The organism is Denitratisoma sp. DHT3 (genome assembly GCF_007833355.1).
Lineage (GTDB): Bacteria > Pseudomonadota > Gammaproteobacteria > Burkholderiales > Rhodocyclaceae > Denitratisoma.
Genome location: NZ_CP020914.1, coordinates 456,793 through 514,463, shown reverse-complemented (window position 1 = coordinate 514,463; position 57,671 = coordinate 456,793). Strand labels below are relative to the sequence as shown.

Genomic DNA, 57,671 nt, shown 5'->3' with positions numbered 1-57,671 from the left:
GCTCGACGCCGACGGCCAGGGTCGGGGACAGCTTGCCGGGCAGCGGTCCCTTGACGAAGTCGCCGACCAGGGCGCCGAGCCGGTCCTCGATCCCATCCCCCGCCAGCCAGACGTGCGCCAGGAAGTTCAATGTCCATCCTCCCGTTCCCGCCGCGCGGCGGAAAGACCCGGCAGGTGGCCATCAGGGCTGAGTCGCCGTTCCACGGCCGGGAACGGCGCCATCGAGCCGTGCATCGTCATGATCGGTCCTCTTCGCGAATGGATCGGGATTGTCTTGGCTGGGCGGCGGTGCTGTCAAACTCTGGGTAGAATCCGGCGCACTTTTGTACGGAAGTCCACCATGCCCCTGTATGCCCTCGGCGACAAGCGCCCCACCCTGGGCCGCGATGTCTGGATCGCCCCCAACGCCACGGTGATCGGCGACGTGCGTCTCGCCGACGGCGCCAATCTGTGGTGGAACGCGGTACTGCGGGGCGACAACGATCGCATCGCGATCGGCGTCGGCACCAATGTCCAGGACGGCACCGTGATCCATACCGACGCCGGGGTGCCGGTCAGCCTGGGCGACCATGTCACGGTGGGCCATATGGCGATGCTCCACGGCTGTACCGTGGGCGACCACGTGCTGGTGGGCATCAAGAGCGTGATCCTGAACCGGGCCCGGATCGGCGCCTACAGCATCGTCGGCGCCAACACGCTGATTCCCGAAGGCAAGGTCTATCCGGAACGGGTGCTGATCCTCGGCTCGCCGGGCAAGGTGGTGCGGGAGCTCGACGACGACGACATCCGCATGCTGGAGGGGCTGGCCCAGCGCTACGTGGCCCACGCCCGGCATTTCACCGACGAACTGCAACTGCTCGGTCAGCCTCCTGCCGCCTGAGGCGGCAGCTTGTCCAGCATCCCGGTCAGCGCCTCGGCGGACATGGGGCGACTGATCAGGTAGCCCTGGATGCTGTCGCACTGCTCGCGGCGCAGAAAATCGAGCTGTTTGACGTTTTCCACACCCTCGGCGACGCTCGAAAGCTTCATGTTGCGCGCCATGGCGATCACGGCGCCGGCGATGGCGGCATCGGCTTCGTCCTCCAGTTCGACGATGATGGCGCTGCTGATCTTCAGGGTGTCGACCGGGAAGTGCTTCAGATAGCCCAGCGACGAGGCCCCGGTGCCGAAGTCGTCCAGGGCGATGCGCACACCCAGCGCCTTCAACCGGTTCAGGGCCGTAACGGCCTCGCCGGCATTTTCCATGACGATGCTCTCGGTCAGTTCGATCTCCAGCAATTCCGGCGACAGCCCCGTTTCCTCCAGGATGAGGCGCACACGCTCCGGCAGATTGCTTTCCCTGAGCTGGCGCGCGGAAAGATTCACCGCCATGCGCAAGGGGCGGCGCCCCTCGTCGATCCAGCGCCTGGCCTGGAGGCAGGCGGTTCGCATCACCCACTCCCCGACCGGAATGATCATGCCGGTTTCCTCCAGCATCGGAATGAATTCGGAAGGCATGACCAGGCCGCGGTCGTGATGCATCCAGCGCAGCAATGCCTCGACCCCGATCAGCTCCCCGCTGCCCGGGTCCACCTGGGGCTGATAGTGGAGCACGAACTCGTCGCGTTCCAGCGCCCGCCGCAAATCGGTTTCCAGCGCCAACCGCTGCCGGCTCAGGGCGTTCATGTCCTCGGAGTAGAAATGGTAGGTGTTGCGGCCGGTGCGCTTCGCGTGGTACATGGCGATATCGGCCTGTTCCATGACATTGCTGTCGACCTGTTCCTCGTGGCCGTACATGGCGATGCCGATGCTGGCGGTGACGAACACTTCCTGGGACTCCAGGAGGAAAGCCTGGTCCATGGCTTCCAGGATCTTGCGCGCCACCATGGCGGCATCGTCGCGGGAATTGAGATCCCGCAGGATGATGGCGAACTCGTCGCCGCCCAGGCGGGCCACCGTATCCACCTCCCGCACGCAGCCGCGCAGGCGCTGGGCGGCGCTGCGCAACAGGGTATCGCCCTGGGCATGGCCCAGGGTATCGTTGATCAGCTTGAAGCGATCCAGATCGATGAACAGCACCGCCGCCAGGGACAGGGAGCGCCGCACCTGCGCCATGGCCTGTTCCATGCGGTCCTCGAACAGCATCCGGTTGGGCAGCGAGGTCAGCGTGTCATGATGGGCGATGTGGCGCAGACGCTCCTCGGTTCGTTTCAACGCCGTGATGTCGCTGAAGGCGGCGACGAAATGGGTAATCCCGCCCAAGGCGTTCTTCACCGCGTTGACGTTGAGCCAGATCGGGAAGTCCTCGCCGCTGGCGCGGTGGCAGATGGCCTCCCCCTGCCATTGCTCCTTGCTCGACTGGGTTGCCCAGACCTTGTGGAACAGTCCCTCGCTCTGATGCAGGCCGAACATCGAACGCCCGACGACGTTGGCCTCCGCATGGCCGGTGATGTCGGAAAACGCCCGATTGACGCTGATCACCGATTGGTCGACGTCGGTGACCAGAATGCCTTCCAGCGCCACCTCGAACACCTGCGCCACCAGGCGCAGCTTCTCCTCGCTGCGCTTGCGCTCGATGGCGTAACGCAGCGCGCGGGCCAGCAAGCGGGCATCCACCTGCCCCTTGATCAGATAGTCCTGAGCCCCCGACGCCACCAGTTCCGCCGCCAGCGCCTCGTCGTCATTGCCGGTCAAGGCCACCACGGGCAGGTCCGGCGCCCCCTGCTGAATGCGCAGATAGGACTCGCGGCCGTGCGCATCCGGCAGCGACAGGTCGATCAGGATGATGTCGAAAGTCCTGTCGGCCATTGCTTTCAGTCCATCCGCAAGGGTCGCGACATGGACGTATTCGTAATACCCGATGTGGCCGTCGGCATGGGCCTCGCCCAGTTGCAACCTCAGCAGGTGGGCGTCACCCGGATTGTCTTCAACTAAAAGAATGCGCACGATGGCCGATCATTGAATTTTATGCGGTGCTTCCTCGCCGACGCGCAGCAACTCAGTCAAGGCCGCCGCCGAGAGCGGCTTGGCGAACATGTAGCCTTGGGCGTCATCGCAGGCCTGCTGGCGCAGCAGATCGGCCTGGTCCCGCGTCTCCACCCCTTCGGCGACGCCCTTCATCTTGAACACATGGGCCACCGAGATCACCGCCTGAGCGATCGCGGCATCCTCCGGGCTTTCGGTCATGCCCCGGATGATGGTCCGGTCGAGCTTGATGGAATGGATCGGGAAACGCTTCAGATCCCGCAGCGAAAGAAAGCGCCCGAGATAGTTGTCCAGCGCCAGGCGCACCCCCAGGCGATTGAGCTGCTGGAGGGTTTCCTGGGCCAATTGCTCATCGTCCTGCAATGCTTCCTCGGTGAATTCGAGCTCCAGCCACTTGCCGGGCAGACCGAACGTTTCCAGCGCACGGCTGACGCGCGCGGCGAGATGGGGGTCGCGAAACTGGCGCACGGAAAGATTCACCGCGACCTTCAGCGGCCGCTCGGCCTCCCGCATCCATTTGGCGGCCTGCTGGCAGGCCGTCTGCAGCACCCACTCCCCCACCTCCAGAATCAGACCGGATTCCTCCATGGCGGGAATGAACTGGTCAGGTCCCATCACCGCCGCACCGCTGTCGTCATGCCAGCGCAAGAGCGCTTCGACACCGATCGTGCGGCCGCTGTGCAGATCGACCTGGGGCTGGTAATTGACGACGAAGCATCCTTCGTCGAACGCCTTGCGCAGCAATTCATGCAGTTCCCGCCGCTGCTGGTTGGCGGCATCCAGTTGCCGGGAATAGAAACTGAACCTGCTCCCGGCGCCATCCTGGCGCTTGGCCTGGTACATCGCCGCATCGGCATTGCGCACCAGCACCTCCATGTTTTCGCCATCCTCGGGATAGAGGGCGATGCCGACGCTGGCCGAGACGTTGAACGTGGTGGATCCGATGACGAGGGGCACGTCCAGCACGTCCAGCATCTTCTGGGCGACATGGGCGGTGCTCTGAATGTCGGCCAGTTCGCCGGTGCAGACGATGAATTCGTCTCCACCCAGCCGCGCCACGCAGTCGGTTGCGCGCAGGACGGACGACAACCGCTCGGCCACCTGCTTCAGCAGTTCGTCGCCGACATGATGGCCGAAGTTGTCGTTGATGCCCTTGAAGCCGTTCAAATCCAACAGCATCAGCGCCAGCGGCTTCTGGTAACGGCGCGCCTGGGCCAGAGCACGACCGAAACGGTCGTAGAACAGCTTGCGGTTGGGCAGCCCGGTCAATACGTCATGGTGCGCCAGGCGGTACAGATGCTCCTCCAGCCGCCGCCGTTCCAGCGCGTAGCGCAAGGAGCGGGTCAGGAGGGGACCGCTGATGTGGCTCTTGACCAGGAAATCCTGGGCGCCGATGCGCACGGCCCGCACCGCCAGCGACTCATCCTCGATCTGGCTCAGCACAACGATGGGAATGTCGGGGGCCAGCGCATGCATCTTGACCAGGGTATCGAGCCCCCCCACGTCGGGCAGTTCCAGATCGAGCAGGATGACATCCACCTCGCCGGGTTCCAGGAAGGGAATCGCGGCAGCGAGCTGATCGGCATGCAGCAGCTCGAACCCTTCCTGCATGCATTCATTCAGCATGTCCGACACCAGACGATAGTCGCCCCAGCTGTCCTCCACCAGAAGAATGTTCAGTTTCTTGTTGTTCAAGACACCATGTTCCTTCCGATATCAATTTTCATCCGGCAACTTGACGATGGTCAGCCAGAAGGTGCCGACGGATTGCACCACCTTGATGAACTGATCGAGATCGACCGGCTTGTTGACATAGCAATTGACGTGCAGGTCGTAGCTGGCCAGGACATCCTTTTCGGCTTCCGAAGAGGTGATGATCACCACCGGAATCCGGCGCAGCACCGGATCCGCCTTGATTTCGGCCAGCACCTCGTGGCCGCCTTTCTTGGGCAGGTTCAGGTCCAGCAGAATCACGTCCGGTCGCGGTACGTCCTGATACTTGCCCTCGCGGCGCAGAAAGGCCAGGGCCTCGACGCCGTCCCCGACCACCGACAGATTGTTGCGCAGCTTGCATTCCCGCAAGGCTTCCTGCGTCAGGCGCACGTCTCCGGGGTTGTCCTCGACCAGCAGGAACTCCGCCGGCCGACCGATATCGTCAATGTCCATGGATCCCACTCTCCTTGTCCGGGATGGTGAAAAAGAACGTGGTGCCCTCGTTGCTGCGGGACTCCACCCAAATACGACCGCCGTGGCGCTCGACGATTTTCTTGCACAAGGCCAGACCGATCCCGGTTCCCGGATATTCGGCCTTGCTGTGCAGGCGCTGAAAGATCACGAAAATCCGCTCGAAGTATTCCGGGGCGATGCCGATGCCATTGTCCCGCACCGAGAACTCCCAGGCGCCATCGACGCGGCGGGCACCCACATGGATCTGCGCAGACTCTGTCGCCGCGCGGAATTTGAGCGCGTTACCGATCAGGTTCTGGAACAACTGGATCAGCTGGGTGTCGTCCCCCATCACGACCGGCATGGCGTCCCACGTCACCGCGGCACCGCTTTCCTGCACCGCCACCGACAGATTGGCGAGCGCCGAGTCCAGCACCCGGCCGCAATCGGTGGAGGCGAACGACTTGCCGCGCGTACCGACGCGGGAAAGCTTGAGCAGATCGTTGATCAGCACCTGCATCCGGGTCGCGCCGTCCACCGCGTAACCGATGAACTCATCGGCATCCTGGTCCAGCTTGCCCTTGTAGCGCCGCGCCAGCAGCTGGGTGTAGCTGGCCACCATGCGCAGGGGCTCCTGCAGGTCGTGCGAGGCCACATAGGCGAACTGTTCCAGTTCCCGGTTGGAACGGGCCAGTTCCTCGGTGCGCGCCTTCAGGGCCTGCTCGGCTTCCCAGGCGTCGGTGATGTCCGAATACTCGCTCACGTAGTGAGTGACCGCTCCTGCCTCGTTCTTGACCGGGGCGAAGCTCATCCGCGCCAGGTAGTCGTGGCCACCGGCATGGCGATGCCACACGTCGCCGCGCCAGATGTCGTCCACGGCCTCGCGCGCCCAGCGCTTGTACAGGTGCTCCTCGTTGCGCTCGGAAAGCAGCAGCCTGATGTTCTGCCCCACCAGCTGCTCGGGCGCGTAGCCGGAGATTTCCTGCGTCAGGTAGCTGGCGTGGATGATGGTGCCGGACAGGTCGGTGATCAGCACGCCCTCCAGGTCGCTCTCGAAGGCCTTGGCCAGGAAGCGCAGATGCTTCTGGTCGGCATGGAAGTAGGCGCTGATGACCAGTTCGATGTCCAGCAGGCAGACCTTGAACAGGGAGAGCGCCGTGGCGCTGAAACGCTCCGCGTCGCCCTCGCACGCCCGCAAGGCGGCCGGCAACAGCTCTTCCAGCAGGGAGGCCAGGGATCCCACGTACCACTCGGGCTTGAGGCCGACGCGCTGATGGGCCAATCCTATCCGCAGACGCTCCCGAGCATAGTCAAGGTCGAACCCGCTGGAAACGATCGCCGACAGCTGATTGCCGTGATCGGTGCGCATCTGCTCCTGGATGTGCGTGGCCTTTGCCAATACATCATCGAATTCTTCGGAGCGGCCGAACGCCTTGTCGAATCGATCCGCAAAAACGTTTTTCAGCCGGTCGGCTTCGGACTGCAACGCACGCAGACGAGCCGCATCGCCCTCGTCCAACCCCAGATAGTCCTTGCGTCTTTGGAAATCGTCTGGATTCAGGCCCAACTCCTCGACAATGCTGTCGAGTACTTCCTGACTCATGCCCACGAACCATTCCCCGCAAACAAAATTCCGGGGATTGTATGCCCTTCATGAAGAATGGGCAAAATCAATTCAGGTCAGGGGCGGCGGGAAGGAATCTGCACGAAGACTTCGCCGTCGCGGATCAGACCGAGCTCATAGCGCGCCCGCTCCTCGATCGCGCCGTAACCCGACTTGAGATCGCGGACCTCGGCATCCAGTCCGGCATTGCGCTGCTCCAGCTTCTGGTTCAGCTCGCGCTGGGCGCTGAGCTGGCGATCCATCTCCCACACCCGATACCAGCCGCCCTTGCCGAACCACAGCGGATACTGCAGCAGCGCGACCAGAACGATCAGCACCAGGGTGGCGGGCCAGCGCAAGGCGACCTCGATGGATTATCCGCGCCGCGTCGTACAGCCCTCTCCGCCATGACGGAGAGGGGCCGGGAACCCGTGGCGGGAGGGAACGATCACTTGCGCAGGTTGTAGAAGGTGTCGCGACCCGGGTAGGTGACGCTATCGCCCAGATCCTCCTCGATGCGCAGCAGCTGGTTGTACTTGGCGATGCGATCGGAACGGGAGAGCGAACCGGTCTTGATCTGGCCGGCGTTGAGGCCCACGGCGATGTCGGCGATCGTCGAATCCTCGGTCTCGCCGGAGCGATGGGAGATCACGTTGGTGTAGCCGGCGCGCTTGGCCATCTCGATCGCGGCGAAGGTTTCGGACAGGGTGCCGATCTGGTTGATCTTGATCAGGATCGAGTTGGCGATGCCCTTGGCGATGCCTTCCCTGAGAATCTTGGGATTGGTGACGAACAGGTCGTCGCCGACGATCTGCACGCGGCGCCCGAGCTTGTCGGTGAGCAGCTTCCAGCCGTCCCAGTCGCCCTCGGCCATGCCGTCCTCGATGGAGACGATGGGGTACTTGTCGGCCAGCGTGGCGAGGTAGTCGGTGAAGCCCGCCGAGGAGAGCTCCAGCTTCTCCGAGGCCAGCACGTACTTGCCGTCCTTGTAGAACTCCGAACTGGCGCAGTCCAGCGCCAGCAGCACGTCCTGGCCGGGCGTGTAGCCGGCGGCCTCGGTCGCCTTGAGGATCAGCTCGATGGCCTCGTCGTTGCCGGAGACGTTGGGGGCGAAGCCGCCCTCGTCGCCCACCGTGGTGGGGTAGCCCTTCTTGTCCACCAGCTTCTTCAGGTGGTGGAACACCTCGGCGCCGCAGCGCAGAGCCTCGCGGAAGCTCCTGGCGCCCACCGGCATGATCATGAATTCCTGGATGTCCAGGTTGTTGTTGGCATGCGCACCGCCATTGATCACGTTCATCATCGGCACCGGCATCTGCATCGGCGCCGAACCGCCGAAATAGCGGTAGAGAGGCAGGCCCGCCTCTTCGGCGGCGGCCTTGGCCACGGCCATCGAGACCGCCAGCATGGCGTTGGCGCCAAGCCGCGACTTGTTGTCGGTGCCGTCCAGATCGATCAGGGTCTTGTCGATGAAGGCCTGCTCTTCGGCGTCGAGGCCGATGATGGCTTCGGAGATTTCGGTATTCACGTTCTCCACCGCCTGCAGCACGCCCTTGCCCAGATAGCGGCCGGCGTCGCCGTCGCGCAGCTCGATCGCCTCGCGCGAGCCGGTGGAGGCGCCGGAAGGCACGGCGGCGCGGCCCATGATGCCCGATTCGAGCAGAACGTCGGCTTCGACGGTGGGATTGCCGCGAGAATCCAGAATCTCGCGGGCGATGACATCAACGATTGCACTCATGAACTGACCTCTGAATTGGCGGATTGCAAAAAGGGATTATAGGAGGCCGCGCCGTTTGACCAGGGCGTCGATCTCTCTCAGGGTGTCGAGCAGTTCGGCCATGCGCCCCAGCGGCCAGGCATTGGGTCCGTCGGACAGGGCGCGCTCCGGGTCGGGGTGGGTTTCCATGAACAGGCCGGAGACGCCCGCGGCGACCGCGGCCCGGGCCAGGGTGGGAACGAACTCGCGCTGACCGCCGGAACTGGTGCCCTGGCCGCCGGGCAGCTGCACCGAATGGGTGGCGTCGAACACCACCGGGCAGCCGGTCTCGCGCATGATCGCCAGGCTGCGCATGTCGGACACCAGATTGTTGTAGCCGAAGGAGGCGCCCCGTTCGCAGACCATGAGGGTGTCGGTGTTCGCGCCGGCGCCCGCCTTTTCCAGGATGGCCTCCCTGGCCTTGGCCACCACCTGCTTCATGTCGCCCGGCGCGAGGAACTGCCCCTTCTTGATATTGACCGGTTTCCCGGAAGCGGCGCAGGCCTGGATGAAGTCCGTCTGACGGCACAGGAAGGCCGGCGTCTGCAGCACGTCCACCACCGCCGCCACGGGCGCCACCTCGTCCTCGGCATGGACGTCGGTCAGCACCGGCACGCCGATCTCGCGCCGCACCGCGGCGAGGATCTCCAGCCCGGCCTCCATGCCCAGGCCGCGAAAGGAGGCGGAGGAGCTGCGGTTGGCCTTGTCGTAGGAGGCCTTGAAGATGTAGGGCATGCCCAGCGCGGCGCAGGTCCCCTTCATCCGGCCGGCGATGTCCAGGGCCATCTGCCGCGACTCGATCACGCAGGGGCCGGCGATTAGGAACAGCGGATGTTCCAGCCCCACCTCGAAATCGCACAGACGCATGGTCAGCCCGCCGCCTTGCCGCTGCGCTGGGCCAGGGCCGCCGAAACAAAGGCGGTAAACAGCGGATGGCCGTTGCGGGGATTGCTGGTGAATTCCGGATGGAACTGGACGCCGACGAACCAGGGATGTACCTCGGCCGGCAGTTCCATCATCTCCGGCAGATCCTCGCTCGGCGTACGGGCCGAGATCACCATGCCGGCCGCCTCCAGCTTCGGCACGTAGATGTTGTTCACCTCGTAGCGGTGACGATGGCGCTCATTCACTTCGGCGCCATAGATCCCGCTGGCGCGCGTGCCCGGCTTGATCGGGCAGCACTGGGCGCCCAGGCGCATGGTGCCGCCCAGGTCGGAGTCGGCGCTACGCTTTTCCACCTGGCCTTCGCGATCCATCCACTCATTGATCAGCGCCACCACCGGGTGCGGCGTGTCCGGATCGAACTCGGTGCTGTTGGCGCCCTCCAGCCCGGCCACATGGCGGGCGAACTCGATGGTGGCCAACTGCATCCCCAGGCAGATGCCGAGGTAGGGAATCCTGTTCTCCCGCGCGTAGCGGATCGCGGCGATCTTGCCCTCGGTGCCGCGCCGGCCGAAGCCGCCGGGAACCAGGATGGCGTCCATCGACTTGAGCGTCTCGGCGCCGTTGCGCTCGATCTCCTCGGCGTCGATGTAATGGATGTTGACCCGGCTGCGGGTGTGCAGGCCGGCGTGCTTCAGCGCCTCGATCAGGGACTTGTAGGACTCGGTGAGATCGACGTACTTGCCGACGAAGGCGATATCCACCGTGTGCTCCGGATGCTCCAGCGCATCCACCAGCTTTTTCCAGATCGACAGATCGGCGGCCTTGGCCAGGATGCCCAGCTTGTGGCAGACGATCTCGTCGAGCATCTGGTCGTGCAGCATGGCCGGGATCTTGTAGATGCTGTCCGCATCCATCACGGAGATCACCGCCTCGGACTGCACGTTGGTGAACAGGGCGATCTTGCGCTTCTCGTCCTCGGGCACTGGCCGGTCGGCGCGGCACAGCAGCACGTCGGGCTGGATGCCGATCTCGCGCAGTTCCTTGACCGAGTGCTGGGTCGGCTTGGTCTTCAGTTCCCCGGCGGTGGGGATGTAGGGCAGCAGAGTCAGGTGCAGGTAGCAGGCGTTGTTCCGGCCTTCCTCGATCCCCATCTGGCGGATGGCCTCGAGGAACGGCAGCGACTCGATGTCGCCGACGGTGCCGCCCACCTCGATGATGGCCACGTCGGCCCCCTCGGCGCCTGCCTTGATGTTGGCCTTGATCTGGTCGGTGATGTGGGGAATGACCTGCACGGTCTTGCCCAGATACTCGCCGCGGCGCTCCTTCTTGATCACCGTCTCATAGACCTGGCCGGTGGTGAAGTTGTTGCGCTTGCTCATCTTGGCGCTGGTGAAGCGCTCGTAGTGCCCAAGATCCAGGTCGGTCTCGGCGCCGTCCTCGGTGACGAACACCTCCCCGTGCTGGAACGGGCTCATGGTGCCGGGATCGACGTTGATGTAGGGATCGAGCTTGAGATGAGTGACCTTGATGCCACGGGACTCGAGAATGGCCCCCAGCGAGGCGGCGGCGATGCCTTTACCCAGAGAGGACACGACACCGCCGGTGACGAAGACGAATTTGGCCATGGAAAGTGCGACAGCGGGAAAGCCGCATGATACCGGAAAAGGTCCGCCGACCTCAAACCCGAACGGCGCGGAGCGAGGGACGGCGGTGCCTTCAGGTATCATGGAAGCCTGAGCCGGGAAGCGGAAAAATCGGGGAAATATCAAGAACCTCCCCAGGATGCCGCCCAACCTGGAATCGGCAGTTTCTTACCTGGAGTTCCCCCATGTCATCTTCGATTTTCGCCGCGGTGGAAATGGCCCCCCGCGATCCCATCCTGGGCATCACCGAAGCCTTCAATGCCGACAGCCGCGCCGACAAGGTCAACCTGGGCGTCGGCGTCTATTACGACGACGACGGCAAGCTGCCGCTCCTGGCCGCCGTCAAGGCCGCCGAGAAGGCCCGCCTCGACGCCATGCCGGCGCGCGGCTACCAGCCCATCGAGGGCCTGGCCGCCTACAACCAGGCGGTGCAGAACCTGGTGTTCGGCAAGGACTCCCCGCTGCTGGCCAACGGCCAGGTGGTGACCGTCGAGGCCCTGGGCGGCACCGGCGCGCTCAAGATCGGCGCCGACTACCTGAAGCGGCTGGTACCCGCGGCCAAGGTCTACATCAGCGACCCGAGCTGGGAGAACCACCGCGCCCTGTTCGAGTCCGCTGGCTTCGAGGTGGGCACCTACGCCTACTACGATGCGGCCACCAAGGGCGTGAACTTCGATGCGGTGAAGGCTTCGCTCGACGCCATGGCGCCCAACTCCATCGTCTTGCTGCACGCCTGCTGCCACAACCCCACCGGCGCCGATCTGACCGACGCCCAGTGGCAGGAAGTGGTGGCGCTGATCAAGGCCAGGAACCTGATCGCCTTCATCGACATGGCCTACCAGGGCTTTGCCGATGGCATCGACGCCGACGCCGTGGCGCTGAAGCTGTTCGCCGCCTCCGGCCTGCAATACTTCGTCTCCAGTTCCTTCTCCAAGTCCTTCTCCCTGTACGGCGAGCGGGTCGGCGCCCTGTCGATCGTCACCGCCTCCAGGGAGGAAGCAGCGCGGGTGCTGTCCCAGGTCAAGCGCGTGGTCCGCACCAACTACTCCAACCCGCCGACCCACGGCGGCGCCATCGTCGCGGCGGTGCTCTCCAACCCCGAGCTGCGCCAGCAGTGGGAAGACGAGCTGGCCGGCATGCGCGAGCGCATCCGCGCGATGCGCATCGCCCTGGTGGACAAGCTCAAGGCCCAGGGCCACGACTTCGCCTTCGTCGCCCGCCAGCGCGGCATGTTCTCCTACACCGGCCTGTCCGCCCGGCAGGTGGAGCGATTGAAGGACGAGTTCGGCATCTACGCGGTATCCACCGGCCGCATCTGCCTGGCCGCGCTCAACACCCGCAACATCGACCACGTGGCCAATGCCATCGCCACCGTGCTGAAAAGCTGACGACGCCCGCATCCGCCCGGCCCTCGACCACACGGGGCCCGGCGGATCGTCCGTTGCCGGGGCACTGGCGCCCCATATTCATGGTTCCGTAACACGACTGAAAGAAAATCATGACTTCTAGTCGAACCCGCTCCGCGGACAAGCGCAAGACCATGAACGCCACCCAGGCCCATCTCAATTTCTTTCCATCGGAACACTTCATCAACCGGGAGCTGGCCCTGCTCGCCTTCAACCGGCGGGTGCTGGCCCAGGCGGCCGACCGGCAGGCGCCCTTGCTGGAGCGCCTGCGCTTCCTGTGCATCGTTTCGAGCAACCTGGACGAGTTCTTCGAGGTCCGGGTCGCCGGCGTCAAGGAGCAGATCAAGCTCAACAGCACCATCCCCGGTCCCGACGGCCTGCCGCCGCAGGAGGTGTTCCGCCGCATCGGCCTGCAGACCCATGCGCTGATCGCCGAGCAATACGCGCTGCTCAACGACGAGATCCTGCCCAAGCTGCGCAACGAGGGCATCGTCTTCTATCGCCGCCGCGAATGGGGCAATGGGATGCGCGCCTGGATCAAGGACTACTTCCTGCGCGAGGTCATGCCGGTGCTCACGCCCATCGGCCTCGACCCGGCCCACCCATTCCCCCGCGTGCTCAACAAGAGCCTGAACTTCGCCGTCGAGCTGGAGGGCAAGGACGACTACGGCCGCACCGGCGGCGCGGCCATCGTCCAGGCGCCGCGCGCCCTGCCGCGCGTGATCCGCCTGCCGCGCGCCCTGTGCGGCGTGGATCACGGCTTCATCTTCCTTTCGTCGATACTGCACGAGCATGTGGCGGAACTCTTCCCCGGCATGAACGTGCTGGGCAGCCACCAGTTCCGCGTCACCCGCAACTCCGACCTGTTCGTGGACGAGGAGGAGATCAAGAACCTGCGCACGGCGCTGCAGGGCGAACTGCCCCAGCGCCACTTCGGCGACGCGGTGCGCCTGGAGATCACCCAGGACTGCCCCGAAGTGCTGGCGGATTTCCTCCTGGCCCAGTTCGGCCTGGGCGACGGCGATCTCTATCGCATGCCCGGCATCGTCAACCTGGTGCGGCTGATGTCGGTGCCGGACCAGGTGGACCTGCCCCACCTCAAATATCCCGCCTTCACCCCCGGACTGCCCAAGGTGCTGACCAAGCGCTACGACATCTTCGCCAGCATCCGCAAGCAGGACATCCTGCTGCACCACCCCTTCCAGTCCTTCGCCCCGGTGGTGCAGATGCTGCAACAGGCCGCCGACGATCCCCAGGTGGTGGCGATCAAGATGACGCTGTACCGCACCGGCATCGACTCCGTGCTGATGGAGCACCTGCTGCGGGCGGCGCGGCAGGGCAAGGAAGTCAGCGTGGTGGTCGAATTGATGGCCCGCTTCGACGAGGAGGCCAACCTCGACATCGCCAACCGGCTGGAGGAGGTCGGCGCCCATGTGGTCTACGGTGTCTTCGGCTACAAGACCCACGCCAAAATGCTGCTGGTGCTGCGCCGTGAGGAACACGGCTTCCGCCGCTACGTCCATCTCGGCACCGGCAACTACCATCCCCGCACCACGCGGCTGTACACCGACTTCGGCCTGATGACCTGCCAGCCGGAGATCGGCGAGGACGTCAACGAAGTCTTCAAGCAGCTCACCGGCATGGGCAAGGCCCTGCCGCTCACCCACCTGTGGCAGTCGCCGTTCACCCTGCACGCCAACATCCTCCAGGCGATCCAGCGCGAAACCGCGCTCGCCCAGGCCGGCAAGGCGGCAAAAATCATCGCCAAGATGAACTCCCTGCAGGAACCGGCCGTCATCGAGGCCCTCTATGCGGCCTCGCGCGCCGGCGTCAAGGTGGACCTGATCGTGCGCGGCGCCTGCGCCCTGCGTCCGGGCGTCAAGGGCCTGTCGGAAAACATCCGCGTGCGCTCCCTGATCGGCCGCTTCCTCGAGCACCACCGGATTTTCTATTTCCTCGCCGACGGCGCCGACCTGCTCTACCTGTCCAGCGCCGACTGGATGGACCGGAACTTCTTCCGCCGCATCGAAACCGCCTTCCCGATCCTGGATCCGAAGCTCAAGCGCCGCGTGCTCAAGGAGGGCCTGCGCGCCTACCTGGTGGACAACTGCCAGTCCTGGGAAATGGACGCCAACGGCGACTACCGCCTCCAGGCCAGCAAGCGCAAGCGGGTCTCCGCCCAGGAGCTGCTGCTTGCCGAACTGGGCTCCATCGCTTAGCGGGAAAAACGAGCTTTTCCGCCGCGCCGCCGCAAGGAAAAGCGGCACGCGGCGCCAGCCGCAACGCGTCGGGCACCTACGAAGTTCCCCCAAACATCCGAGTGCGGCGAGCCTTGTCGACCCCCCCGGAGGGGGGCGAAGGGGGGCAAGCCCTTTATCAGACCCGCTGCACCGAAACCACGCCCGGCACTTCCCGCAACAACGCGAAAAGCCGCGGCAGGCGCGCGGTGCCGCTCAGTTCCATGGTGAAGGCCATGCGCGCCGCGCCGCTGCGGGACAGGGTCTTCACCGCCGTGACGTTGACCTTTTCCTTCGACAGCACATCCGAGATGTCGCGCAGCAGGCCCTGGCGGTCGGCGGCCTCGACGGCGATGTCGATCGCGTAGAGCGCGCCTTCCTGGGCCGCGCCCCATTCGGCGGAGATCACCCGCTCCGGGTTGCGGGCCGCCATGTTGCGGAAATTGCTGCATTCGAGGCGATGGATGGAGACGCCCTTGCCGCGGGTGACGAAGCCCTGGATCGCATCCGGAGGCACCGGCTTGCAGCAGCGCCCCAACTGCGTCAGCAGCTTGTCCACGCCGACGATCAGCACCTTGGAATCGGCGGCCTTGCTGCGCCGGGTGACGATCTCCGGCTCCACCTCCAATGCCTGCGGCGCGCCCTGCAAGGCCACCTGGATCGCCCGCGGCCCCAGTTCGTTGTGCGCCGCCGCCAGGAACATCGCATCCACATCGCGGAAGCCCAGCTTGCGCGCCAGTTCCTCCAGATTGGCCTGGCTCTGCCCTTCCCGCTGCAACTCCCTGGTGACGAAGGCGCGGCCCTGGGCCAGCAGTTCCGCCGCGTCCTGGGCGGCGAACCATTGCTTGACCTTGCGCCGCGCCCCCGGCGTCGCCAGATAGCCCTGGCTCGGATTGAGCCAGTCGCGCGACGGTCCGCCGCTCTTGGCGGCGACGATCTCGACCCGCTGGCCGTTCTGCAAAGGCGTGTTGAGGGGCAGCAACTGGCCGTCCACGCGGGCGCCCCGGCAGCGGTGGCCCAGATCGGAGTGCAGCCGGTAGGCGAAATCCAGGGGCGTGGCGCCGCGCGGCAGATCGATCACCCGCCCCTGCGGCGTCAGCACGTAGATCGTGTCGTCCAGGGCCGCGCGCTTGAACTGCTCCAGCCACTGGCTGGAATCGGTCACCTCGTCGCGCCAGGTCAGCAACCGGCGCAGCAGGGCGATCTTGTCGTCGTAGGCGGAATCGGCCTTGGCCGCCGAGCCCTTGGCGAAGCTCGCCTCCTTGTAGCGCCAGTGGGCCGCCACGCCCAGTTCGGCGTGCTGGTGCATCTCGCGGGTGCGGATCTGCACTTCCACGGCGCGGCCGTCCTCCGCCTCCACGGCGGTGTGCAGCGAGCGGTAGTCGTTGCCCTTGGGGTGCGAGATGTAATCGTCGAACTCGCCGTGGATCGGCTGCCAGTGCTGATGCACCAGGCCCAGCGCGGTATAGCAGTCCTTCACCTCGCCGACGATGATGCGCAGCGCCCGCACGTCATAGACCTGGGAGAAGTCCAGGCCCTTGGCGCGCATCTTGTTCCAGATGCTGTAGATGTGCTTGGGCCGGCCATACACCTCGGCCTCGATGCCGATCGCCGTCAGCTCGGCCTTGAGCCGCGCCACGGCGGCAGCGATGAAGCTCTCGCGCTCGACCCGGCGCTCCTCCAGCATCTTGGCGATGCGCTTGTAGGTGGCCGGCTGGAGGAAGCGGAAGGACAGATCCTCCAGTTCCCACTTGAACTGCCAGACGCCAAGCCGGTTGGCCAGCGGCGCGTAGATCTCCAGGCTCTCCCGGGCGATGTCCGGCCGCTCCGGCGTGTCCTGGTCGGTCAGCCAACGCAGCGTCTGGGTGCGGGACGCTAGGCGCAACAGCACCACGCGGATGTCTTCCACCATCGCCAGCAGCATCTTGCGCAGAATCTCGGTCTGCGACTGCATCTCGGCGCCGCCGGCATGGCTGCGGATGAGGAGGTGCAAAGGCGCCAGGCGGTGCAGGCCGCGCACCAGGCGCACCGACTCGGCGCCGAAGCGCGGCTCCAGCACGGCTTCGTAGTCGGCCAGATCGTCGGGAACGTCGAACAGCAAGGCGGCGATCCGGGTATCCAGGTCGAGATCGAGCCCGGCCAGGATCACCGCCATCGCCGCCGCGTGGGGAAATACGGGCTCCCCGGTGCTCAGGAGGCGCTCGCCATAGGTCTCCCGGGCGAACTCGAAGGCGTTCCGCAGACGCGCCGCCTCCGCCGCGTCCAGGCCGACAGCGGCCAGGGCGAAAATCTCCTCGGCGGAGTGCTGATCGGAAAAGGAATGAACGACGGCGACCATGGCATTACTGAAAGGTTGCGGCGCGGACTCGCGCGGAACGGATTATCGTACGCATCGCCCCGCCTTGGCCAATCGGCCCGGTCGCCCAGGACAAACGAATGAACGGCCACGCACCGGTTCCTTCCCTTGAAGGCTGTCGGATGCACACATTTCCCATCATTCCGGCGCAGGCCGGAATGACGTACGGGCATCCCGAGGCGAAGAGGGAGAATCCGAAGGGGGGGCGAGCCCAGCCTACCCCACCCACTTCCGCGCATTGCGGAACATGGTGAGCCAGGGGCCGTCCTCGCCCAGGCCGAGCGGCGCCCAGCTCATCTGGGCGGTGCGGAAGATGCGCTCCGGGTGCGGCATCATGATGGTGAAGCGGCCGTCGGCGGTGGTGACGCCGGTGATGCCGGCCGGCGAACCGTTGGGGTTGGCCGGGTAGGTCGCGGCCACCGCGCCCCGGTTGTCCACGTAGCGCAGCGCCACCCGCGCCCGTTCCTGGGCATCGCCGGCGAACACCGCGCGGCCCTCGCCGTGGGAGACCACCACCGGCAGGCGCGAGCCGCCCATGCCGGCCAGGAAGATGGAAGGCGAATCGGGAATCTCCACCATGACGAAGCGGGCCTCGAACTGCTCGCTGCGGTTGCGGTGGAAGGTGGGCCAGTCCTCGGCGCCGGGGATGATGGACGCCAGGTTGCTCATCATCTGGCAGCCGTTGCAGACGCCCAGGGCGAAGCTGTCGGGGCGCTGGAAGAAGGTGGCGAATTCGTCCTTCAGCCGGCTGTTGAAGAGAATGGACTTGGCCCAGCCCTGGCCGGCCCCCAGCACGTCACCGTAGGAGAAGCCGCCGCAGGCCGCCAGACCCTTGAAATCGGCGAGCCGCACGCGGCCGGCCTGGAGGTCGGACATATGCACGTCCACCGCGTCGAAGCCGGCGCGGTCGAAGGCGGCGGCCATTTCCACGTGGCCGTTCACGCCCTGTTCGCGCAGAATCGCCATGCGGGGCCGCACGCCGCTGGCGATGAACGGCGCAGCCACGTCCTGGGCCGGATCGAAGCTCAACTGGCAGGAGAGCCCTGGATCGGCGGCGTCGTTGAGGGCGTCGAACTCCTCCTGGGCACAGGCGGGGTCGTCGCGCAGGCGGGCGATCTGGTGGCTCACCTCGCTCCAGGCGCGCTGGATCTCGGCGATCGGCGCACCAAAAGCCTGCTTGGCGTTGCGCCAGACGCGCACCTCGCCGAAAGTGTTGGGGGAGCCGACGATGTGGCTGCACTTGCCCAGGCCCGCGGCCCGCAGTGCGTCCATCACGGCGCTGCGGTCGGCGCGGCGGATCTGCACCACGGCCCCCAGTTCCTCGTTGAACAGGGCGCCGATCAGGCGGTCGCGCATGCGGCCCTCGACGATCTGCGGCGCCCGTTCGATGCCGTCCACGTCGTTCATCAGCGGGTCGTAGCACAGCGTATCCAGGTTCAGCGACACGCCGATGCGGGCGGCGAAGGCCATTTCGCAGACCGTGGCGAACAGGCCGCCGTCGGAACGGTCGTGATAGGCCAGGAGCTTGCCGTCCCGGTTCAGCGCCTGGATCGCCTCGAAGAAGGCTTTGAGGGAAGCCGCGTCCACATCCGGCGCGGCATCGCCGGACACGCCATACACCTGGGCCAGGGCGGAGCCGCCCAGGCGGTTCTGGCCTTGGCCGAGATCGATCAGCACCAGCTCGGTCTCTCCCACGTCCTTGTCGTCCCGCAGTTGGGGCGTGAGGGTCCTGCGGATGTCGGCGCAGGGGGCGAAGGCGGTGACGATCAGCGACACCGGCGCGGTGACCTGCTTGGCGCTGCCGTCCGCCTCCCACTTGGTACGCATGGACAGCGAATCCTTGCCCACCGGGATCGCCACGCCCAGGGCCGGGCAGAATTCCAGGCCCACGGCCTTCACGGTGTCGAACAGGATCGCATCCTCATGGCCGTGGCCGGCGGCGGCCATCCAGTTGGCGGAGAGCTTGATCCTGCCGATCGCGCCAATGTCGGCGGCGGCGATGTTGGTGATCGCCTCGCCCACCGCCATGCGGCCCGAGGCCGGGCCGTCGAGCAGCGCCAGCGGCGTACGCTCGCCCATGGCGAAAGCCTCGCCCAGCACCGTGTCGAAGCCCATCGCGGTCACCGCCACGTCGGCCACCGGCACCTGCCAGGGGCCGACCATCTGGTCGCGGGCGGTGAGGCCGCCGACGCTGCGGTCGCCGATGGTGATGAGAAAGTTCTTCGAGGCCACGGCGGGCAGGCGCAGCACGCGGGAGACGGCCTCCCAGAGGTCCGCCTGTTCGATGTCCAGGGCCGCGCCGGCCGGCCGGGCGCGACGGGCGTCGCGGTGCATGCGGGGCGGCTTGCCCAGCAGCACTTCCATCGCCATGTCCACCGGCCGGTTGCCGAAATGGTCGTCCTTGACGATCAGCTGGCCGTCGTCGGTGGCGCTGCCCAGCACCGCGAAGGGGCAGCGCTCGCGCTCGCACAGGGCGCGGAACTCGTCCAGGCGCTCCGGGGCGACGGCCAGCACGTAGCGCTCCTGGGCCTCGTTGCTCCAGATCTCCCGCGGCGACATGCCCGGCTCCTCGCTGGGCACGGCGCGCAGGTCGAAATGGGCGCCGCGGCCGGCGTCGTGGGCCAGTTCCGGCATGGCGTTGGAAATGCCGCCGGCGCCGACGTCATGGATGGCCAGCACCGGGTTGTTCGCCCCCATCTGCCAGCACCTGTCGATCACCTCCTGGGCGCGGCGCTGGATTTCCGGGTTGCCGCGCTGCACCGAGGCGAAGTCCAGGTCGGCGGTGTTGGTGCCGGTAGCCATCGAGGAAGCGGCGCCGCCGCCCAGACCGATCAGCATCCCCGGCCCGCCCAGCTGGATCAGCAGGGTACCGGCCGGGAACGGAATCTTGAAGGACTGTTCGGCCTGGATGTTGCCGACGCCGCCGGCGATCATGATGGGCTTGTGGTAGCCGCGCACCTCGCCGTTGAAGGCCTGCTCGAAGGTGCGGAAATAGCCCGCCAGGTTGGGACGGCCGAATTCGTTGTTGAAGGCCGCCGCGCCGATGGGGCCTTCGATCATGATGTCCAGCGCCGAGGCGATGCGCTCGGGCTTGCCGTATTGCGACTCCCAGGGCTGGACATGGCCGGGAATGTTGAGGTCGGAGACGGAAAAACCGCACAAGCCGGCCTTGGGCTTGGAGCCGCGCCCCGTCGCCCCCTCGTCGCGGATCTCGCCGCCGGAGCCGGTGGCGGCGCCCGGGAAGGGGGAGATCGCGGTCGGGTGGTTGTGGGTCTCCACCTTGGCCAGGATGTGGGTGGTCTCTTCCTGCCAGCGGTATTGGCCCTGGCCGTCCGGGTAGAAACGCTTGACCTTCGCCCCCTCGATCACCGCGGCGTTGTCGGAATAGGCCACCACCGTGCCTTCGGGGTGGGCCTTGTGGGTCTCGCGGATCATGCCGAACAGGGAATGGGGCTGGTCCTCCCCGTCCACGGTCCAGGAAGCGTTGAAGATCTTGTGCCGGCAGTGCTCGGAGTTGGCCTGGGCGAACATCATCAGTTCCACGTCCGTGGGATTGCGCCCGGCCTTGGTGAAGTTCTCCACCAGATAGTCGATCTCGTCGTCCGACAGGGCCAGGCCCAGTTCGCCATTGGCCGCCGCCAGGGCCGCACGGCCCCGGGCCAGCAGGTCCACCGTGGTCAGCGGCTGGGGCGCCACGTGATGGAACAGCGCCAGGGCTTCCTCGGCCGAGGCCAGCACCGATTCGGTCATCCGGTCATGGAGTTTGGCCGCCAGGGCAGTGCGATCCAGCTTCTTGCCCTGTGCATGGAAAGCGATGCCGCGCTCGATGCGCTTGATACCGGCGAAGCCGCAGTTGCGGGCGATGTCGGTGGCCTTGGAAGCCCAGGGCGAAATCGTGCCCAGGCGCGGCGTCACCAGCAGCAGTTCACCCTTGGGTTCCGCCGGCAGCGCGGCGGGAATGCCCAGCAGATCCTTCAGGCGGGCCAGTTCATCGCCTTCCAGGGCGCCTTCGCTCTCGACGAAATACCAGTGCTCGGCCTGCAACCCGGAGAGGCCGGACACCGCGGCACGGGCCTGTTCCTGCAGACGGGAAAGGCGGGAAGCGGAAAAAGCGGCGGTGCCGCGCAGGGAAAGCACTTGGGGCATGACGGAAAAGGGGAGGGAAATAGGGGAAACGGACCGGAGCCCGAATTATACGGGCTTCCCCCTCGCTTTCCCGGCACGCCGGTGGCCGGGCCACCTCGGACCCGGCCGAACTGCCGGTGATCCGGACTATTCGCTCGGCAAGCCGTGGCCGGTGCCGAGCGTCACATCCTCACCGAGATCGATACCGACGATCTGCGCCGCTTCGATCAGGCGGGCGATATAGCGCTGGTAGCTCACCTGCTCCAGGCGCGCGGCCAGGAAAGGACGAATGCGTTTTTCCACGGCCTCGAAGGGCAATGCCTCCCCCAGCGCGCAGCGGTCGATCCGGATGATGTGCAGGCCGAAGCGGCTTTCCACGGGATGCGGCAGCAAGCCCGGCTTGCCCTGCCCCACCAGCGCCGACCAGAATTCAGGCACCACGGCGTCGCGGGTGATCTGGCCCAACGAGCCGCCCAGCGCGGCGCTGGAGCAGGCGGACTGCTCGCGGGCGATGCGTTCGAAAGCCTCCGGATCGTTCTTCAGTGCGAGCAGCACCGCGTCCGCCTTGCGCGCCAGTTCGGTCTTGTCGTCGTCCGGCGCGAGTTCGAACAGAATATGGCGCACCTCGAACAAATCGCCGCTGCGGAACTTGTCCCGGTTGGCCTCGAAATAGCGCCGCACCTCCGCATCGGAGACTTCCGACGCCGGCACTTCCTGCTCGATCAGGCGCTCCAGCGCACCTTCTTCATCGTCCGCCTCGATCCCCTGCCGAATCGCCTGCTGCCGCAACAATGTCCGCACCACCAGCGCCCGGGCCGCCGCCTCGCGGGGCTCGGGCGCATCGGCGAACTGCTCGGCGACGGCATCGATCGCCTCGGCTGAAATCGATTCGCCGTTGACGCTGATTCCGGCGGGCTGCTTGCGGTAGAAATTGATGACTTGGTTCATGGCGGAGCTTCTTCGAATTAGCGTGAAAGAATGCAAAAACGGAGCGTGTGGCGACTTCGAGCGCAGCGAGCCAATGCCGTCACCTCCCCCGGAGAGGGGGAGGCCGGGAGGGGGAGGGCCTTCTTGCTCTTCGCGTATTTCATGCGCCGGGGCGGAAAATTGGCTTCCATGAGCGTTAGGTCCGACGATGATACATGGACCGGGTGACCGCCCGCCCGTGCAGCCCCCGGCTGCATGGCGATCGCATGAACCTCAGTCGCCCTGCCCGCGCATCCGCAGCAGGACGGCGCTGACGTAGGCGTACAGCACCTCGCCCTTCTGGTTCAGGAGCTGCACTTCGAACTCGACCACGCCCAGGCCGGGGCGCGAAGCGGAGGGCCGCTTGTCCAGGCAGATGGAGCGGACTTCCAGCCGATCGCCGGGCCGGGCCGGCGCATGGCTCCTGATCTCCCGCATGCCCAGCGCGCTCACCGTCGCCCATTTCTCGGGATCGGAATGACAAAGCTTGCTGGTGATGGCGAACAGATGCACGCTGGAGGCCACCAGCCCGCCGAAGATGGACAGCCTGGCGGCTTCCTCGTCCAGATGGAAGGGCTGCGGATCCCACTCGGCGGCGATGCGGATGATCTCCGCCGCCGTCACCTCATGGCGGCCGGGATAGGTGAGCGCCTGACCCACGGCGATGTCTTCGAAATATTTCATCCTTAAAGCCTCGGTTCGAACCCGTGGTCAACTACTCTTTCAGGATTCAACGTTCAGCCGGGAACGAGCCCCAGGCGCTGGAACATGATCGTACCGGCCTCGGTCACGTCGGCGGGATGATCGGCGGCGGCGAAGGACGTCGCCACCGCCCATTGGCGGGCCACTGCTTCCGGAGTCAGGGGTGCGTGATCGCCGATGGTGGCGCCGGCGCTGCGCTCCCAGCGCAGCTTGGCGAACCAGCCGCCGCCGGCCTCGAACAGACCGCCGGTTTCCGGACAGTCGGCGTGGCACAGCCAGGCCACCACGGGGCTCACCGCCTCCGGGGTCATGCGCGCCTGCCAGGACTCGGGCATGCGCGCGCCCATCATCTGCGAGGCGGCGATCGGCGCGACGGCATTGACGCGGATGTTGTGGCGTGCGCCTTCCACCGCCAGCGTGCGGGCGAGGCCGTAGAGCGCCAGCTTGGCGCTGCCGTAATTGGCCTGGCCGAAATTGCCGTAGATGCCGGCGGCCGAGACCGTGAACAGCACCCGGCCGTAGTTCTGTTGCCGCAGATGGGGCCAGGCGGCGTGGGTCACGCGGTAGGCCCCTTGCAGATGCACGTCGACCACGGCCTGCCACTCGGCGTCGCTCAGGTTGTGGAAGGCGCGGTCGCGGATGAAGCCGGCGTTGTTGATCACGCCGTCGATGCGGCCGAAGGCGTCCAGGGCGGCCTCGACGATGCGCTCGCCCTCCAGCACCGAATCCAGACTGGCGCAGGCCACGCCGCCGGCGGCGCGGATTTCCGCCACCACCTGCTCGGCGGCGCTGCTGCCCGCCGCGTCCCGCGCCGGGTCGTTCACCACCACCCGCGCGCCGCGGCTCGCCAGCAGCAGCGCATGGCTGCGCCCCAGACCGTTGCCGGCGCCGGTGATCGCGATCACCTGGCCGTCGAAGCGCAGGGCGTCGTCATTGCTCTGCATCGCCATGCTTACCGTCCCTTTTGCTGCGCCGCCTTGGTCATGTTGGCCCGCGCCACCAGGAAGTCCTGGATCGCCAGCACCTCCTCCGCGCTCAGTTGCTCGTGGAACGCCGGCATTCCCTTGTCCTGGCGCGCGCCGCCCAGCACGATGCCCATGAACTCCCGGCGGGTCTGCGGCGTCATCGCGTCCAGGTTCGGCACGCCGCCGGTGCCGGAGCCGTGGCAGACGCCGCAGTGGTTCATGTAGAGCACGCCGCCGCGGACGATCTGCTCCATCGAAGCGGTGGCCGGCGGCGGATCGATCGTCTGCTCCAGGCGCGGCACGGCCGGCAACCGGGCCTTGCCGTCGAGGGCGAACACCACTACCCGATTGACGTTCTTCAGGCCCTGCGCCGTGGCACCGTCGGGAAAGCCCGTGGCGTGGCCGCCGCCCCAGCCGATGCCGGTGGCGATGTACTGCCGGCCCTTGATGCGGTAGGCGATCGGCCCGCCCATGATGGCCGAGACGGTGCGGTATTCCCACAGCTTCTCGCCCTTGTCGGCGCTATAGGCCACCAGCCGCCCGTCGCTGGTGCCATGGAACACCAGGTTGCCGGCCGTGGCCAGGGTGCCGCCGTTGGTCGGCATCAACTGCTCCACCTGCCAGGCTTTCCTGCCGGCGGCGACGTCCCAGGCGATCAGCGAGCCGCGCACGTGCTTCGCCACCTCGCCGCCCAGGGAGGGGTCGGTGACCCAGGGCGCCATGTCCAGACCGGTGTTCCAGCGCCGGTTGCGCTCCCGGTACTTGGCGTTGCGGTCCATGACGTAGAAATTGGGCATCTGCAGTTCGCCGAAATACAGCAGGCCCAGCTTCGGATTGAAGGACATCGGGTTCCAGTTGTGGCCACCCAGCGGACCGGGGTATTGCAGCGCCGGCTTCTCGGCCTTGGCATAGTCCGCCACCGGATTCTCCACCGGCCGGCCGGTGGCGAGGTCGTAATGGCTCGCCCAGTTCACCTGGGTGAACTTCTCGGCCGACAACAGCTTGCCGTTGGTGCGGTCGAGCACGAAGACGAAGCCGTGCTTGGGCGCCTGGACCAGCACTTTCCGCATTTCGCCCTGGAACATCAGGTCGGCCAGCACCATCTGCGTGGTGGCCGGATAGTCCCATTGCTCACCGGGCGCGAGCTGGTAGTGCCAGACGTATTCGCCGCTTTCCGGCTTGAGCGCGACGATGGAGGAAAGGAACAGATTGTCGCCGCCGCCGGGGCTGCGCAAATCGCGCGGCCAGGTGGCCGCGTTGCCGACGCCGATGTAGAGCAGGTCCAACTCCGGGTCGTAGGACATGGCGTCCCACACCGTGCCGCCGCCGCCCCAGGTCCACCACTGGTCGCCGCGCCAGGTCTTGGCGGCCATTTCCATCGCCTTGTTCTCGAAGGGCTTGGACGGATCGCCCGGCACCGTGTAGAAGCGCCACACCAGCTTGCCGCTCCTGGCATCGTAGGCGGAGACGTAGCCACGCACGCCCATGTCGGCGCCGCCGTTGCCGATCAGCACCTTGCCCTTCACCACGCGCGGCGCGCCGGTGATGCTGTAGGGACGCTTCGGATCGACGGTCAGGGTCTCCCAGGTCTTCTTGCCGGTGGCCGCGTCGATGGCCACCAGGCGCCCGTCCAGGGTGCCCACATACACTTTGCCCTGCCACACCGCGACGCCGCGGTTGACCGGGCCGCAGCAGGTGTTGCCGACCATGGCGCGATCCACCTTGGGATCGTACTTCCACAGCGGCTTGCCGGTCTCGGCGTCGAACGCATAGACGATGCTCCAGGCGCCGGTGATGTACAGCGCGCCATCGACCATCAGCGGCGTGGCCTCCACGCCGCGTTCGAATTCCAGGGTCTGGCTCCAGGCCAGGCCCAGGCGGGAGACGTTCCGGTCGTTGATCTGCTCCAGCGGACTGAAGCGCTGCTCGGAATAGGTGCGGCCGTGGCTCATCCAGTTGCCGGGCTCGCGATCCGCGGCGACGAGGCGGGCACCATCGACGGCGGCAGCACGGGGAGCCGTCGGCCCCGCCGCCATCAGGTTGCCGGAAAGGACCAGCAGGCTGGCCGCGACCAGCCAGGAACGATGAAAATTGCGCATGAGTTTTTTCCGTTAAAGAAAAAAGCAGGGCCGGTCAGTGCCGGCCCCGGGGGGGAGTCCGCCGTCAAGCCATCAGGGCTTGATCGACTTCTCGATCATGGCTTCCAGCTTCTTGCTGTAGGGCGGCAACATGCCGAACAGCTTGCGCGGATCGTACCACCCCGCTTTGTACACCGTGCGGGCATGGGCGAATTCGAGGAAACCCTCGTGGCCGTGGTAGTGCCCCATGCCCGAATCGCCGATGCCGCCGAAGGGCGCGTCGTCCAGGGCCGGATGCATCGCCACCTCGTTGAGGCTGACGCCGCCGGAGATGGTGTGGTCCAGCACGTAGCGTTCCTCGGCCGCGTCCTTGCCGAAGTAGTAGAGCGCCAGCGGCCGGGGCCGGGCGTTGATCGCCGCCACCGCGTCCTCCAGGCGCTCGTAGGTGAGCACCACCAGCGCCGGGCCGAAGATCTCGTTCTGCATGATGGCGGTGTCGGCGGGTGGATCGATCACCAGACGCAGCGGCAGGCGCTTGCCCTGGGCGCCCTCGAAGGGGCCGCCGAAGGTTTCCACCCGCGCGCCGCGCGCCGCGGCTTCGCTCACATAGCTGTCGACACGGGCGCAGTGGCGCTCGTTGATCACCGACACCCAGTCCGGATTGCTGGCGTAGCTGCCGGGATAGAGGCTGTCATAGGTGCCGCGCAGCGCGGCGACGAAAGGCTCCAGGCTCTCCTTCGCCACATACACGTAGTCGGCATTGACGCAGATCTGGCCGCTGTTGGTACCCTTGGCCACCATGGTGCGCTCCGCCGCCAGCGCGAGGTCGGCGCTGCGGCCGACGATCACCGGCGACTTGCCGCCCAGTTCCAGGGTCAGCGGCACCAGATGCTCGGCCGCGTTCTTCATCACCGCCTTGGCCACCGCCGTGCCGCCGGTGAGCACCAGATGGTCGAAGGGCTGGGCCGAGAAGGCCTGGCCCAGCTCGAGTCCGCCATTCACCACGGCCAGTTCGGACGGATCGAAGAACTCGGCCACCGCCGCCGCCAGCGCGTTGGCCGTGCGCGGGTTCAGCTCGGAAGGCTTGATGATGGAACGGTTGCCCGCCGCCAGCACATAGGCCAGGGGCGCGATCGTCGTATAGATCGGGTAGTTCCAGGTGCCCATGATGCCGACCACGCCCTTGGGGTGGTACTCCACCCAGCCCTTGGCGCCGAACAGGCTGAAGGGCATCACGCCCTTGCGCCGCTGCGGCTTCATCCACTTGCCGACCTCCTTGCGCGCGTGCTTCAAGGAGGCGAGCGAACCCATCAGGTCGAACATCATCGTCACCACCCGCGGGCGGTTGCCGAAGTCGGCATTCACCGCCTCGCACAACGCGTCGCGGTGCTTCACCAGCATATTGATGGCGCGCTGGATGCGGTCCTTGCGCACCGCCAGGCTCACCGGCCCCTCGGCGATGCGCGCGGCCTTCTGCCGCGCCACCAGGGCCTCCAACACCGCCACCTCGGTGGCGCCCATCGTCGTCATCTGATCCATGCTGTCATCTCCTCTCGCAACCGCCGGGAGCGGCTTATTGTCAGCGCGGAATGTTGCCATCTGTAAAGGGGAAAAACTGGCCGGACTGCCCGTTATGGGCAGGTACCCAACGGGAGCGAGGGGATTACCGATCGGCTTCTACAATTCCCTCTCTCAAGCCCTCGGTAAACTCCGGATTGACGGCCTGACCCGAGCAAATTCCGCTGTCACCGGGCGTGACTTCATCGTTGTATTCATCGGCAATTGATCGGAACAACCTGCTACATTAACGTTAATGAATTAATTAAAGGATGATTTCATGCCCTACCGTGCACAAGATATCGTACCGATCAGTGAAGCTCGTGCTCGACTCACCGAGTTGTCCGATGAAGTGGTCGCAGGTTCAGAGAAGCTGCTGACCAAAAATGGGGCGGCATACGTCGCCATCGTGGATGCAAAAAAGCTCGATTACTACCACGCTCTCGAAGAGGAACACGCCAACCTGGTTTTGCTGACCGAGGCGGAAATCGGATTGCGTGAGCTACTGGCCGGCCGGCGTGTATCAAGTGCCGACCTGGCTACTGTGCTGGCTGACTGATGACGCTGCCCGGCACCGCCAGGGTTGAGGCTGCCCCCAACTTTCTTGCAAATCTGGAAGGAGCGCATGCATTTTTCGTGCTTCAGGATGCGGACACCGCTGCTGCCCGACTGGCCAAGCTTAAATCCGAGCTACGCGAAATGGTTGCCATTCTGTCGTGGTCGCCCGGCAGTGGTCGGCCAGCACGGTTCATGGGGACAAAGTCGGCACAAACGCGGTTGAAAACAGCAGCCGTCGAGCAGTTGGCCGAACAAGCCGGACTACCGAGCTTGCGCGAATACGTTATTGACCGACATATCGTGCTGTACGCTCACTCCGACAACACGGTGGTACTGCTGGCAATCAAGCATCAACGACAATTGATCTACGCTGCGGATACCTTGCCAAACACTGATTGACAGCGTTCTGTACAGTACGCTGGATGTCGGGACAGCAAGATCCCGAAAAACTGGGGACGCATCCCGTTCATGCCTCCCGATTCGCAGCCCCCATGACTTCTCGGTGGCATACCAATTGCGTGGTCCGACGCACTTCGCAAATGGAGGCATGCAATGATCGTTCAGTCCACTTCGGCTTTCCTCGCCACTGCCGGGATCGCGCGTACGCCATCGCCCCGGCAAACCCCGACCGGATCGCCGGCAAACATTGCCGACACCGTCAACATTTCCAAAGCGGCGCGGGAGGCGCTCGCAGCCTCGTCTTCTTCCTCCGCAGCGGGAAACGACAAGTCGGTCGAAGCGCGGCTTGCCGAGATCAGAGCCAGGGGCCCGATAAACAGAAGTCGGGAAGACCAGGATTTTCTGTTCGCCAACGACAAAAGACTTGCTGAAATCACCGCGCAAGGCAAGCCACCCGAACAGCTCACGGCCGATGAACTGGACTACGTGCAGAAGGCCACGGGTCTCGTCAATACTTTCGCGAACCTCAGTTCGGCGGAAAAGGCGCTGTATGACAAGGCTGTGGCCAGTGGAAACACCGAGGCCGCCGCGGGCATCTCCCAGATCGCGCTGATTCGGATGGGAGGGCACATGGCGGGCGGGGCAAACGGCACGACGTACGACCCCATCGATACGTCCATCACGGCCGCCAATATCGAAAAGTATTTCCGTCACAGCATCGTCGATCCGAGCGGCAACGCGGAGGCGAAGTTCCAGGCGCTGATCGGTTTCCTGCAGAACGCTTGAGATATCCGCCATGCAAATCCACCCGGCCGATGCCTACTCGACCCTGTCTCCAACGATTTCTTCGCTCCAGCGAAAACCAACCGCGACGTTGACCGACCGGGCGGCAAGTTCCGACGACCGAGCCAGCATTTCCCAGGCCGGACGCAGCCGCCTCGCCGCCGAGGCGGACGGAGCCACGAACGGTACCGCCACCCAGGCGCTCTTCGACACCAACCAGGGTACCCAAGCCCTGGACATCGATGCCTACTTCACTCCGCCCGCCGGCGGCTATCTCACCCTGCCGCCGCTGCTGATGCCGAGCCAGCGCAATATCGACGCGCTGAGCGGCCATATCTCGGCGACCTTCCCGAAGTTCCTGGCCGAGAACGGCATTCCATCGGCACCGACGAGCATCACCTACGGCAGCGACGGGAAGATGCGGCTGCCGGCGGACTACCCCTATGCGCCGAAACTCGCGCAGGCATTGGAGGACAACCCGACCATGGCCCGGGAGCTGCAGACGGTCAATGCGCTCACGTCCCACATGGTGGAGATGAACAAATCCATCCCCTTCCAGCAGGAATACACCGCCGCGTCCTCGCAGGCCGAGATCAATGCGGTCATCGCAAAGTACGCCCATCTGTTCTCCGGCAACCGCCTCTCATCGAGCATCGCCCTAGAATTCTCGGAAAACGGCCGCCTGACCATGACGGCGGACGGCAAGTCCATATCCTGACGAAAATAAGGGATGTAACGTTTATGCGCCCCGCCATTCATACGAGTTGTATGCGAGTTTATTTTTGAACTCAAGTACAGCTTTATGCTAAGCTGAATCCGTTCGATGTGGCTGACTGGCGAGTATCCCAGTCAAAAGCATCGACTGGCCGGAGCAGGCTGGACATGGCTTGTGCCTGCCGGTTTTCAAACGTATCGGATTCGGACGGAGACTGTGAACCGCACCCTCGCGATCATTGGCGATGCTCCAAAGACATCACTGCCGGGCCGGGCCGGGAAGCCGGTCATGGGCCTGCGTGAACACAAGAAGCGGCAGGTTTGGGAGACGGTGCTGTCCGTCAGCGTCAAGTTGTTCGAATCCCAGGGGTTCGCCAACACGAGCATGGATCAGATCGCCGCCGCTTCGATGATCTCGCGCACCACCCTCTTCAATTACTTTCCCAGCAAGGATTCCATCGTACTGGAGCTGGCCAAGCCCTTCGAGGACATCTATCCAGGCATATTGCGCGACCTCTGCGCCAAACCTGGCACGACTGCGCAGCGCATCGAGAGAGCATTCGCGGCAGCGGCGGATCACTTCACCAAATACCGCGCCGTCAACTCGGTGATCTATCTCGAACTGACCCGGATTCGCAGCACCGATACGCAGGCGAACAACGCCGCCATCAAGAAATATCGCGACGCGGTCATCTCCCTGCTGCAGTTCGGAGTGGAACAAGGCGATGTGCGCACCGACATCGATCCCGGAATCATGGCCGACCTGATTCTGGCACCCCTGTTGATGGGGCTGTATCGCATGTTTGGAGGCACCGAAGACTTCGACATCAAGGCCAACTTCAACCACTATGCCCAATTGCTGACGGATGCGGTCGTGATTCGCCAAGCGCCGGAAACACCATCTTTGTGACAACGACTGAAGACTGCATATGACCTGGGATTTTTGTACGCCGCCGGAAGTGCAAGCCGAACTGGACTGGATGCGCCAGTTCATCGACGAAAACGTCATCCCGCTGGAATTGCTGCTGGAAGATGTGACCCAGCGGCAAATGGACGCCATCTTCGCCCCGCTCAAGCAGCAGGTGAAGGATCGCGGCCTGTGGGCGGCCCATTTGCCGCCAAAGGACGGCGGACAGGGCCGGGGGCAAATGCATCTGGCCCTGATGCATGAGATATTGGGTCGTTGCGATCTGGCGCCGGAGGTCTTCGGCTGCCAGGCCCCGGATTCGGGCAACGCGGAATTGATTGCCGCCGGCGCCGACGAAAGCCAGCGGCAGAAATGGCTGTATCCGCTCATGAACGGCGAAGTCCGTTCGACGTTCGCGCTCACCGAATTCAACACCTCGGGTTCCGATCCGACCGGCATTGCCACCAGCTGCGTCCGGGACGGCGACCATTGGGTCCTCAATGGCCATAAATGGTTCGCCTCCAATTCTTCGGTGGCCGATTTTCTGGTGGTGATGGCGGTGACCGACCCGCAGGCACCGCCCCATCAGCGCGCCAGCATGGTGATCGTCCCCAGGGGCACGCCGGGGCTGGAATTGATCCGGGATGTCGGCACCATGGCCCATCCCAGGCATAGCGATCCGGGCGACCTGTATGTACGCATCGGGGGCCATACCGAAGTCAAGTTCGACAACTGCCGGGTGCCGCTGGAGAACATGATCGGCAAGCCGGGCGATGGTTTTGCGCTGGCGCAAAAGCGCCTGGGTGGCGGCCGCATCCACCATGCCATGCGGGTGATCGGCCAATGCAAGCGTGCCTATGAAATGATGAAGGAGCGCGCAGTCTCCCGCTCCACCAAAGGCAAGCCGCTGGGCAAGCATCAGTTGGTCCAGGAGATGATCGCCGAGAGTTACGTGGAGATCGAAATGGCGCGCCTGCTGGTGCTGAAGGCGGCCTGGACCATGGATCGTCATGGCCCTCACAGCCTGGAGTCGCAAAAGGAGATCGCCGCCACCAAATTCGCCTTGCCCAACATCCTGTTGAAGGTGATTGACCGGGCCATCCAGATTCACGGGTCGTTGGGCTATTCCAGCGATATGCCCCTGGAGCAGATGTACCGGACCGGCCGCGGCCTGCGGGTCGCCGATGGCGCGGATGAGATCCACAAGCAAACCGTGGCGCGGCTGGAATTGAAGGACGTGGCGCCCAAGGAAGGCCATCCCACCGAATTCATCCCGGACCAGAAGGCCAAGGCGCTGGCGAAGTTCGGCGAGTTCGTGGCCAAGGTAAAGGCTGAAGTGAAATGAGCGAGATCAAGGGCATCAATCTGCCTCCCGTCACCGACTGGCTGGCGGCGAACCTCGATGGACTTCCCGCCCCCTATCGGTTCGACCTGGTGGCGGCCGGCGGCTCCAACCTGACGTACATCGTCACCGCCGGCAACGGAAAACGCTTCGTCCTGCGCCGGCCGCCGGTGCGCGCCCGCATCGCGACCGCCCATGACATGCGGCGCGAATACGACATCATGAGCGCCCTCGGCGACTCGTCCGTGCCGGTGCCCGCCATGCTGGCCTATTGCGACGACGCGGCCGTGAACGGGGTCGACTTTTACTGCATGGAAATGGTCGATGGCCTGATCCTCCGCGACCTGGCAGCGGTCGAGGGCATGAGCGCGGGGGAGTGCCTGCGCGCGACTGAATCCCTGATCGATGCCCAGATCGCCTTCCACCAGATCGATCTGGAAGCCGTCGGCCTGGCGGGCCTGGCCCGCCACGACGGCTATCTCGAACGCCAGTTGGCGCGCTGGAAGAAACAGGTGGAGGCGGCCAAGAGCCGCGATGTCCCACTCATCGACAGCCTCCATGAGACCCTGTCCAAGAATATCCCGACCACCACGGTCAGACCGGGACTGGCACACGGCGACTACCGTTTCGACAACATCATACTGAACGACGGCTATCGGGTGGCGGCCGTGCTGGATTGGGAACTGTGCACCATCGGTGATCCCATCGCCGATTTCGTCTGGTCGCTCAACTATTGGGCCGAACCTGGCGACCGGTTGTTCTGGCTCCAGGATCCGCCGACCAGAAACCCATTGTTTCCGCACCGTGATTTCGTCATCGACCTTTACCAGGCGCGTTCCGGCCATACCGTGAACGATCTGGACTGGTACACCGCCTTCAGTTGGTGGAAGCAGGCCTGCATCGTGGAAGGCGTCTACAACCGCATGAAGCAAGGCGCTTCCGGCGGGATGAAAGTGGAGGCGATCGACCTCGTGGGGCAACGGGTGATCGATTACCTGCAGCACGCCCAGTCACTGCTCTGAGCTGCATCGAAAGAGACCTTGAAAACCGACCGATGGACCGCCAGCACCATTGGAGAATCAAAGACAAGTCGACACTGACCCTTCCCTCGGCCCAGCCCTCATGATCAAACTCACCTTCTGCGTTCGCCGCCTCCCCACGCTCAGCCATGAGGAATTTCTGCGTCATTGGCGCGAGGTGCATGCGCCCCTGGTCCGGCAGCATCAGAAGGCGCTGGGCATCGTGCGTTATGTGCAGAGCGCGGCCGTGCCGGGGGAGGTCACGGCGAGCCTGCGGGCCTTCCGCCAGGCGCCGGAGCCCTATGACGGCATCGCGGAAATCTGGCTGGAAAGCGCCGACGCATTGACGGCGATGGCCACCGATCCAACGGCGGCGGCGGCCCATCAGGCGCTGTACGAGGACGAGCGGCGCTTCGTGGACCTGGCCCGCTCGCCGCTCTGGCTGGCGGAGGAACGGGTGGTGATCGGCGACACTGCGGAAAACCGATCAATCGAGGATTGAAGGCCCCTCCCCTGTTTGCTAGTTTGAAACGGCGCCGCTCGCTTTCACGTTCCGCCGCGCGTTGCCGCGTAGGTCCGATCCACCCGAACCCCTCCCGGAGGCTGATCCATCATGCCCAAGAAGCGTTTTCCGCTCGCCAAGGTGTATGGCTTGCTGGAGCCGGGCCCCGTGCTGTTGTTGACCACGGCCAAAGGCGCTCAGTCCAATGCGATGGTGCTGTCCTGGCATACGATGCTGGAGTTCGAGCCGCCGCTGGTCGGCTGCGTCGTCAGCAGCCGCAACCATTCCTACGCGCTGCTGCGCGCAACCAAGGAATGCGTGCTGAACATCCCGTCGCTGGAGATCGCGCGCCAGGTGGTGGGGTGCGGCAACTCGACGGGAGCCAGGCTCGACAAGTTCGGCAAATTCGGCCTGACGCGGCGGGCGGCGACGCGGGTGTCGGCGCCGCTGATCGACGAGTGCTTCGCCAGCCTCGAATGCCGCGTGGTCGACACCGGCATGGTGCGGAAATACTCGTTCTTCGTGCTCGAGGTGGTTGCGGCCTGGGTGGATGCCCAGGTCAGGAACCCGCGCACGCTTCACCACCGCGGCTACGGCAGGTTCATGGTGGCCGGGGAGACCGTCAAGCTTCCCTCGCGCATGCGCTGAAAAGCCTTCGATCCCGCCAGCCCCCTCCCTCACATGTACAGAATCACCTGCTCGTTCAGCACCGACGGCCGCTCCTGGCCGACGACGTGAATGGCGATTTCCAGGGTCACCTGGGTGCCGGCCTTCACCGCCTGCACCGCCTTGACCCGGCAGCGGGCATGGATGGCGCTGCCGGCGGGCACCGGACTGGGGAAGCGCAGTCTGTCGGAGCCGTAGTTCACCATGTTGTTGAAGCCGACGATCTCCCAGTCCAGCGGAATGTGGAAGCGACTGGCCAGCACCTGCACCAGCGCGCCGTGGGCGATGGTGGTGCCGAACGGGCTCTGGGCGCGGGCCTTCTCGGGATCGGTGTGGATCCAGTAGTCGTCGCCGCTCAGGGCGGCGAAGTCGTCGATGAGTTGCTGGGTGACGACGAACGGGTTGCTCCAGGGGGAATATTCCTCGCTCACCAGGGCTTGCAGGGCGGCGATGTCGCGGAAGTCGATCTGGCGCTTGGGGATTGCGTGGTTCATGAGGCGGCTCCGGTGGAAATCCAAAATCGGTTGCATGGGCCATGAATGGCAAGCCTTGCCGGGCAAGACATCGGCGCGCCATTCAGCGTCCCATCGATTTGCCGAATGGTAGTCCGGGGCGGCCGCCGGTTTGTTCGCAATTCGATCCCGGATAAAATTCCGGCCGCCAATGCCATTAAGCTTGAGCCCCGACAACAAGCACAAACAAGCACATCGAGCCCGGCGTCCACGCCAGCAGGGCTCTCTCCCAACTCCATTGCGAAGCACAGCCATGAGCGAAGAAGACGATACCTTCAACCCCTTTGAGTGCCCGGCCGTGAAGGCCCCGGTGAACGACGACTGGGCCGCTCGCCGCGAGGCGGTGGAAGCGGCCCGCGCGGTGATCGGCAAGCTGGTCACCACCACCAGCGACGCGGCCGCCCTGCGTTCGGTGGCGGCGGAGCTGCTGCGCCAGGCCGAGATCCTGGGCCAGGCCCCGAGTCTGCACGGCCGGCTGGCCTTCGAGAACGGACTGCACGGCACCTCGCGCCGACTGGGCTACGAGCTGAACCCCATGGACGGCAAGAGCAACCCGCTGGCGCCGCCCTTCAACACCTGGTTCGAGGACGGCGTGGCCCATGGCCGCGCCTATCTGGACTGGCGCTACGAAGGCCCGCCCAACACGGTGCATGGCGGTTTCGTCTGCGCGATCTTCGACCAGTTCCTCGGCATCGCCCAGAGCCTGACCGGGCAGCCCGGCCCCACGGGCACGCTCACCACCCGCATGCACCGCCCCACCCCGCTGTGCACCGAGCTGCAACTGGTCGGCCGGGTGAAGGAGGTGAAGGGCCGCAAGAACATCCTCACCGGCGAGATCTGGGCCAACGGCATCATGACCGCCTCCGCCGAGGGGCTGTTCGTGCACGTCAGCCGGGAGCGCTTCCGCCAGCTGATGGACGGCGCTGCCTGAGCCGGCCCACCGAACGCCGTTGCTAGAATCGATTCCGACATTTTTCCCATCCACTCGACATTGGAGCCTGCCATGAGCGACACCATCCACTATCAGGACGCCGAAGGCCTGAAGAAACTGATCTCCCCCGAACTGGGTGCCTGGAGCCCCGCGGTAAAGGTGACCCAGGACATGATCAACCAGTTCGCCGACCTCTCCGGCGACCGCATGTGGCTGCACGTGGACGTGGAGCGCTGCAAGACCCAGAGCCCCTTTGGCGGCAGGACCATCGCCCATGGCTTCCTGCTGCTCTCCATGCTCTCCCGCTTCCAGACCCTGCCGGACGTCTCCACCATCGTCACCGGCTACCGCCACATGATGAACTACGGCTCCGACAAGCTGCGCTTCCTCAACCCCGTGGTGGTGGACAGCGAAATCCGCGCCCGCAGCCGGATCAAGGACATCGAGGTTGCCAACGGCAAGACCAAGGTCACCGCCGAGACCGAGCTGGCCGCCGTGGGCAGCGACAAGCCCGCGCTGATCTACGAGATGGCCTTCGTCTTCGTCTGATCCGCCATTCGCATTCGGGCACGGCCGCGATCTTTCGGACCGCGGCCGTTTTTTTCGCCGCGCCGACCGCGTCGAACGCCGCGAGATCGGCGCGGCATCGGCCGCTGCGCGTGCCTCGCGGAGACCATTCCGAAATGGCCGGAAACGCCCGCAAACGGCCTAGCCGAGCAGGTTCGCATTTCACCGCCGCTGCCGCGGACCGCCAGGCCCGCAAGGTAAAATCGTCCCACACGAAGAGCGCCCGGCAGTCCGCCGCCCGCACTCGCCACGACACGCCCGCCGGGCGCTTTTCCGTTTTCCGAGATCACACAAAGGAGCCACCATGCCTGAAGCCGTCATCGTCGAAGCCTGCCGAACCCCCATTGGCCGGGGCAAGACCATTGTGGGCGACCTCAGTGGAATGCACGTCACCGCCTTGCTGGGAGCGACGCTCCGGGAACTGATCCGTCGCAGCGGGATCAACTACGCCGACGTGGACATGATCGCCGGCGGCTGCGTCACCCAGGCCGGCGAGCAGTCCAACAACATCATCCGCCAAACCTGGCTCTCCATGGGCGAGGGTTTCACCACCGGCGGCTTCACCATCGACGCCCAGTGCGGCTCGGCCCAGGTGGCCAACAACACCATCTCCCACGCCATCGCCGCCGGCTCCCTGGACATCGGCATCGCCTGCGGCGTGGAGTCGATGAGCCGCGTGCCCCTGGGCTCCAACGCCTACAACGGCCCCGGCTACTTCATCCCCGAGGGCTACCCCTACGATTTCTCCCACAACCAGTTCATCAACGCCGAGCGCATCGCCGAGATGCGCGGCATCACCCGCGCCCAGGCCGACGCCCTGGGCGTCGAGTCCCAGCGCCGCGCTGCCCAGGCCTGGGCCGAGGGCCGCTTCGACCGCGAAGTGGTGCCGGTCACCGCCCCGATCCTGGGCGAGGACGGCAAGCCCACCGGCCAGACCAAGGTGGTGAGCCGCGACCAGGGCCTGCGCCCCACCACCCTGGAGGGCCTGGCCGGCCTGAAGACCATGGTGGAAGGCGGCATCCACACCGCCGGCACCAGCTCCCAGGTCTCCGACGGCGCCGCCGCCGTGCTCTGGATGAGCGCCGATGAAGCCAGGCGCCGCGGCCTCAAGCCCCGCGCCCGCATCATCAGCGACGTGGTGGTGGGCACCGACCCCTACTACGTGCTGGACGGCCCCGTGGACGCCACCGCCAAGATCCTGAAGCGCAGCGGCATGACCATGAACGACATCGACCTGATCGAGATCAACGAGGCCTTCGCCTCCGTGGTGCTCTCCTGGGCCCAGGTGTACAACGCCGACATGAGCAAGGTGAACGTCAATGGCGGCGCCCTGGCCCTGGGCCACCCCGTCGGTTCCACCGGCGCCCGCCTGATCACCACGGCGCTCCACGAACTGGAGCGTCAGAACAAGCAGACCGCGCTGATCACCATGTGCTGCGGCGCCTCCGTGGGCACCGCCACCATCATCGAGCGCCTGTAAGCCGCTCGCGGATTCGACACGGGGCGGCCTGTCCGCCCCGCTTTACCATTACCCTTCACGTACATTCCAAAGGAGATTCAAATGGGTGATTTGACCGGAAAGGTTGCCATCGTTACCGGCGCCGGCCGCGGCCTGGGCCGCGAGGAGGCCCTCCAGCTGGCACGCCAGGGCGCCCGCGTGGTGATCAACGACATCAATCTGCCCGCCGCCGTCGAGGCCTCCCACGCCACCGTGGCCGACATCAAGGCCCTGGGCGGCGAAGCCATCGCCGTCTTCGGCGACTGCGCCGACAGCAACGATTCCGACACCCTGTTCAAGACCACGCTGGAAACCTTCGGCGATGTGAACATCGTGGTGAACAACGCCGGCTTCTGCCGCGACAAGACCATCTTCGCCATGAGCGACGACGAGTTCGACTCCGTGGTGCGCGTGCATCTGCGCGGCCACTTCGTGAACATGCGCAACGCCACCAAGTACTGGCGCGAGAAGGCCAAGTCGGCCCCGGTCTATGGCCGCCTGGTGAGCACCGCCTCCGAGTCCATGCTCTACGGCACCCCCGGCCAGCCCAACTACGCCGCCGCCAAGGCCGGCATCGTCGCCATGACCATGGGCGCCGCCCAGCTGATGATCAAGTACGGCATCACCGCCAACGTGATCATGCCCCGCGCCCGCACCGCCATGACCGAATCCGCGCCCTCCGCGCCGATGTTCGCCGCGCCGGAAAAGGGCTTCGACGTGTTCAATCCCGAGAACGTCGCCCCCCTGGTCGGCTATCTGGCCTCCCCCGAATCCGGCCACATCTCCGGCGAAGTGTTCATCGTCTGGGGCGGCCAGGTCACCGTGGTGCAGCGCCCCACCCTGGGCACCAGCTTCAACAGCTCCAACGGCGGCAAATGGGCGCTGGACGACATGCACAAGGTCATGTCCACCTACTTCAACGAGTCCCACAAGCCCGTGGCGGACGGCTACTCCATGCCGATCTGATGGCATGAAAAACCCGCCGGAACGCTGGCGGGCTTTCAGGAAAAACGCCAACCCGAGAGTTGGCGTTTTTTTATGGCTTCCGCTTGCGGACTCAGCTGCCGCCGATGATCTCCGCCTTCAGCACCTGCTTCATCACCTTGCCGCTCGCATTGCGGGGCAGAGTCTCGTTGCGCACGGACACATGCTTGGGCACCTTGAAGCCGGCCAGATGGGCGGCCACGTGCTGGCGCACGGCCTCGGCGTCGAGGCTGACGCCGGCCTCGGGCACGATGGCGACCGCCAGGACCTCGCCCATTTCCGCATCAGGTACAGCGAAGGCCGCCACCTCGGCCACACCGGGCAGGTGGTGGATGCAGGATTCGACCTCGAGGGTGGATATCTTTTCCCCGCCGCGATTGACGATGTCCTTGATGCGGTCCACGATGAAGACGAAGTCTTCCTCATCCACGTAGCCGATGTCGCCGGAGTGGAACCAGCCGTCCCGCAGTGCCGCCTCGGTGGCGGTGGGGTTGCGCCAGTAGCCCATCATCACCGTCACGCCGCGCACGCAGAGTTCGCCCGTGCTCCCCTTGGGCAGCACGTTGCCCAGGTCGTCCTCGGCGTGGATTTCGACGATGGGCGAGATGATGCCGCTGGAACGGGGCTTGTAGGCGAAGGCCTCGGCGGTAAACGAGGAGGCGGTCGAATTGGTCTCGGTCAGGCCGTAGCCGGTGCCCGGCAGGGAATTGGGGAACTTGCGCAGCGTGGTGTCGAGCAGGACCTGGGGCGTCGCCGAACCGCCGAAACCCACCGCCGCGATGCTGGACATGTCGGCCTGGTCGAAGCGGGGCGAGGCGAACAGCTGCTGCATCATCGCCGGCGAGCCGTTGAGCTGGGTCAGCCGCTCCTGCTCGATCAGGTCGATGGCCTGGTCCACGTCCCACTTGTACATGATGACGATCTTGCGCCCCGCCTTCAGCGCGCCCAGGAACAGCGCCTGCAGGCCGCTGACGTGGAACAGCGGCACCGAGAGCAGCGCCGCGGGCTCGAAGCCGGAGGCCATCATGGCCTGGATCCGCTGCGGGCTGGCCATGGCGGTAATGGCGGAAACGAAGTCGATGTTCATCAGGGCCTGACAGAAGGCCCGGTGGTTGGAGAGCACGCCCTTGGCGCCGCTGGTGGTGCCGGAGGTGTACATGATCATCACCGGGTCGTCGCCGCCGATATCCACCGGCGGCGGCGTCAGCGCATCGACGCACAGCTTGTCGTAATGGCTGATGCGTCCGCCTTCGGCGACGCTGGCGTCGGTGACCACGGCCTGGATGTCCAGGCCATCCAGGTCTCCGGTCACGTGAGCAAGACGTTCCGGGTCACAGAACAGCACCTTGGGTTCGGCGTTGGCGAGGTTCTGCACCAGTTCCTCGCGCTGGCTCCAGCTGTTGAGCGGAACGGCGATGGCGCCGAGGGAGACGATGGCGACGAAGGCCGCCATCCACTCTGGGCGGTTGCGCATGGCGATCGCCACGCGGTCGCCCTTCTGCACGCCATAGCGACCGGCCAGTTGCGAGGCCAGGGCGTCGGCGTGGCGGAAAAACTCGTTGAAGCTCCAGCGCTGCCCCTGATAGACCAGGAAGGTCTTGTCGCCGAACTGGCGACCCTGGTTGATCAGGTGCATCACGTTCTCGGGGGCGTTCTTGAAGACCCGATAAGTATTGCCTCCCAGTTCCCGCTCCACCAGCTCGAAGGGCGCGCCGGGCGCCGTTACCTGGGCCTTGGCCGTATTCAGTTTCTCGACGATTGCTTTCATGGTTGTCCCTGGCGAAGATCAGAAGCCGCGCAACGTGGCATAACGGTCCCGATGGAAGGACGCGTCGCCGAAGAACTGCTGCGAGACGCGCGCCCGCTTGAGGTGGAGGCCCACGTCCAGCTCGTCGGTCATGCCGATGCCGCCGTGCATCTGCACCGCTTCGTTGCTGATCAGCTCGATGGTATCGGAAACCTTGGCCTTGGCCAGCGACGCCAGCAGCGGCAGCTGCGGCGAGTTCTCGTCGATCGCGGTGAGCGCCGCCAGCACGGCGCTGCGGCTCATCTCCAGGGCGATGTACATCTGCGCGGCGCGGTGCTGCAACGCCTGGAAGGAGCCGATCGGCACGTCGAACTGCACCCGCTCCTTCAGGTAGGCGACGGTGGTCTCGAACATCCAGGCGGCGGAACCCAGCATCTCGGCGGTGAGCAGGATGCGGGCGCGGTCCAGCACGCTGTCGAGCAGCGCACCGCCCTGCCCCACGGCGCCGATCACGGCGCTGGCGGGCACGGCGACGTTGCTGAAGCGGATGCTGGCGATGTTGCGGCTGTCCACCAGGGTGCGGCGCAGGCGCTCGACGCCGGCGGCCTTGGCATCGACCAGGAACAGCGTCAATCCGTCAGCATCGCCGGGCTGGCCCGAGGTGCGGGCCACCACCACCAGCTGGTCGGCGATGGTGCCGTCCACCACGTAGTGCTTCTCGCCGTTCAGCACATAGCCGCCGTCGCTGGCCTGAGCGCTGAGCGCGATGGCCTTGGGATCGTGGCGCGGCTTCTCGTCCACCGCCAGGGTGAACAGGGCTTCGCCGCCGATGATCCTGGGCAGCCAGGCTTCCTTCTGGGCATCGCTGCCGCCCAGCAGGAGCGCGCTGCCGCCCAGGGCCACGGTGCCGAACAGCGGCGTCGCCGCCAGGGTGCGGCTGGCCTGCTCGAACACGGCACCCAGGCCCTTGTAGCCGAACTCCAGTCCGCCATGGGCCTCGGGGAAGACGATCGCCGTCCAGCCCAGGTCCACCATCTGCCGCCACACCTCGGGCTGATAGCCCAGCGGGTCCTGGCTGTCGCGCAGCTTGCGCAGGGCGGCGACGGGCGCGTGCTCCGCGAAGAAACCCCGTGCGGTTTCGGCCAGCATTTCCTGTTCGGAATCAAACAACATTCCCATGATTTTTCCTTAAAGTGAAAAATGAGCTTTCCCGCCGGGCCGCCCCAAGGGAAAGCGGCACGCGGCGCCAGCCGCAAACAGCACACTCTTCCCACAACGCTCCCCCAAACAACCGAGCGCAGCGAGCCAATGAGAACCCCCCGGAGGGGGGCGAAGGGGGGCGAGCCTCATTCCGGCAGGCCGAGCACACGCTTGGCGATGATGTTGAGTTGAACCTCGGAGCTGCCCCCCGCGATGGAGTGGGCCTTGTCATTGAGCCACTGCTTGGTGGCCTCCAGCTCGTCCTTGGCGAAGCCCTCGCTCTCCCAGCCCAGGCCCTGCAGGCCCAGCGCCGCCACCATGGTCTCGGACCCCTTCTTCAGGGTGTCGGAGAGCTGGTACTTCATGGTGGCGCTGACGTTGGTCACGTCCTTGCCGGCCTTCATCATCTCGACGATGCGCTGCTGGGTCAGGCCCTGGACGTGGGTCTCGATCTCCAGGCCGGCGACCTTGTCGCGCATCACCGCGCTGCCGATGCGGCCGTTGGCGTCGCCCAGGGCCTTCTTCACGATGGGTACCAGGCTCGGGCCGGGCAGGTTCAGCTCGGAGAACTTGGACATCGCCTTGCGCTCGAAGGTGAGCAGGCGCTTGGCCACGCCCCAGCCGCCGTTCAAGGGGCCGACCATGTTCTTCAGCGGTACCCGCACGTTGTCGAAGAACACCTGGCAGAAGCTGGACTTGCCGCTGATCAGGTCGATCGGGCGCACGGTGATGCCGGGCGACTTCATGTCGATCAGCACCATGGTGATGCCCTGCTGCTTGTTGCCTTCGTTGCTGGTGCGCACCAGGGCGTACATCTGGTCGGCGAGGAAGGCGTAGGAGGTCCAGATCTTGGAACCATTCACCACGAAATCGTCGCCGTCCTGCACGGCGGACATCTTCAAGGAGGCCAGGTCGGAGCCGGCGTTGGGCTCGGAAAAGCCCTGGCACCAACCGATCTCGCCGCGGCCGGTGCCGGGCAGGTAGCGCGCCTTCTGCTCGTCGGTACCGAACTCCAGCAGCACCGGGCCGATCATCCAGATGCCCAGGCTCACCAGGGGCTGGCGGCAGCCGGCGCGGGACAGTTCCACTTCGACGATGCGGGCGCGGGCGGCATCCAGGCCGGCGCCGCCGTACTCCGCCGGCCAGTCGGGGGCCAGCCAGCCCTTGTCGCGCATGCGCTCGTACCAGAGGCGGGCGTCCGCGCTCTTGAAATCGATCTTGCTGGAGGCCATCGGCAGTTCGCCCTCCAGGATCGGCGACCGCAGGGAGGCCGGGTAGTTGGCTTCCACCCAGGCGCGCACTTCAGTGCGGAAAGTGTCGAGTTCGTTCAATTTGTCGTCCTTTCTGATTTCGATTCTTGTCGTGGCCGCCGCGCATCAGGCGGCCCGCACCCGATACTGATGACTGCCGTCCTGCTGCAATTCCCGCTGCACCCGGCCCTGGCCGCACAGATAGGCCAGATGGGCCAGGGTCTCGGCGATCGCCAGAATGCTGTCCATGGAGCCGCCGCGGCTGCCGAAGTAGCGGTTCGCCAGGCCGTAGGCCGTGTCCGGCTGCCCGGCGCAGAGCGCCTCGATCTTGTCGAGCACCCCCTGGTGATGCTGGCGCAGTTCCTCCGCCCGTGCCTTGAGGCCATGGAAGGGCAGTTCATGGGCCGGCAGCACCAGGGTTTCCCCGGGCAGACGGCCGATGTGCGCGAGGGAGGCGAGCCAGTCTTCCAGGGGATTGGCCTCGGGCTCGAAGGGCAGCACGCCGACGTTGGGGCTGATGCGGGCCAGCAGCTGGTCGCCGCTCAGCAGCACGCCCAGATCGGGGCAATACAGCGAGGCATGTTCCGGCGAATGGCCCTCCCCGCCCCACACCTGCCACACATGATCGCCGATGGTCAGCGTCCCACCGTCGCGCAGGCGCTGGTAGGCGCGCGGCATCGGCGATTCGGAGAAGATCTTGTTGAAACCGTTGAGGGTGTCGATCAGCACCTGCAACTCGGCCTCCGACATGCCCGCGCGCACGAAGAACTCGCGGAACTCCCAGGAGTCGGCGGAAAACCCGCCGTCGTAGATCCGCATCGCGAAATACTCGGCCCGGCTCATGTAGAGCGGGACGCGCAGCTTCTCCGTGAACCAGCCGGCCAGGCCGCAATGGTCGCCATGGTGATGGGTGCAGACGATGCCGGTGATGGGGCCGTCCAGGGCCGGCAGGACCCGCTCCCAGATCGCCCGGGTCTCCTTGGTGTTGATGCCGGTATCCACCATGCGCCAGCCGGCGCCATCCCGCACCAGGTAGAGGTTGATGTGATTCAGGGCCAGGGGCAGCGGCATGCGCAGCCACTTGATCTGCCCCGGTACCACATCGATCAGTTCGCCATTGCTGGCGGGCGCCTGAAAGGGAAAGGAAAGGGTTTTCATGGGGACTCCTCGGCAAGGTCCGCGGGTGCGCAGCGGTCAGGATGCCACGAAAGGCTTCATGCCCAGCGCCGCCAGAGCCGATTCGCTATAGGGCACGTAGGTCTTCGCCTGGTCGTCGCGCACCAGCAGGGGGTCGGTGAACTGGCTCGGATCGTAGCCCTGGCGCTGCAGATCGACCCGGCGCAGCTTGAAGGTGGAGGTCATGTCGGCCTGAGGGCTGACACGCACGAAATAGGGTACCGCATAGCCGGGCAGGTTCGCCGCCGCCATGTCGTAGAAGGCCTTGGGATCGAAGTCGCGGCCCGGCGCCATCACCACCGCGGCCATGCCGGCGCGGCCTTCGTGGTCGGGCACCTTGACGCCATACACCGTGAGGATCTCCAGCCCCGGATAGCTGGCGAAGGCGTCGGCGACTTCGCTGGTGGAGACGTTCTCGCTCTTCCAGCGGAAGGTGTCGCCGATGCGGTCGACGAAGTAGAAGTAGCCCTCGTCGTCGTAGCGGGCCAGATCGCCGGAGGAGAAATAGGCGTCGCCGTCCTGGAACACGTTGCGCAGGATCTTCTTCTCCGTCGCCTCGGGCGAGGTATAGCCCTCGAAGCGGCCACCGCCGATGTCGGGATGGTTGACGATGAAGGCGACGATTTCCCCGGTCTCGCCCGGCTGGCAGAGGATCATGTGGCCGTTCGCGTCGCGCGGATGGCTCTCGGTTTCCACGTCGTAGCGCACCAGGCGGATGTTGGTCTTCTCCCAGTAGGGAATGCGGCCGATGGAGCCCTTGAAGTTGTCGACGTTCTGGATGTTGCCGTTGGATTCGGTGGCGCCCCAGCCTTCGTAGATGTCCTCGATGCCGAAACGCGTGGCGAAGCGCTCCCAGACCTCGGCGTTCAGGCCGGCGCCCATCACCTTCCTCAAGGTATGGTCGCGATCCGCGGGCGTCTCGGGCTGGTTCAGCAGATAGCGGCAGATCTCGCCCACGTACTGGGCGAAGGTGACCTTGTACTTGCGCACGTCGGACCAGAATTCGCGCAGGCTGAACTTGCGCCGCAGCATCAGGGCGGCCCGCGCCGAGAGCGCCGTGGAGGTCAGCGACATCAGGGCCGCGCCGTGGTAGAGCGGCAGGAAACAGTAACAGACGTCACCCGGCCCCAGGTCGGTGGTGACCTGCATCACGTCGCCGGTGGTGAGCACCCGCATGTGGCTGTTCAACACCGCCTTGGGCAGGCCGGTGGTGCCGGAAGTGTAGATATGCACGAAGGGTTGCTCGGCCAGCAGGCCATCCCGCACCGACGGCGCCAGGTTGTCGTCCGGCTGGCCCTCGGCCAGGGCGCTCACGTCGGCGCCGCAGGTCTGGCGCAGGGCGGGATCGGCGGGCTTTTCGGCATCGGGCAGCAGCCACAGCGGCAGCGTGCCTTGCACTTCGGGACAATGGAAATGGACCAGGCACTCCTCGCCGACGATGGCGGCCTTGGCGCTGGTGATGGAGAGGCAATGCGCCAGCGCCTTGCCGGTGATGTTGGTGTTGATCAGGGAGGCCGTGACCCCCAGCTTGGCCAGGGCCCAGAGCAGGAAGAAGAATTCCGGCCGGTTTTCGACGGCCATCGCGCAGGCGTCGCCGTACTTGAGCCCCAGCCCTTGCAGCGCGCGGGCGTAGCGGTTGGCGATGGCATTGACCTCGCCGTAGGTCCAATGGTGATCGCCGTAATGGATGAAGATGCGCTCACCGGAATCGGCCGCGCATTCCTCGAAGCGGTCGGCCATCGTATAGGTCTGCCGGGGTTTGTGCCGCCCCGCAACCGCATTGCGCCGATCCAGCTTCACCTGCGTTTCGTCCCGCGATACCACCATCAGTCTCGTCCTCCAATGAAAATGCCGCCCCCTCTCCCCGCGTGCGGGGAGAGGGTTGGGATGGGGGGAAATTCTGCTTGTATCCGCCGGCCTCAGCGGCTGGCCTTGGCCATGCCCAGGCCGAACTGGGAGGCCATGTCGCGCAGCATCTCGTTGACCCCGCCGCCGAAGGTGTTCACCAGGGCGCCGCGGTATTCCTCCTCGAGGATGCCGTTCAGCGCCGCCGCCGGGCTGCCGTGCTGGTACAGGCTGCCGGCACCGACCACTTCCATCAGCTTGCGATACACGTCGATGGTGGCCTCGGTGCCGAACACCTTGGAGGCGGAGGCCAGGCCCACGTCCATCTTGCCGGCGGTGAGGTCGGCCGCCATGCGGTAGCTCATCAGCCGCATCGCCTCCACCTGGCGGTAGCAGTCGGCGAGCCGGCTCGCCACCCAGGGCGTGTCGATCGGCCGGCGCCCGCTCGCGTCGGCGCTGCGCGCCCATTCCAGCGTCTTCACGAAGTCGCCGCGCGCCTTGACGCCCATCGCGCCCAGCCCGATGCGCTCGTGGTTGAGCTGGGAGGTGATCAGCTTCCAGCCGCCGTTGAGTTCCCCGACCAGCATGGACGCCGGCACCCGCACGTTGTCGTAGTAGGTGACGTTGGTCATGTGGCCCACCGTGTAGATCGGCGTGAAGGAGAAGCCGGGGTCCTTGGTGTCCACGATCAGGATCGAGATGCCCTTGTGGCGCGGCAGATCCGGATCGCTGCGGCAGGCCAGCCAGACGTAGTCGGCGGCGTCGGCGTCGGAGGTGAAGACCTTGTTGCCATTCACCACGAAACCGTCGCTATCCTTCACCGCCGCGGTCTTCAGGGTGGCCAGGTCGGTGCCGGCGGCCGGCTCGGTGTAGCCGATGCTGAAATGGATTTCGCCGGCGGCCATGCCGGGCAGGAACTTCTTCTTGTGCTCCTCGGAGCCGTGGGCCATCAGCGCCGGCCCCACGGTGTTGATCGTCACGAACGGCAGGACCGCGCCGGCCAGGAACGACTCCTCGAAGAAGATCAGCTGCTCCAGCGGCGTGTAGCCCTTGCCGCCGTACTCCTTCGGCCAGCCCACCGCGAGCCAGCCGTCCTTGCCCATCTGGCGCACCACCCGCTTGTACTCGTGGACCCGCGCCGGGTTCTTGTAGTCGTGCAGCAGGGCCTTGGACTCGGGCGTCATCAACTGGTTGAAATAGGCCCGGATCTCCAGCTTCATGGCCTCTTGTTCGGGGGACAGATTCACGTGCATAACTGCGTCCTCATTCAGTGGACAGGATTAGACCGCTGGTGGGCACGCCGCTGCCGGCGGAGACCACCACATTCTTGACGTTGGCAACCTGGTTGACGGAGGTGCCGCGCAACTGGCGCACGCCTTCCGCGATACCGTTCATGCCGTGGATGTAGGCCTCGCCCAGCTGGCCGCCGTTGGTGTTGATCGGCAGGCGGCCGCCGCGCGCGTGCTCGCCGGCACGGACGAAATCCTTGGCCTCGCCGCGCCGGCAGAAGCCGAAGACCTCCAGCTGGGGCAGGATGAAGGGCGAGAAATGATCGTAGAGCACCGCCGTCTGGATGTCGTCGGGCGTCAGGTCGGCCATCGCGTAGAGCTGATCCGCCACCAGGCGCATCTCGGACAGGGCCGTGATGTCCTTGCGGTAGAAGGAGGTGACGCTCTGCATGTCGTCGGTCATCCCCTGCGCCGCGGCGGCGATCAGCACCGGCTTCTGCTTCAGGCTCCTGGCCCGCTCGGCGGAGACCAGCACCACCGCCACGGCGCCGTCGGATTCCTGGCAGCAGTCGTAGAGGTGCAGCGGCTCGACGATCCAGCGCGAAGCCTGGTGCTGCTCCAGCGTCAGCGGCTTGCCGTGGAAAAAGGCCTTGGGATTGACCGCGGCGAAATCCCGCGCCGCCACGGCCACCCGGCCGAAATCCTCGCTGGTGGCGCCGAAGTCGTGCATGTAGCGCTGCGCCGCCATGGCGATCCAGGACGCCGGGGAGACCAGGCCGAAGGGGTTGTACCAGCCGAAATGCACCGACTCGGCCAGCGGGCTCGCCGGCCAGTCGGCGACGCCGGAACCGAAGCGGTACCAGGAGCGCTCGTTCATCGCCCGGTAGCACACCACCACGTCGGCGACGCCGCTGTGGATCGCCATCGCGCCGTGCAGCAGCGGGGCGCAGGCCGCGCCGCCGCCCTCGTGGGTGCGGCTGAAGAACTTCAGCTGCTTGCCGCCCAGGAGGCGGAACACTTCCCGCTCCGGCACGTTGTCCATGGTGAAGGTGGACAGGCCGTCCACCTCCTTGGGATCGATGCCCGCGTCGGCCAGGGCGGCCAGCACGGCCTCCATCGCCAGATGGATCTCGGTGCGCCCGGAGTTCTTGGAGAACTCGGTGGCGCCGATGCCCGCGACCGCCACGCGCCGGGACAGGGGATGCGTGCTCATTTCCGTCCCGTCCTCAGCACGGCAGCGCCACCACCACGGTGGCCATCAGGTGGTTGCCGATGGCATTGCGGCCGGTGACGTCCAGTTCCACGGTGCGCTCCGCTTCGCCCTTGGCGGTGACCTTGGCGCTCATGGTCATGGTGTCGCCCGGATAATTGGGCGCCCCCAGGCGGATCGCCACCTTGCGGAACAGCGCCTCGGGGCCGGCCCACTCGCCGATGTAGCGTTCCACCAGCCCGCCCGTGGTGAGGATGTTCATGAAGATGTTGGGCGAGCCGAGGGCGCGGGTGGCTTCCAGATCGTGATGCACGTTCTGGTAATCGCGGGTGGCGATGGCGCAGGAGACGATCTGCCGCACGCTGATCGGGATGTCCAGCGGCGGCAGGTCCTCGCCGACCGCCACCTGATCGAACCGGCGGGTTTCCGTCCAGCTCATAGCTCGGCCCCGTGGGCCTCCGGACTCGCCAGCCACTGCCCGAGGGCCGCCAGTTGCGCGGGCGCGCCGCCGAAGGTCACCTCCAGGGCACGGCTCCACAGGGTGAAGCGATGGATCGGATAGGTCAGGTCGACGCCGATGCCGCCGTGCATGTGCTGCGCGGCATGGGTGACGCGATAGCCGCAGTCGCAGGCCCAGACCTTCACCGCGCCGGCCGCGCCGGCCGCATCCAGGCCGGCGTCCAGGCGCCAGCAGAGTTGCCACAGGGTGGAGCGCAGGGCCTCGGTGTCGATCAGGCAGTCCGCCGTCTTCTGGGTGATCGCCTGGAAGCTGGCGATGGTGCGGCCGAACTGCACCCGCTCCGAGGTGTAAGCCACCACCCGGTTCAGCGCCTCGCGCGACACCCCCAGATGCAGCGCGCCCAGGCAGGCCACCACGCGCGGCTCCAGCCAGGCCAGGGCTTCGGCCGCGAGCGACGCGTCCGCCGGAAGTTCGAGACCATCGAACAACAGGTCCGCCGCCGGCTCGCCGTGGGTCAGCAGCCCGGCGACCTTGCCGATGCCGGGCAAGGACAGATCCACCAGGAACAGACGCACGCCGGACGGCGTCTGCGCCGGCAGCAGCGCCACCGCCGACTGCCCGGCCAGCGCCACCGCCACCGCCCGTCCCCGCAGGCGCCAGCCGGCGGCCGTGGGTTCGGCGTTCAGGGTCAGGCCCTGGCTGGCCAGCAACCCTTCCAGGCTGATCGCGGCGAGCTTGGCGCCGGCGGCCAGATCGGCCAGCCAAGCGGACTTGGCCGCCGGCGCGGCGAAGCGGGAAACCGCCGCCGCCGCGAGCTGGGTGGACCACAGCGGCACGCGCGCCAGAAAGCGCCCCTGCTGCTCCAGGGTCAGCATCAGCTCGACCATGCCCAGGCCCGTGCCGCCATCCTCCTCGGCGACGATCAGGGACACCAGGCCCGTCTCCCGCAGCTGCTGCCACAGCTCGGCGTCGTAGGCGGCGCCGCCGGCCGAGAATTTCTGCGTCTGTTCGTCAGAGCAGTAGTCCGAAAACACGCTGGTCGCCAGATCGGCAATGGCCCGCTGTTCTTCGCTGAAAGTGAACTCCATGTATCGCTCCCTCAAATGGGCCGGAACACCGGCACGACCAATTCTTCATCCACACGCAGGAACTCCGCCTGCACCGGCATCCCTATCCTGATCTCGGAGCGCTCGATCCCGACCAGGCCCGCCACCAGGCGGGTACCCTCTTCCAATTCCACCAGCAGCACCGGATTGGGCGCCTCGATTCCCGCCACCTGCGGGTGATGCACCACCACGAAGGAATGGATCACGCCGCGCCCGCTGGCCGGCAGCGTCTCCCAGGCGAAGGAATGGCAATCGGGACAGCACGGCGCCGGCGGATGGCGCAACTGGCCGCAGGCGCTGCACTTCTGGATCAACAGCCTGCCTTGCTTGAGGCCGTCCCAGAAAAACCGGGTATCGTCGCTCACGCCCGGATGCGGGCGGCGCGGCGCGGGTTGTGCCGGCGCCTCGGCCTGGGTTTCCGCCGTAGCCCCGTCCGCCGCCTGATGGGGCCGATAGACGAACAGGCGGAAGCGCATGGTGCCGACCTTCTCGCCCTCGGTGGTCATGAAGGTCATCAGGTTGGTGACGAAATAGCCCGTGCCCAGCGCCGTCTTCTTCAGGTCGCTGACCGACTCCAGCATCGAGGTGAAGCACAGCGACTCGCCCAGGCGCAGATAGCGGAAATACTCCTGCTCCGCATTCACCGCCACATTCACCGGGAAGCCGTTGTTGGTGAGGAAATCCACCGCCTCGTAGGGATTCACCGCGCTGGAGCCGGGCGGGGTCTCGCCATTGACGCCGGCCAGGGTCCAGGCCTGCAGCATCGTCGGCGGCGCCACCTGGCCGCCATGGACCGACTGCGCCGCGAACGCGGAATCGTGGTAGAGGACGCTCTTGTTGCCCATCGCCTCGCACCACTGGCGAATCATGGGCTGATTGACCGGATCCCAGGCATAGACGCGGCCATACTCGCGGCCCACCATCGCCTTGACGTGGGCTTCGACATCGATATTCGTCTCGGGCATTCTTCTTTGTGGTTCTCAACTTGATGCGAACGGAAGGCGCCCCCTTCCGGGTCCCCCCGAAAGCCCCGCGCGGCCGCCGGCAAACGGATTGGCGGCATTTCCTTGACTCGACAAGAATCTAACGCAACGGGCCCCACGGCGGCAACTCACATTTGCGCCGCAGCGGACATACGAGAAGTGGCCCTGTCACCGGCCCAGGCACGCCGCTGAATCGTTGTTCGCGTTTATTTTGCAGTGCACCACCCGAAACATCCCGCGAACCGATGGCGGCGTAGACGGCAACCGCCCCCGGGAACCGACTCGGTCCGCGGGGGCTGGGGGATCGGGGGTCAGCGGTCGAGTTCTTCCAGCCGCAGCCGGATGACCTTGCGCTTCACCGCCGGCAGCGCCTCGATCCGGGCGATCGCGGCATCGGCCTGTTTTTCCTGGCAGACGTGGCTCAGGATGATGATGTCGGTCTGGGCCTCGCCCTCGCCGGGCTCGCGCTGCAGCAGGGCGTCGATGGAAATCCGCGCGTCGGCGAGGATGCGGGTCACGTCGGCCAGCACGCCGGGCTTGTCCTCCACCCGCAGGCGCAGGTAGTAGGCGGTCTCCACCTCGGCCAGCGGCAGGATCGGCGTGTCGGCCATGGCGTCGGGCTGGAAGGCCAGATGGGGCACGCGGTTCTCCGGATCGGCAGTGTGCATCCGGGTCACGTCCACCAGGTCGGCGATCACCGCGCTGGCGGTGGGCTCGGCGCCGGCGCCCTTGCCGTAGTAGAGCGTGGAGCCGACGGCGTCGCCCTGCACCAGCACCGCGTTCATCGCCCCTTCGACGTTGGCGATCAGGCGCTTGGACGGGATCAGGGTCGGATGCACGCGCAGCTCGATGCCGTTTTCCTTGCGCTTGGTGATGCCCAGCAGCTTGATGCGGTAGCCCAGCTGCTCGGCGTACTTGATGTCCTCGGCTTCCAGCTTGCTGATGCCTTCGACGTGTGCCTTGTCGAACTGCACCGGGATGCCGAAGGCGATGGCGGAGAGGATCGTCACCTTGTGCGCGGCGTCCACGCCTTCGATGTCGAAGGTCGGGTCGGCTTCCGCGTAGCCCAGGCGCTGCGCCTCCTTCAGCGCCTCGGCGAAGGGCAGACCCTTGTCGCGCATCTCGGAGAGGATGAAGTTGGTGGTGCCGTTGATGATGCCGGCGACCCACTGGATGCGGTTGGCGGCCAAGCCCTCGCGCACCGCCTTGATGATGGGGATGCCGCCGGCCACGGCGGCCTCGAAGGCCACCATCACGCCCTTCCGCTGGGCGGCGGCGAAGATCTCGGTGCCATGCACCGCGAGCAGGGCCTTGTTGGCGGTGACCACGTGCTTGCCGTTCTCGATGGCCTTCATCACCAGTTCCTTGGCGATGCCGTAGCCGCCGATCAGCTCCACCACGATGTCGATCTCGGGGTCGGTCACCACGGCAAAGGCGTCGTCGGTCAGGGCGGCCTTGCCGCCGGTCACCTCCTGCGCCAGCGCCAGGTTCTTGTCCGCCACCTTGGTGATGCGGATCGGACGGCCGGCGCGGCGGGTGATCTCCGCCTCGTTGCGAGTGAGGACAGTGTAGGTGCCGCCGCCGACGGTGCCGATGCCGAGAAGGCCAACATTGATGGGTTTCATTTGAGGTTCTTTCTGAAGCAAAAAGAGGGAATCACAAAGCCTTCCCGGAAATAAAAACGGTGCGCGTCGTGGCGTTGGGTGCCCGAGTCCAGGCTCAACACATCGCAATCCAGGGCCCGGGCCCGCCCCTCGAGGTACGCGAGCAGGCCATGGCCGACGCCCCGGGAACGGTAGTCCGCGTCGGTCACCAAGTCGTCCACATACAGGCGGCGGCCTTCATAGGTGTTCTCCACCAGGCGCCACAGGGCCAGGCCTCGCACCGCGTCGCCCTCGGCCGCCACCACCATGCGGCCGCCGCCGCCGAACACCCGGCACAGGCGCTCCGCGTAGTCGCCGGGCAGCTTGTCGCGCAGCTGGCGGTGCACGGTCTCGGCCCGGGCCAGCCACTCCGGCGCGATCACCGTGCCGGCGGCGTCGGTGACTTCATACAGCGCCCATTCAAGTGCCATGCCGCTTGCGATAGCCTTCCAGGAAGCGGCCGATGCGGCCGATGGCTTCGCGCAGGTCGTCCTCGTGGGGCAGGAAGACGACGCGGAAATGGTCGGGATGGGCCCAGTTGAAACCGCTGCCCTGGACCAGCAGCACCCGCTCCGCCTCCAGCAGTTCGAGGATGAACTGCTGGTCGTCGCTGATCGGGTAGAGCTTGGGGTCGAGGCGCGGAAACAGGTACAGCGCCGCCTTGGGCTTGACGCAGGTGACGCCGGGAATCTCGGTCAGCAGCGAGTGGGCGAGGTCGCGCTGGCGGCACAGCCGGCCGCTCGGCGCCACCAGGTCATTGATGCTCTGGTAGCCGCCGAGCGCGGTCTGGATCGCGAACTGCCCCGGCACGTTGGAGCACAGGCGCATCGAGGCCAGGATGTTGAGGCCCTCGATGTAGTCCTGGGCGTGGCGCTTTTCGCCGGAGATCACCATCCAGCCGGCGCGGAAGCCGCAGGCCCGGTAGTTCTTGGACAGGCCGTTGAGGGTCACGAACAGCACGTCGTCGGCCAGGGAGGCGATCGAGGTGTGGGTGTTGCCGTCGTAGAGCACCTTGTCGTAGATCTCGTCGGCGAAGACGATCAGGTCGTGGGTGCGGGCGATCTCGATGATCTCGCGCAGCAGTTCGTCGGGATAGAGCGCGCCGGTGGGATTGTTCGGGTTGATCAGCACGATGGCCCGCGTGTTGGCGGTGATCTTGGCCCGGATGTCGGCCAGGTCCGGCAGCCAGCCCGCCTGCTCGTCGCACACGTAATGGCGCGGCGTGCCGCCGCCCAGGGTCACCGCGGCGGTCCACAGCGGATAGTCGGGCGCCGGCACCAGCACCTCGTCGCCCGGATTCAACAGCGCCTGCATCGCCATCACGATCAGCTCGGAGGCGCCGTTGCCGATGTAGATGTCCTCGATGCCCACCCCGGCAATGGCCTTCTGCTGGGTGTAGTGCATGATGGCCTTGCGCGCGGCGAACAGGCCCTTGGAATCGGAATAGCCCGAGGAATCCGGCAGGTTGCGGATCACGTCCTGGACGATCTCCTCCGGCGCCTCGAAGCCGAAGGGCGCCAGGTTGCCGATGTTGAGCTTGATCACCCGGTGGCCGTCCTCCTCCATCTGCCGCGCCCGGGCCAGGACCGGCCCCCGGATGTCATAGCAGACATTGGCGAGCTTGGCGGACTTCAGAACCGGTTGCATGATCGGGTTTTCCTTTGCGATGCGATGGATTGCCGACGGCAAGGGATGCGACCGGCAAAGGGTATAATCTTACTCAAGCCCTTGTTGCGCCGCAATCTGACGACTGCGGCGCTTTTTTACGGCGCTTTCCCATCCATGCCTCGGCCATGAAACTTCACCCCAAGATCGCCGTCGGACAGTACGCCATCACCGGCCAGGGGCCGGGTTATGTCTCCGTGAATGGCCGGCGCCTGGAACACAGCCTGATCATCACGCCCCAGCGGCTCGACCCCGACTGGCCGGTAGCCCGGGCGGAGGACCTCAGCGCCGCGCACCTGCGGCCGCTGGTGGATTTCGGCTGCGACGTGGTGCTGCTCGGCACCGGCGCGCGCCAGCGCTTTCCCGCGCCGGAGGTGCTGCGCCCGCTGATCGAGGCCCGCATCGGCTTCGAAGTGATGGATACCGCCGCCGCCTGCCGCACCTACCACATCCTCACCAGCGAGGGGCGGGCCGTGGTGGCGGCGCTGATCGTGGAACCGCAAGCCTGACGGACATGACTTTGAAAAAAAGCCCCAAAGCATGAAAGTCCCGTCCGTCTCCCTCACCCCCAACCCCTCTCCCGCCAGCGGACGAGGGGAGCTTTCAGAAGTCGCTGCGCGACTTGCATGGTAATGAATCTCCGCCACACACCCTGGATGATCCGGATCCTCTGGATCGCCCTGTTCGCCGTCTGGTTCGGCGCCCTCGACCAGCGCCCCCTGATCCGCCCCGACGAGGGCCGCTACGCCGAGATCCCGCGCGAGATGGTCGCCAGCGGCGACTGGCTGACGCCCCGACTCAACGACCTCAAGTATTTCGAGAAGCCGGCCCTCCAGTACTGGGCCACCGCCGTCGGCTTCAAGCTGTTCGACGAGGACGAATGGACGGCCCGGCTGTGGCCGGCCCTGACCGGTTTCCTGGGCGTGCTGCTGGCCGGGTACACCGGCCGCCGCCTGTGGGGGCGAACGGCCGGCCATCTTTCCGCCGCCATCCTCGCCAGCACCCTGCTCTATGGCGTGATGGGCCATGTCCTCACGCTCGACATGGGGCTCACCTTCTTCCTGCAACTGGCCTGGACCGGCTTCATCTTCGCCCAGCAGCCGGATGCCCGCGCCGGACGGCGCTGGATGCTGACCGCCTGGGCGGCGCTCGCCCTGGCCGTGCTGAGCAAGGGCCTGGTGGCGCTGGTGCTGACCGGCGGCACGCTGGTCGCCTACTCGCTGCTGAACCGGGACCTGTCGCCCTGGCGACGACTCTCGCCCCTGGCGGGACTGGGCCTGTTCCTCGCCATCGCCGCGCCGTGGTTCGTCGCCGTGTCGCTGGCCAATCCGGAATTTCCGCGCTTCTTCTTCATCCACGAGCATTTCGAGCGCTTCCTGACCACGGTCCATCGCCGCAACCAGCCGGACTGGTATTTCCTGTTCATTTACGCGGTCGGCGCCCTGCCCTGGACCCTGCTGCTGCTCCATGGCCTGTTCGGCGCCTGGCGGCGCGAGGGCGGCGCCGCGTTCCAGCCCCAGCGCTTCCTGCTGCTGTGGATCGCCGTGACCTTCGGTTTTTTCAGCATTTCCAGCTCCAAGCTGCCGCCCTACATCCTGCCCATCTTCCCGGCCCTGGCGCTGCTCGGCGGACGCCACCTCGCCGGCCTGTCGCGCCGCGCCCTGCTGCTCCACCTGGCGGCCCTGCTGCCGCTGGCGCTGGCCGCGATCTGGCTCGCCCCCCAGGCGGTGAAATGGCAGGACGAGGACTATTCCCTGGCCATGCTCCAGGGCGTGGCGCACTGGCTCACCGGCGCCGCCGGCGCGCTGCTGCTGGGCCTGGTCGGCGCGATCGCCCTGGCCTGGAAAAAACGCACCATCGCGGCGCTGACGGCCCTGGCGACGGCCGGTTTCATCTCCGGCACCGCCACGCTGCTGGCGCACGGCGAACTGTCGCCCTACAACTCCGCCAAGGCGCTGGCCGCCCAGGCCGCGCCCCGGCTGCGGCCGGACGTTCCGTTCTACAGCCTGCTCCACTACGAGCAGACCCTGCCCTTCTACCTCGAGCGCACCCTGACCCTGGTCCAGTACCAGGACGAAATGGCCTTCGGTCTCAAGCAGGAGCCGCAGAAGTGGATTCCCACCCTGGAAGAATTCAAGCAGCGCTGGCGCACCGGGCCGCACGCCTATGCCGTGATGACCGTCGACGAATTCAAGAAGTTTGTCGCCGAGGGGTTGCCGATGCAGGAGATCGCGCGCAGCCTGCGCTACGTCATCGCCGAAAACGTTCGTCCGGCCCATGGTGGCGACGGTGGCGACTGCGCCGCCACGCCCGCAGCACCCCCCTGCAACGGAGCCCGCATCCAGCCATGACGCCCATCGCCTTCCTCCTGATCCTCACCGGCGTATTGCTCAACGCCGCCGCCCAGTTGCTGCTCAAGGCCGGCACCAACGTGGTGGGCCATTTCGATTTCCACTTGAGCAACCTGATTCCGGTGGGCATGAAGATCGCCTTCCAGCCCTTCATCATGGGCGGCATGGCCTGCTACGCGGTGAGCCTGGTGGTCTGGATCATGGCCCTCTCGCGGGTGCCGGTCTCCATCGCCTACCCGATGCTGTCGATCGGCTACGTGGTCAATGCCTTCGTCGCCCACTACTGGTTCGGCGAGGCGCTGGTCGCCCAGAAACTGCTCGGCATCGGCTTCATCGTGGTCGGCGTGGTGCTGGTGGCACGCTCCTGAGGCCACTCCCATTGTTTCCTGAATGAATACAATCAAGGAATACAGAGACAAGTCAAAAACCAAGGCCCGCACCACATCTGACACTGAATTTTCGACACTTCAAAACCATAGAAGATTGTAGCCAATAAAGAACCAATGGATTTCCTACCCTTCACCCGCCCCAGCATCGACGAGGACACCATCGCCGGCGTCGTCGAAGTGCTGCGCTCCGGCTGGATCACCAGCGGCCCCAAGGTGCAGGCTTTCGAGGCGGCGCTGTCGGAAATCTGCGGCGGCCGCACCGTGCGCGCCTTCAACTCCGGCACCGCCACCCTGGAAGTGGCGCTGCGCCTGGCCGGCGTCGGCCCCGGCGACGAGGTCGTCACCACCCCGCTGACCTGGGTCGCCACCGCCAACGTGATCCTCGAAGTCGGCGCCACGCCGGTGCTGACGGACATCGACCCCATCACCCGCAACATCGATCTCGACCGCCTCGAAGCCGCGCTCACCCCCCGCACCCGCGCCGTGATCCCGGTCGATCTCGCCGGCCTGCCGGTGGACCGGGACCGGCTCTACGCCATCGCCCGGACCCACCGGCTGCGCGTCGTCGAGGACGCGGCGCAGTCCTTCGGCGCCGCCTGGAACGGCCAGGCGATCGGCAGCACGGGCGA

General features: G+C 65.9%; 50 protein-coding genes (2 of these 50 only partly in view). 20 read left to right on the top strand and 30 right to left on the bottom strand.

Going from position 1 to position 57,671, the window contains the following annotated elements; translation table 11 throughout:
- Positions 1–130, bottom strand: partial view of an ACP phosphodiesterase gene (locus tag B9N43_RS02305; RefSeq protein WP_145840725.1) — the start only. Its footprint begins 476 nt before the window's first position; 130 of the gene's 606 nt are visible here — the first part of the coding sequence; it begins with the start codon at positions 128–130; its stop codon lies off the left edge, out of view.
- Between the two features lie 210 nt (positions 131–340).
- Between B9N43_RS02305 and B9N43_RS02300 the strand changes: the two genes are divergently transcribed.
- Positions 341–880: a gamma carbonic anhydrase family protein gene (locus tag B9N43_RS02300; RefSeq protein WP_145840724.1), complete on the top strand. Its 540-nt coding sequence runs from the start codon at positions 341–343 to the stop codon at positions 878–880.
- Here B9N43_RS02300 and B9N43_RS02295 read toward each other — a convergent pair.
- The 8 genes from B9N43_RS02295 to B9N43_RS02260 all read right to left on the bottom strand — a co-directional run bounded on the left by B9N43_RS02295 (position 862) and on the right by B9N43_RS02260 (position 10,996).
- Positions 862–2,925 carry a putative bifunctional diguanylate cyclase/phosphodiesterase gene (locus B9N43_RS02295; protein WP_145840723.1) on the bottom strand — a complete coding sequence of 688 codons (2,064 nt, stop codon included), beginning with the start codon at positions 2,923–2,925 and terminating at the stop codon, positions 862–864. The two genes, B9N43_RS02300 and B9N43_RS02295, sit on opposite strands and share 19 nt — an antisense overlap.
- Positions 2,926–2,934: 9 nt before the next feature.
- Positions 2,935–4,659, bottom strand: a complete 1,725-nt coding sequence (locus tag B9N43_RS02290; protein WP_145840722.1) for a putative bifunctional diguanylate cyclase/phosphodiesterase — start codon at positions 4,657–4,659, stop codon at positions 2,935–2,937.
- A gap of 21 nt (positions 4,660–4,680) precedes the next feature.
- Positions 4,681–5,130, bottom strand: a complete 450-nt coding sequence (locus B9N43_RS02285) for a response regulator (protein WP_145840721.1) — start codon at positions 5,128–5,130, stop codon at positions 4,681–4,683.
- Positions 5,120–6,733: a sensor histidine kinase gene (locus B9N43_RS02280; RefSeq protein WP_145840720.1), complete on the bottom strand. Its 1,614-nt coding sequence runs from the start codon at positions 6,731–6,733 to the stop codon at positions 5,120–5,122. Before B9N43_RS02280 ends, B9N43_RS02285 begins: the two co-directional genes overlap by 11 nt.
- Before the next feature lie 77 nt (positions 6,734–6,810).
- Positions 6,811–7,092, bottom strand: coding sequence for a cell division protein FtsB (gene ftsB / locus B9N43_RS02275; RefSeq protein WP_145840719.1), 282 nt, complete (start codon positions 7,090–7,092; stop codon positions 6,811–6,813).
- A gap of 89 nt (positions 7,093–7,181) precedes the next feature.
- A complete protein-coding gene (gene eno, locus B9N43_RS02270; RefSeq protein ID WP_145840718.1) occupies positions 7,182–8,468 on the bottom strand; it encodes a phosphopyruvate hydratase in 1,287 nt (428 codons plus the stop codon).
- Positions 8,469–8,504: 36 nt separating this feature from the next.
- Complete coding sequence (gene kdsA, locus B9N43_RS02265; RefSeq protein WP_145840717.1) at positions 8,505–9,353, bottom strand: 3-deoxy-8-phosphooctulonate synthase; 849 nt, start codon at positions 9,351–9,353, stop codon at positions 8,505–8,507.
- Positions 9,354–9,355: 2 nt separating this feature from the next.
- Positions 9,356–10,996 (bottom strand): CTP synthase, encoded by a 1,641-nt coding sequence (locus tag B9N43_RS02260; RefSeq protein WP_145840716.1) that lies wholly within the window; start codon positions 10,994–10,996, stop codon positions 9,356–9,358.
- Between the two features lie 203 nt (positions 10,997–11,199).
- Between B9N43_RS02260 and B9N43_RS02255 the strand changes: the two genes are divergently transcribed.
- Both B9N43_RS02255 and ppk1 read left to right on the top strand, forming a co-directional pair.
- Entirely contained in the window at positions 11,200–12,402 is a 1,203-nt protein-coding gene (locus tag B9N43_RS02255) for an amino acid aminotransferase (RefSeq protein WP_145840715.1), read from the top strand.
- Between the two features lie 152 nt (positions 12,403–12,554).
- Positions 12,555–14,639: a polyphosphate kinase 1 gene (gene ppk1, locus B9N43_RS02250; protein WP_145843404.1), complete on the top strand. Its 2,085-nt coding sequence runs from the start codon at positions 12,555–12,557 to the stop codon at positions 14,637–14,639.
- 157 nt (positions 14,640–14,796) lie between these two features.
- Here ppk1 and B9N43_RS02245 read toward each other — a convergent pair whose 3' ends face one another.
- From B9N43_RS02245 to B9N43_RS02215, 7 genes are all read right to left on the bottom strand, one after another.
- Positions 14,797–16,995, bottom strand: a complete 2,199-nt coding sequence (locus tag B9N43_RS02245; RefSeq protein ID WP_145840714.1) for a RelA/SpoT family protein — start codon at positions 16,993–16,995, stop codon at positions 14,797–14,799.
- A gap of 234 nt (positions 16,996–17,229) precedes the next feature.
- Positions 17,230–21,159, bottom strand: a complete 3,930-nt coding sequence (purL, locus tag B9N43_RS02240; RefSeq protein ID WP_145840713.1) for a phosphoribosylformylglycinamidine synthase — start codon at positions 21,157–21,159, stop codon at positions 17,230–17,232.
- Between the two features lie 126 nt (positions 21,160–21,285).
- A complete protein-coding gene (locus B9N43_RS02235; protein WP_145840712.1) occupies positions 21,286–22,086 on the bottom strand; it encodes a peptidylprolyl isomerase in 801 nt (266 codons plus the stop codon).
- Positions 22,087–22,338: 252 nt separating this feature from the next.
- Positions 22,339–22,788, bottom strand: a complete 450-nt coding sequence (locus B9N43_RS02230) for a MaoC family dehydratase (RefSeq protein ID WP_145840711.1) — start codon at positions 22,786–22,788, stop codon at positions 22,339–22,341.
- A gap of 53 nt (positions 22,789–22,841) precedes the next feature.
- Complete coding sequence (locus tag B9N43_RS02225; RefSeq protein WP_222428777.1) at positions 22,842–23,756, bottom strand: SDR family oxidoreductase; 915 nt, start codon at positions 23,754–23,756, stop codon at positions 22,842–22,844.
- A 2-nt stretch (positions 23,757–23,758) separates the two neighbouring features.
- Positions 23,759–25,870 (bottom strand): PQQ-dependent dehydrogenase, methanol/ethanol family, encoded by a 2,112-nt coding sequence (locus B9N43_RS02220; RefSeq protein WP_145840710.1) that lies wholly within the window; start codon positions 25,868–25,870, stop codon positions 23,759–23,761.
- A 72-nt stretch (positions 25,871–25,942) separates the two neighbouring features.
- The gene (locus B9N43_RS02215) at positions 25,943–27,388 is read right to left on the bottom strand and encodes a coniferyl aldehyde dehydrogenase (RefSeq protein WP_222428776.1); all 1,446 of its coding nucleotides are present in this window, start codon (positions 27,386–27,388) and stop codon (positions 25,943–25,945) included.
- A 298-nt stretch (positions 27,389–27,686) separates the two neighbouring features.
- Between B9N43_RS02215 and B9N43_RS02210 the strand changes: the two genes are divergently transcribed.
- From B9N43_RS02210 to B9N43_RS02170, 9 genes are all read left to right on the top strand, one after another.
- Positions 27,687–27,965: a type II toxin-antitoxin system Phd/YefM family antitoxin gene (locus tag B9N43_RS02210; RefSeq protein ID WP_145840709.1), complete on the top strand. Its 279-nt coding sequence runs from the start codon at positions 27,687–27,689 to the stop codon at positions 27,963–27,965.
- Complete coding sequence (locus B9N43_RS02205) at positions 27,965–28,363, top strand: type II toxin-antitoxin system RelE/ParE family toxin (RefSeq protein WP_145840708.1); 399 nt, start codon at positions 27,965–27,967, stop codon at positions 28,361–28,363. Before B9N43_RS02210 ends, B9N43_RS02205 begins: the two co-directional genes overlap by 1 nt.
- Positions 28,364–28,516: 153 nt before the next feature.
- Entirely contained in the window at positions 28,517–29,149 is a 633-nt protein-coding gene (locus tag B9N43_RS02200) for a hypothetical protein (protein ID WP_145840707.1), read from the top strand.
- 10 nt (positions 29,150–29,159) lie between these two features.
- Positions 29,160–29,864: a hypothetical protein gene (locus B9N43_RS02195; protein ID WP_145840706.1), complete on the top strand. Its 705-nt coding sequence runs from the start codon at positions 29,160–29,162 to the stop codon at positions 29,862–29,864.
- Between the two features lie 213 nt (positions 29,865–30,077).
- Positions 30,078–30,770 carry a TetR/AcrR family transcriptional regulator gene (locus tag B9N43_RS02190; RefSeq protein WP_186453944.1) on the top strand — a complete coding sequence of 231 codons (693 nt, stop codon included), beginning with the start codon at positions 30,078–30,080 and terminating at the stop codon, positions 30,768–30,770.
- 19 nt (positions 30,771–30,789) lie between these two features.
- Positions 30,790–32,112 carry an acyl-CoA dehydrogenase family protein gene (locus tag B9N43_RS02185; protein WP_145840704.1) on the top strand — a complete coding sequence of 441 codons (1,323 nt, stop codon included), beginning with the start codon at positions 30,790–30,792 and terminating at the stop codon, positions 32,110–32,112.
- Positions 32,109–33,131 (top strand): phosphotransferase family protein, encoded by a 1,023-nt coding sequence (locus B9N43_RS02180; protein ID WP_145840703.1) that lies wholly within the window; start codon positions 32,109–32,111, stop codon positions 33,129–33,131. The genes B9N43_RS02185 and B9N43_RS02180 overlap by 4 nt, the downstream gene beginning before the upstream one ends.
- A gap of 100 nt (positions 33,132–33,231) precedes the next feature.
- Positions 33,232–33,630, top strand: a complete 399-nt coding sequence (locus B9N43_RS02175; protein ID WP_145840702.1) for an EthD domain-containing protein — start codon at positions 33,232–33,234, stop codon at positions 33,628–33,630.
- Positions 33,631–33,741: 111 nt separating this feature from the next.
- On the top strand, positions 33,742–34,278 hold the full coding sequence (locus tag B9N43_RS02170) for a flavin reductase family protein (protein ID WP_145840701.1): 537 nt from the start codon (positions 33,742–33,744) through the stop codon (positions 34,276–34,278).
- A gap of 29 nt (positions 34,279–34,307) precedes the next feature.
- Here B9N43_RS02170 and B9N43_RS17320 read toward each other — a convergent pair whose 3' ends face one another.
- Entirely contained in the window at positions 34,308–34,790 is a 483-nt protein-coding gene (locus B9N43_RS17320) for a MaoC family dehydratase (RefSeq protein ID WP_222428775.1), read from the bottom strand.
- Positions 34,791–35,061: 271 nt separating this feature from the next.
- On the opposite strand from B9N43_RS17320, the gene B9N43_RS02160 reads away from it, so the two are divergent.
- From B9N43_RS02160 to B9N43_RS02145, 4 genes are all read left to right on the top strand, one after another.
- Complete coding sequence (locus B9N43_RS02160; protein WP_145840700.1) at positions 35,062–35,739, top strand: PaaI family thioesterase; 678 nt, start codon at positions 35,062–35,064, stop codon at positions 35,737–35,739.
- Positions 35,740–35,811: 72 nt separating this feature from the next.
- Positions 35,812–36,288, top strand: coding sequence for a MaoC family dehydratase (locus B9N43_RS02155; RefSeq protein WP_145840699.1), 477 nt, complete (start codon positions 35,812–35,814; stop codon positions 36,286–36,288).
- Positions 36,289–36,610: 322 nt separating this feature from the next.
- Positions 36,611–37,786: a steroid 3-ketoacyl-CoA thiolase gene (locus tag B9N43_RS02150; RefSeq protein ID WP_145840698.1), complete on the top strand. Its 1,176-nt coding sequence runs from the start codon at positions 36,611–36,613 to the stop codon at positions 37,784–37,786.
- A gap of 81 nt (positions 37,787–37,867) precedes the next feature.
- On the top strand, positions 37,868–38,770 hold the full coding sequence (locus tag B9N43_RS02145; RefSeq protein ID WP_145840697.1) for an SDR family NAD(P)-dependent oxidoreductase: 903 nt from the start codon (positions 37,868–37,870) through the stop codon (positions 38,768–38,770).
- Between the two features lie 91 nt (positions 38,771–38,861).
- Here B9N43_RS02145 and B9N43_RS02140 read toward each other — a convergent pair whose 3' ends face one another.
- The 13 genes from B9N43_RS02140 to B9N43_RS02080 all read right to left on the bottom strand — a co-directional run bounded on the left by B9N43_RS02140 (position 38,862) and on the right by B9N43_RS02080 (position 54,284).
- Positions 38,862–40,556, bottom strand: coding sequence for a class I adenylate-forming enzyme family protein (locus B9N43_RS02140; RefSeq protein WP_145840696.1), 1,695 nt, complete (start codon positions 40,554–40,556; stop codon positions 38,862–38,864).
- A gap of 18 nt (positions 40,557–40,574) precedes the next feature.
- Positions 40,575–41,714, bottom strand: a complete 1,140-nt coding sequence (locus tag B9N43_RS02135; protein WP_145840695.1) for an acyl-CoA dehydrogenase family protein — start codon at positions 41,712–41,714, stop codon at positions 40,575–40,577.
- Between the two features lie 167 nt (positions 41,715–41,881).
- Positions 41,882–43,066 carry an acyl-CoA dehydrogenase family protein gene (locus tag B9N43_RS02130; RefSeq protein ID WP_145840694.1) on the bottom strand — a complete coding sequence of 395 codons (1,185 nt, stop codon included), beginning with the start codon at positions 43,064–43,066 and terminating at the stop codon, positions 41,882–41,884.
- A 45-nt stretch (positions 43,067–43,111) separates the two neighbouring features.
- Positions 43,112–44,143, bottom strand: a complete 1,032-nt coding sequence (locus B9N43_RS02125; protein WP_145840693.1) for an MBL fold metallo-hydrolase — start codon at positions 44,141–44,143, stop codon at positions 43,112–43,114.
- A gap of 36 nt (positions 44,144–44,179) precedes the next feature.
- Positions 44,180–45,988, bottom strand: a complete 1,809-nt coding sequence (locus B9N43_RS02120; RefSeq protein WP_145840692.1) for a long-chain-acyl-CoA synthetase — start codon at positions 45,986–45,988, stop codon at positions 44,180–44,182.
- Positions 45,989–46,080: 92 nt separating this feature from the next.
- On the bottom strand, positions 46,081–47,259 hold the full coding sequence (locus B9N43_RS02115) for an acyl-CoA dehydrogenase family protein (protein WP_145840691.1): 1,179 nt from the start codon (positions 47,257–47,259) through the stop codon (positions 46,081–46,083).
- 10 nt (positions 47,260–47,269) lie between these two features.
- Positions 47,270–48,448, bottom strand: a complete 1,179-nt coding sequence (locus B9N43_RS02110) for a lipid-transfer protein (protein WP_145840690.1) — start codon at positions 48,446–48,448, stop codon at positions 47,270–47,272.
- Between the two features lie 13 nt (positions 48,449–48,461).
- Positions 48,462–48,884 carry a MaoC family dehydratase gene (locus B9N43_RS02105; RefSeq protein WP_145840689.1) on the bottom strand — a complete coding sequence of 141 codons (423 nt, stop codon included), beginning with the start codon at positions 48,882–48,884 and terminating at the stop codon, positions 48,462–48,464.
- Positions 48,881–49,993 (bottom strand): acyl-CoA dehydrogenase family protein, encoded by a 1,113-nt coding sequence (locus tag B9N43_RS02100; RefSeq protein ID WP_145840688.1) that lies wholly within the window; start codon positions 49,991–49,993, stop codon positions 48,881–48,883. The genes B9N43_RS02105 and B9N43_RS02100 overlap by 4 nt, the downstream gene beginning before the upstream one ends.
- An 11-nt stretch (positions 49,994–50,004) precedes the next feature.
- Positions 50,005–50,976, bottom strand: coding sequence for a bifunctional MaoC family dehydratase N-terminal/OB-fold nucleic acid binding domain-containing protein (locus tag B9N43_RS02095; RefSeq protein WP_145840687.1), 972 nt, complete (start codon positions 50,974–50,976; stop codon positions 50,005–50,007).
- Positions 50,977–51,305: 329 nt separating this feature from the next.
- Positions 51,306–52,619 (bottom strand): homoserine dehydrogenase, encoded by a 1,314-nt coding sequence (locus B9N43_RS02090; protein WP_145840686.1) that lies wholly within the window; start codon positions 52,617–52,619, stop codon positions 51,306–51,308.
- Positions 52,616–53,068: a GNAT family N-acetyltransferase gene (locus tag B9N43_RS02085; RefSeq protein ID WP_145840685.1), complete on the bottom strand. Its 453-nt coding sequence runs from the start codon at positions 53,066–53,068 to the stop codon at positions 52,616–52,618. The genes B9N43_RS02090 and B9N43_RS02085 overlap by 4 nt, the downstream gene beginning before the upstream one ends.
- Entirely contained in the window at positions 53,058–54,284 is a 1,227-nt protein-coding gene (locus B9N43_RS02080) for a pyridoxal phosphate-dependent aminotransferase (RefSeq protein ID WP_145840684.1), read from the bottom strand. The genes B9N43_RS02085 and B9N43_RS02080 overlap by 11 nt, the downstream gene beginning before the upstream one ends.
- 146 nt (positions 54,285–54,430) lie before the next feature.
- Between B9N43_RS02080 and B9N43_RS02075 the strand changes: the two genes are divergently transcribed.
- From B9N43_RS02075 to B9N43_RS02060, 4 genes are all read left to right on the top strand, one after another.
- Positions 54,431–54,811, top strand: coding sequence for an Mth938-like domain-containing protein (locus B9N43_RS02075; RefSeq protein WP_145840683.1), 381 nt, complete (start codon positions 54,431–54,433; stop codon positions 54,809–54,811).
- A 117-nt stretch (positions 54,812–54,928) separates the two neighbouring features.
- Positions 54,929–56,653, top strand: a complete 1,725-nt coding sequence (locus tag B9N43_RS02070) for a glycosyltransferase family 39 protein (RefSeq protein WP_261379371.1) — start codon at positions 54,929–54,931, stop codon at positions 56,651–56,653.
- Positions 56,650–57,021, top strand: a complete 372-nt coding sequence (locus B9N43_RS02065; RefSeq protein WP_145840682.1) for an SMR family transporter — start codon at positions 56,650–56,652, stop codon at positions 57,019–57,021. The genes B9N43_RS02070 and B9N43_RS02065 overlap by 4 nt, the downstream gene beginning before the upstream one ends.
- A 135-nt stretch (positions 57,022–57,156) precedes the next feature.
- Positions 57,157–57,671, top strand: partial view of a DegT/DnrJ/EryC1/StrS family aminotransferase gene (locus B9N43_RS02060; RefSeq protein WP_145840681.1) — the 5' portion only. 610 nt of this gene lie beyond the right edge of the window; the window shows 515 of its 1,125 coding nt (coding positions 1–515); the start codon lies at positions 57,157–57,159; its stop codon lies beyond the right edge, outside the window.

Bases quoted from the DNA above. Each gene is read 5' to 3' on its own strand.
- B9N43_RS02300 (WP_145840724.1), top strand. From the start codon at position 341: ATGCCCCTGTATGCCCTCGGCGACAAGCGCCCCACCCTGGGCCGCGAT.
- B9N43_RS02285 (WP_145840721.1), bottom strand. From the start codon at position 5,130: ATGGACATTGACGATATCGGTCGGCCGGCGGAGTTCCTGCTGGTCGAG.
- B9N43_RS02280 (WP_145840720.1), bottom strand. From the start codon at position 6,733: ATGAGTCAGGAAGTACTCGACAGCATTGTCGAGGAGTTGGGCCTGAAT.
- eno (WP_145840718.1), bottom strand. From the start codon at position 8,468: ATGAGTGCAATCGTTGATGTCATCGCCCGCGAGATTCTGGATTCTCGC.
- kdsA (WP_145840717.1), bottom strand. From the start codon at position 9,353: ATGCGTCTGTGCGATTTCGAGGTGGGGCTGGAACATCCGCTGTTCCTA.
- B9N43_RS02260 (WP_145840716.1), bottom strand. From the start codon at position 10,996: ATGGCCAAATTCGTCTTCGTCACCGGCGGTGTCGTGTCCTCTCTGGGT.
- B9N43_RS02255 (WP_145840715.1), top strand. From the start codon at position 11,200: ATGTCATCTTCGATTTTCGCCGCGGTGGAAATGGCCCCCCGCGATCCC.
- ppk1 (WP_145843404.1), top strand. From the start codon at position 12,555: ATGAACGCCACCCAGGCCCATCTCAATTTCTTTCCATCGGAACACTTC.
- B9N43_RS02245 (WP_145840714.1), bottom strand. From the start codon at position 16,995: ATGGTCGCCGTCGTTCATTCCTTTTCCGATCAGCACTCCGCCGAGGAG.
- purL (WP_145840713.1), bottom strand. From the start codon at position 21,159: ATGCCCCAAGTGCTTTCCCTGCGCGGCACCGCCGCTTTTTCCGCTTCC.
- B9N43_RS02235 (WP_145840712.1), bottom strand. From the start codon at position 22,086: ATGAACCAAGTCATCAATTTCTACCGCAAGCAGCCCGCCGGAATCAGC.
- B9N43_RS02230 (WP_145840711.1), bottom strand. From the start codon at position 22,788: ATGAAATATTTCGAAGACATCGCCGTGGGTCAGGCGCTCACCTATCCC.
- B9N43_RS02225 (WP_222428777.1), bottom strand. From the start codon at position 23,756: ATGGCGATGCAGAGCAATGACGACGCCCTGCGCTTCGACGGCCAGGTG.
- B9N43_RS02220 (WP_145840710.1), bottom strand. From the start codon at position 25,870: ATGCGCAATTTTCATCGTTCCTGGCTGGTCGCGGCCAGCCTGCTGGTC.
- B9N43_RS02215 (WP_222428776.1), bottom strand. From the start codon at position 27,388: ATGGATCAGATGACGACGATGGGCGCCACCGAGGTGGCGGTGTTGGAG.
- B9N43_RS02210 (WP_145840709.1), top strand. From the start codon at position 27,687: ATGCCCTACCGTGCACAAGATATCGTACCGATCAGTGAAGCTCGTGCT.
- B9N43_RS02205 (WP_145840708.1), top strand. From the start codon at position 27,965: ATGACGCTGCCCGGCACCGCCAGGGTTGAGGCTGCCCCCAACTTTCTT.
- B9N43_RS02200 (WP_145840707.1), top strand. From the start codon at position 28,517: ATGATCGTTCAGTCCACTTCGGCTTTCCTCGCCACTGCCGGGATCGCG.
- B9N43_RS02195 (WP_145840706.1), top strand. From the start codon at position 29,160: ATGCAAATCCACCCGGCCGATGCCTACTCGACCCTGTCTCCAACGATT.
- B9N43_RS02185 (WP_145840704.1), top strand. From the start codon at position 30,790: ATGACCTGGGATTTTTGTACGCCGCCGGAAGTGCAAGCCGAACTGGAC.
- B9N43_RS02180 (WP_145840703.1), top strand. From the start codon at position 32,109: ATGAGCGAGATCAAGGGCATCAATCTGCCTCCCGTCACCGACTGGCTG.
- B9N43_RS02175 (WP_145840702.1), top strand. From the start codon at position 33,232: ATGATCAAACTCACCTTCTGCGTTCGCCGCCTCCCCACGCTCAGCCAT.
- B9N43_RS02170 (WP_145840701.1), top strand. From the start codon at position 33,742: ATGCCCAAGAAGCGTTTTCCGCTCGCCAAGGTGTATGGCTTGCTGGAG.
- B9N43_RS17320 (WP_222428775.1), bottom strand. From the start codon at position 34,790: ATGAACCACGCAATCCCCAAGCGCCAGATCGACTTCCGCGACATCGCC.
- B9N43_RS02160 (WP_145840700.1), top strand. From the start codon at position 35,062: ATGAGCGAAGAAGACGATACCTTCAACCCCTTTGAGTGCCCGGCCGTG.
- B9N43_RS02155 (WP_145840699.1), top strand. From the start codon at position 35,812: ATGAGCGACACCATCCACTATCAGGACGCCGAAGGCCTGAAGAAACTG.
- B9N43_RS02150 (WP_145840698.1), top strand. From the start codon at position 36,611: ATGCCTGAAGCCGTCATCGTCGAAGCCTGCCGAACCCCCATTGGCCGG.
- B9N43_RS02145 (WP_145840697.1), top strand. From the start codon at position 37,868: ATGGGTGATTTGACCGGAAAGGTTGCCATCGTTACCGGCGCCGGCCGC.
- B9N43_RS02140 (WP_145840696.1), bottom strand. From the start codon at position 40,556: ATGAAAGCAATCGTCGAGAAACTGAATACGGCCAAGGCCCAGGTAACG.
- B9N43_RS02135 (WP_145840695.1), bottom strand. From the start codon at position 41,714: ATGGGAATGTTGTTTGATTCCGAACAGGAAATGCTGGCCGAAACCGCA.
- B9N43_RS02125 (WP_145840693.1), bottom strand. From the start codon at position 44,143: ATGAAAACCCTTTCCTTTCCCTTTCAGGCGCCCGCCAGCAATGGCGAA.
- B9N43_RS02120 (WP_145840692.1), bottom strand. From the start codon at position 45,988: ATGGTGGTATCGCGGGACGAAACGCAGGTGAAGCTGGATCGGCGCAAT.
- B9N43_RS02115 (WP_145840691.1), bottom strand. From the start codon at position 47,259: ATGCACGTGAATCTGTCCCCCGAACAAGAGGCCATGAAGCTGGAGATC.
- B9N43_RS02110 (WP_145840690.1), bottom strand. From the start codon at position 48,448: ATGAGCACGCATCCCCTGTCCCGGCGCGTGGCGGTCGCGGGCATCGGC.
- B9N43_RS02105 (WP_145840689.1), bottom strand. From the start codon at position 48,884: ATGAGCTGGACGGAAACCCGCCGGTTCGATCAGGTGGCGGTCGGCGAG.
- B9N43_RS02100 (WP_145840688.1), bottom strand. From the start codon at position 49,993: ATGGAGTTCACTTTCAGCGAAGAACAGCGGGCCATTGCCGATCTGGCG.
- B9N43_RS02095 (WP_145840687.1), bottom strand. From the start codon at position 50,976: ATGCCCGAGACGAATATCGATGTCGAAGCCCACGTCAAGGCGATGGTG.
- B9N43_RS02090 (WP_145840686.1), bottom strand. From the start codon at position 52,619: ATGAAACCCATCAATGTTGGCCTTCTCGGCATCGGCACCGTCGGCGGC.
- B9N43_RS02085 (WP_145840685.1), bottom strand. From the start codon at position 53,068: ATGGCACTTGAATGGGCGCTGTATGAAGTCACCGACGCCGCCGGCACG.
- B9N43_RS02080 (WP_145840684.1), bottom strand. From the start codon at position 54,284: ATGCAACCGGTTCTGAAGTCCGCCAAGCTCGCCAATGTCTGCTATGAC.
- B9N43_RS02075 (WP_145840683.1), top strand. From the start codon at position 54,431: ATGAAACTTCACCCCAAGATCGCCGTCGGACAGTACGCCATCACCGGC.
- B9N43_RS02070 (WP_261379371.1), top strand. From the start codon at position 54,929: ATGGTAATGAATCTCCGCCACACACCCTGGATGATCCGGATCCTCTGG.
- B9N43_RS02065 (WP_145840682.1), top strand. From the start codon at position 56,650: ATGACGCCCATCGCCTTCCTCCTGATCCTCACCGGCGTATTGCTCAAC.